Raw genomic sequence first — 54679 nt, 5'->3', positions numbered from 1 at the left:
TGATTATTGCGTAATAAAGACTTCGGATAGTTTTAAACGTTAGGTTCGCAAAGTATGTATAACTAAACTTTATTTTTGTTCGCAAAGATTTCTATATTAAGTTTTTTATTTTTTTGATATTTTTTAGTCTTGGTATTAAAAAATTTTCTACATTTGTCCCATGTTAAAAATGAACAACAATATTTGGTGGTGGCTTTCAAACTCTTCGTCGGGTCTGGAGGTATTGTCATGTTGTTAATCACAGCAGAAATAATCAAAAAACAATATATAGGCTTTGACGGATACCGTTAAAGCCTTTTTTTATTCCTTAATCTTACAAAAAACAATACAAAATGTTGACCAACACAATTACAATAAAAACTGTTTCGAAAAAAACACTGGGAGACCTTCACACTCCCATGAATATCTACCTTAAGATCAGGGATAAATTCCGTGATACCATTCTTCTGGAAAGCTCGGATTCAAAAAGTATTGATAATAATTTTTCCTTTATCGCCGTGAATGCCATTGCAGGAATTGAAGTGAAAAACCTCAGCGAATTTGAAATTAAGCTTCCCGCTTCAGCTCCTGTAAAACAATTGATTCATGATCAAAAGATTACAGATGTATTTGAAAACTTCAGAAATATTTTTAAATGTGAAAAAACGAATGATCCAATAGAGCAGACAGCTCAGAGCCTTTTTGGCTATACAAGCTTTGAAGCGGTACAGTTCTTTGAAAACATCAATCTTAAACCACAGAGCAAGGAAGTTGAAATTCCTGTTATGAGATACAGGTTATACCAATATGTAATTGCTATCAATCATTTTAATGATGAAATGCATATCATTGAAAATTTTATTAATGGGGTAAAATCTGAACTTCATCTTTTGGAAAATCTTATTAAAAATCAGAATACTCCGGTTTATCCTTTTGAAAAAACAAGCGAGGAAACCTCTAATATTACCAATGAAGAATATCTGGAACTGGTAAAAACGGCTCAGAAACACTGTATGCGCGGGGATGTCTTTCAGCTGGTTCTGAGCAGAAGATTTGAACAGAAATTCAAGGGAGATGAATTCAATGTATACCGTGCTTTGAGAAATATCAATCCTTCTCCTTACCTATTCTATTTTGATTACGGAAATTACAAACTATTCGGATCAAGTCCTGAAAGCCAGTTAATCATTAAAAATAATAAAGCAATTATTCACCCGATTGCAGGAACTTCCAGAAGAACGGGAAATTTTGAAGCGGATCTTGAGGCTATAGAAGTTTTAAAAGCTGATCCCAAAGAAAACGCAGAACATACCATGCTGGTGGACCTGGCAAGAAATGATCTTGGAAAACTTGGAAAAAATGTAACAGTTACCAAGCTTAAGGAGATTCAGCTGTTCTCTCACGTTATTCATATGGTAAGTGAAGTAACGGCAGATGTTGAAGATAGTATCAATCCTCTTGAGATGGTTTCCGCTACTTTCCCTCAGGGAACTCTGAGCGGTGCACCGAAACATAAAGCCCTTCAGCTGATCAATCAATACGAAAAAGATTCCCGCGGATATTACGGCGGCTGTATCGGAATCATCGGACTGAACGGAACCTGCAACCAGGCCATTATGATCAGAACTTTCTTAAGCAAAAACAACACATTATTTTATCAGGCAGGTGCCGGTCTTGTAGCAAAATCTGTCCCTGAAAGTGAACTGCAGGAAGTCAACAACAAACTGAACGCCCTGAAAAAAGCCGTTGAAAAAGCAGAAAAAATAGTTGAAAAATAAGCCCTACTATTAACCAGCAACTCCATAACAAAAAAGCAATGAACAACAATATAAACACTCAACAGCCCCAGCTTAAAGTTCTCGTTTTTGATAACTATGACAGCTTTACGTATAACCTTGTTCAGATTATTGAAAGAATTCTGAACCAAAGAGTAGATGTGGTAAGAAACGATGAAATTACCCTGGAAGAGATTGGTAAATATGATAAAATCATCCTTTCTCCAGGTCCCGGAATTCCCGAAGAAGCAGGTATTTTATTAGACCTTATTAAAGAATATGCTCCTACCAAAAGTATTCTTGGAGTATGCCTTGGCCAGCAGGCCATCGCTGAAGCTTTCGGAGGAAATCTGATCAACCTGACTGAGATCTTCCACGGAGTAGCAACCACTACTGAACTGGTAAAAGAAAATACCAAATTGTTCAAAGATTTAAGTTCAGGACTGGAAGTGGGAAGATACCACAGCTGGGCGGTAAATCCGGAAGGTTTCCCGCAAGAACTGGAAATTACGGCTGTAGATAAAGACGGAATGATCATGGCTTTGCAGCACAAAACGTATGATGTACACGGAGTACAGTTTCACCCTGAAAGCATTTTAACGCCGGAAGGAGAAGTAATCATGAAAAACTTTCTGTTGTCATGAAAATCTCAGAAAGTCCTTCAACAAACATAAAAACACCACAAATGAAAGAAATACTGCAATACCTGTTCAACCATAATACGCTGTCCAAATCTGAAGCTAAGGCTATGATGATTGAGATTGCACAGAATAAATTCAATGCTGCGGAAGTCACGGCTTTCATCAGCGTTTTCCTGATGCGAAGTATCACATTAACAGAACTGGAAGGCTTCAGAGAAGCTTTATTACAAATGGCCGTTTCTGTAGATATAGATACCGGTAATGCCATCGACATTGTAGGAACCGGAGGAGACGGAAAAGACACCATTAACATCTCAACGCTGGCCAGCTTTGTAGTAGCCGGAACCGGACAGAAGGTAACAAAACATGGAAATTACGGGGCTTCTACCACTACAGGTTCATCCAATGTGCTGGAAGAACTGGGATATCAGTTTAAAAGCAGTTCAGAACAATTGAATGAAGATCTGGAAAGAGCCAACATCTGCTTTTTGCATGCTCCTTATTTTCACCCCGCACTGCAATCGGTTGGTTTATTGAGAAAGTCTTTAGGATTGAGGACATTTTTTAATCTTTTGGGACCATTAGTAAATCCTGCAAAGCCCAAATATTCAATGATTGGAGTATACAACCTGGAAATAGCAAGAATTTATCAGTATCTGCTTCAGAAAGAGGAACGTGATTTTATTCTGGTCCATGGTCTTGACGGATATGATGAAATAAGCCTTACGGATGACAGCAAAATCATCACAAAAAACGGTGAAGAAATCTATTCTGCGGAAGATTTAGGCTTCAACCCGGTAACGCTGGAGGATATTAAAGCAGGAAACTCCATTCAGGAAACAGCAAAAATATTTATGAATATCCTGGAAGGAAAAGGTACGGAACAGCAGAACTCTGTGATTCTGGCCAATGCTTCAGTAGCCCTGTACAACACTCATCAATTCGGGACATATGATGACTGTCTTCTGCTCGCTCAGGAAAGTCTGCACAGCGGAAAAGCATTAAACAGTTTTAATCTTTTGATTAATTAAATTCATTATTCACTTGCGAAGCAAAATTCACCATTGACCAAAATTAAACACAAGAAATGACTATACTGGATAAAATTATTGAACGAAAAAAAGAGGAAGTTGCAGCAGCGAAATCGCGCATTTCTCTTGATCATTTAAAAAACACGGCTTTTTTTGGAAGACCAACCTGTTCTCTGAAAGAATCCATCAAAAATAAGAGCGGAATTATCGCTGAATTTAAAAGACAATCTCCTTCAAAAGGAATCATAAACAATGGTGTAAAGCCTTTGGAGGTAGTTTCAGCTTACGAAAAATTTGGAGCAAGCGGAATTTCTATCCTGACTGATCATGATTTTTTCGGAGGAAATTTAAATGATGTTCTGGATGTAAGAAATGAGATTACCATTCCGATTCTGCGAAAAGATTTTATGATTGACGAGTATCAGTTTTATGAAGCAAAAAGTATAGGAGCAGATGTTGTTCTGTTGATTGCTTCATGTCTTTCACCAGCTCAGGTACAGGAATTCACAGAGCTGGCTCATGAACTGAAAATGGAGGTTTTACTGGAAATTCATACGGAAGATGAACTGAAACATTTCAATTCGAAAATTGATTTAGCAGGAATTAATAACAGAAACCTTAAAGATTTCAAAGTAGATCTGCAGCATTCTGTCCAGCTGAAAAACCAGCTTCCAAAAGGCGTTTTATCCGTTGCAGAAAGTGGCATTTACAATCTTGAAAATTTTCAATTTTTAAAAGAAAAAGGATTTGACGGTTTCCTGATGGGCGAATATTTCATGAAAAATACAGATCCGGCCAACGCTTTTGAAGAATTTGCTTCTCAAATTTAAACTCAATACCAATGAACCTGCCACCTAAAACCTTTAACCTGCCACCTCAACTCAAAGTCTGCGGTCTTACAAAACCGGATCAGATTCAGGAATTGATTTCTATGAGTGTAGATTTTCTCGGTTTCATCTTCTATGAAAAATCCCCGAGATATGTTTTGAATCATCTGAGTATGGAAGAGATCTCAGCTATTGAGCATCGGGGAAAAACAGGTGTTTTTGTTAATGAAGAAACAGATCTCATTTTAAAAGCAGTTCAGCAGGCTGGATTGAATTTCGTTCAGCTTCATGGTGATGAAAGCAATCATTTCATTGCCGGATTAAGACAAAAACTAAATCCTGAGGTTGGAATCATTAAAGTCATCAGAATAGGAGATATTGATTCTGATAATAAAGATAAAATAGCACAAACGTTTACTTCCAATCTGCCACCTGTCACCTACTACCTATTCGATACTAACAGTAAAGCCTTCGGCGGAACGGGAAAACAATTCGACTGGAGTATTCTGAATGAATTCGACATTCCTCTGCCCTACTTTTTAAGTGGAGGCATTTCCGAGGAAAATATAGGGAATATTGATACATTGAAACAACAGCCTTTCGCTTTAGATATCAATTCAAAATTTGAAACAGAACCCGGCAGTAAAAATATCGACAGAATAAGAAAGTTTAAAACCCTGTTTCAGTAAAATAAATAACACATAAAAACACACAAGGATGAATATACATTTGCTAAAGAAGACATTTTATAAAACATTATTTCCGCCTAAATTCGGGAATGAGAAAATCCAGAATCTGTACCGCTTTGTTTCTGAGAACGACAGTAATACAGAACATTGGGAAGTGGGAGGATTATTGTCTGATTTCATTTGTATTATTAAAGATTTTAAAGAAAGTGATATCCAGTATTTTTTTGAAAGAATCAGCTTATGGAACAGCTATTATCTGGTCATTATTTCAGATAAATTTTTAGAAAATCATGTAAGATCAAGTGTAAAGTATGACCTGGGATTGATTTATGCTAAAATTTTTCTGTTGTATGAAGATTCCGATCCTTATTTTTTAATTGATAATCTGGAAATTGCCATTACCATGTATCAGTCGGAAATAGATAAGGCAACCTTAATTGATTTAACACATAAAATAGAATTGTTATATTATAAAAAGCTGATTACGAAACAACAGTACGATTACCACCGCACATTTATTAATAGCTTAAACCCATGAAATATCAAGTAAAAGAAACGAAAGATTTAACAGAAGCAGAAATAAAACACATTCTGGAGCTTTGGGATATTTCTGCCTGGAACACCATGAACTCATCCTATTTCCTGTCTTTTTTCAAAGATTCAGAATTTCATTTTCTGATGGATACGGATAAAAATACACTGGCCATTATGAGAGTGAATTTTGATTTCACCTTACAAATAGCAGATACAGATTACTCTTTTGCTGAGGCTGTAGGGCTGGTTTCTGCTCATAAAAAGAAAGGATATGGAGCTGCTTTGGTTCGTTATTTCAAAGAAAATGTTACTCAGAGAAATCTGGAAACAATTGGTTTCTGCCATTCGGATCTTCGCCTTTTTTATGAAAAGTGTGGTGTAGAAATTCTACATGACAAAGCCAAAATGATTAAAGAAAGTGTGGGTTCAGAGTGGGTGAATGCTGAAGATGATGATATTTTGATTTTTCATACAACACAGGAAAGAAAAGAACAGCTCAATCAGCTGAATTCACAAAACAACGCTTATTTAATGACTAAAGAATAAAAAAATGAATTATAAAAACCCCGACGAAAACGGATATTATGGAGAATTTGGAGGAGCTTTTATCCCCGAAATGCTTTATCCTAATGTAGAAGAACTGCAAAAAAACTATATTGAAATCATAGAATCTGAAGATTTTCAGGCTGAATATCAGGATTTGCTTAAAAACTATGTTGGGCGGGCTACCCCATTATATTTTGCTAAAAATCTTAGTAATAAATATAAGACTCAGATTTACTTAAAACGTGAAGACCTCAACCATACCGGAGCTCATAAAATCAATAATGCTCTGGGACAGGTTTTATTGGCAAAACGCCTCGGAAAAAACAGAATTATTGCTGAAACCGGAGCAGGACAGCATGGTGTCGCCACAGCTACAGCGTGTGCTTTGCTTGGTCTTGAGTGCATTGTTTATATGGGAGAAATTGATATCCAGAGACAAGCCCCCAACGTGGCAAGAATGAAAATGCTGGGTGCAGAAGTGGTAGCTGCCACTTCAGGTTCAAAAACGCTAAAAGATGCGGTAAATGAAGCGTTAAGAGACTGGATCAACAATCCTGTGACTACCCATTACGTGATTGGGAGTGTCGTGGGACCACACCCTTTTCCGGATTTGGTAGCCAGATTTCAAAGCATTATTTCAAAAGAAATCAAAGAGCAGCTTAAAGAAAAAACCGGTAGAGAAAATCCTGATTATGTGATCGCCTGTGTGGGTGGAGGAAGTAATGCTGCGGGAACTTTTTATCATTTTGTAGAAGAGAAAGAAGTAAAAATTATTGCTGCTGAAGCCGGAGGCCTGGGTGTAAATTCCGGAAAATCTGCTGCGACTACATTCTTAGGAACGCTTGGAGTTCTTCACGGAAGCAAAAGCCTTCTGATGCAGACGGAAGACGGACAGGTCATTGAGCCGCATTCTATTTCTGCAGGATTAGATTATCCGGGGATAGGACCTTTCCATGCGCATTTATTTAAAGAAAAAAGAGCTGAATTCTTTAGCATTAATGATGACGAGGCTTTGAAATGTGCCTTTGAGCTTACCAGACTGGAAGGTATTATTCCTGCATTGGAAAGTTCTCATGCACTGGCTGTTCTGGATAAGAAGAAATTTAATGAAAATGATGTTGTGGTGATTTGCCTGAGTGGCCGTGGAGACAAGGATATGGAAACGTATCTGAAGAATCTGTAAATACAAAAAAGAATAAAATGAAAAAACTAAATATATACTTCACAGCAGGAATTCCGCAACTGGAAGATACCGCTGATATTATACAACTGATTCAGGATTCCGGAGCAGATATGATAGAAATCGGGATGCCTTATTCTGATCCTGTGGCAGATGGCCCTGTGATCCAGAAAGCTCATGAACTGGCTTTACAAAACGGAATGACGATTGAAAAATTATTGTCACAACTAAAAGCAATCAAAGACGAAATCAAAATCCCGGTTATTCTGATGGGATATATCAATCCTGTTTTGAGCTTTGGATTTGAAAAATTCTGTGCTGCATGTGCGGAAAGCGGTGTTTCAGGATTGATCCTACCCGATCTTCCTCCTATTGAATTTGAGAAAAATTATCAGCATATTTTAAAACAGTATCATCTTAATTTCACTTTTCTTGTAACCCCGGAAACCTCTGATGAAAGGATGATCTATCTGGATTCTTTAAGTTCAGGCTTTCTGTATGCAGTAAGCTCTTCTTCTACCACCGGAAATGAAAATGCGGTTTTAAAAAATGAGGATTATCTTTCCAGACTCGCATCTCTTCCACTTAAAAACCCGGTAATGATAGGATTCGGAATTAAGTCTAAGGAAGATTTTGAAAATGTAACGGAAAAAGCGGATGGCGGTATTATCGGAACCGCTTTTGTGAATATTTTGCTTCAGGATAGAGACTGGAAGAAAAGTGCCATAGATTTTATCCATTCCATAAAAGGGTAAAATTCACTAAATTTGTATATCAAAAATTGAAATGAATACAAATCAAAATAAAGCAGTAGAATTTGAAGATTTAGGAGTCAAAGAATATCAGCCAGCCTGGGATTATCAGGAACAACTGATGAAAAACATCATTGATACCAAAATAAAAAACAGGGATCTTCCTGCAGAACAGCATAGTATTACTCCCAACCACCTTCTTTTCGTGGAACATCCTCACGTGTATACATTAGGAAAAAGCGGACACGAAGAAAATATGCTTGCCGGTATTGATAAGCTGAAAGAAATTGATGCTACATTTGTGAAAGTAAACCGTGGCGGAGATATTACCTATCATGGTTACGGACAGGTTGTAGGCTACCCTATTCTGGATCTTGAAAACTTTTTCACAGATATTCATCTATATATGAGGAATCTGGAGGAAGTGATCATCAGAACCATTGCCGAATATGGTATTAAAGGAGAACGTTCCCCGGGAGAGACCGGAGTTTGGCTGGATGTAGGAAAACCTTACGCCAGAAAAATGTGTGCTATGGGAGTGAAAGCTTCCCGATGGGTAACTCTTCATGGCTTTGCGCTGAATGTGAATACAGATATGCGTTATTTTGAATACATTATTCCATGTGGGATTAAGGATAAGCAGGTTACTTCTTTAAAAAGAGAGCTTGAAAGAGAACTCACACCGGAAGAAATGGAAGAACTGAAAGCAAAGATCAGAAAGCATTTCGCAGACGTTTTCCAGGCAGAATTGATTTACAAATAGTCAAGTTTACTTACAATAAAACAAGCCCGGTTTCAATAGTTGAAACCGGGCTTTTAGTTTTATGATAATGTTATTTTTATTCGCTTAGACTATCCACAACATTTGTCATTCCACAGGAATCCAGACACAGAAATCCTGTAATAATGAATGAGGATAAAATAAGAGTTTAGATTCCTACGGAATGACAAAGCGAGTAAAGAAAAGATATGTACTAAAAACATCCGTATTCTAGTGATAAATTATCCATCCAACTTGTCTATTCCGTAGGAATCCAAATCGTAAAAAACAACCGATTTCACCATTTTAAAAATTTTCTATTTCCATTGAATATCCCTATAAAAACGATCATTTTTTCATCTTTTTCAATATTATAAAATCAATAAAACAATAGAATAATGTATTTTTTTCAAAAAAAATATTGCATATATTTTAATTTTTACTACTTTTAATGTCACAAATAAGTGAACTATAATAATTAAAAAGTTCACTGAAAATTAATCACCAAAATATAAAAACTATGAAAAAATTTCTGTTATCCATGATGGTATTCGTGACGGTACTGTCATTTAATGCCTGCTCAGATTCAGCTGCCAATCAGGATCCGAATCTTGTTGCTAAAGAGTCTAATGACATTGCAATGAAAGATTTCGGCAAAACTGTTCCGGTAGGGATTGAAAAAGAAGATGGAAAGTTTAAAATCTCATTTATGGTTACTGCACAGCCGTACGAAATTGCGGACAGTAAAGAGAATGCAGGTTATATTTCCATGATCAGACAGGCTGTTGAAAACGAAACTCCTGTTCATGTTTTCCTTAAAGCCAATACCAATAAAATTGCGAAAGTAGAAAAAGCAACTGCTGATGACATCCGTTATTTCAAATCGGTATTCAACAAAGAAGAAAGAGGGGAAAGTAATAAGGCAGTAAGTGTCATTCCTAATCTTGCAACGTTAAACAGTCTTTTTGCTCAGATTAAAAATCAGGCTTGTGGAACTTCTACCGCCTCTTCACCATGTATCACCTTCAGATATCCTGTGGATGGCTGCTATGCAAGAGCGCACAAAATGAGACAAATCCTTTTGAATGCAGGTTACGATTGTGAAAAGCAATTCGTGTATGGTAACCTTAGAGCATCTACAGGAACATGCTGTGTTTCGTGGGTATATCACGTAGCCATTTTGGTAAGCTTCAAAAATGCTTCAGGAATTGTTGAAAAAAGAATCATTGACCCATCATTATTCTCCAGCGGACCTGTAACTGACGCTGCATGGAGAGCTGCATGTACCAATACAAGCTGTGGATCTGCCTCAGTATCTTCTTATGCCAATACAGCAGGAAATGTTTACTACAGAAGTCCAGCCGGTTCTTTACTGTATGACAACAACTATGTAAATACTAATTGTGTATTGAATAAATTCTCATCCCTTTCAGGATGTTCTCCTTCTCCAGCTCCTAGTGTAGCAAGCTGTGGATTTTAATTAATTTATAGAGAGCTCCTGCCTATATTTTGATATATTGCAGGAGCTTTTTACTTAATACTTTTTGCTATGAAAGCCTGGTCTTATTTACTATTACTATTTATTATGATTACATCCTGTTCCGGTAGTTCCACTCCGCAGAATTTAACGTGGTACAATAATGCCACCATTTCAAATATCATGGAAGATCCCGACAAGCCGAATGAAGTGGTACGTGTCGCTATTGGAATCAGTGCTCAGGTTTTTTATCTTTCCAAAAAATCACCGGAATACAAAAGCCTTATGGAAAAAGCAACCCAAAGCTTTAAAAAAGGTAAGACCTATAATATCGGTATTGAAAATAAAACCAATATCATCAAAGAAATTAAAGAAGTCAAATAATCCGGATTATCTGATCACAGAAATTCCTGCATCCACTTTTATCTCCGCTGCATGAATATAGGAAGCTTCTTCTGAAGCGAGAAACAGAACTACATTAGCTATTTCTGACGGTTCGCCCTGTCTTTTAAAAGGAATTGTCGGAATAATCTCATCAATAGCACTTTCAATCTGATCTCCGGTTAAGCCCGTATTATTAAAAATATTGGTTTTAATATGCCCGGGACTTACTCCATTGACACGAATGCCACGTTCTGTAAGTTCTAAAGCAAATGTTTTGATCAACGACTGCACCGCAGATTTTGCTGCAGAATACACTGAAAAATTAGCCATAGCAATATCTGTGGCCATTGAAGTATTGAAAATAACGCAGCTGCCGCTTTTCATTAATGGTAACACCTGCTGTACCGTAAAAAAAGGTCCTTTGACCAGCATATTGAACAGTTCATCAAAGTGATTTTCATCCACATATTCCACCGGAGCAAATCTTCCGTATCCCGCATTGGCAAAAACCAGATCAATCTGTTGTGTATATTTTCTGATTTCATGCTGCAGGTTCATCAGGTCTTTCATATTTCCGGCATTGGAAACAATTCCGAAAGCCTTTTCTCCAAGTTTCTCTAAAGCTCTATTCACCGTTTCTTCACTTCGTCCGGTGATTATCACTGATCCTCCTTCATCAATAAATTTCTGAGCGGTAGCCAACCCCATTCCATTGGTTCCTCCGGTAATTAAAGCGGTTTTGTTTCTAAATCTCTGCATTGTTTTAAGTTTAAATTCTATTGCAAAGATTGGAATACTACGACTTTGAAAAAATCCGAATCATGCGGAATTGACTGAATCGTGAAATACCATATTTACCTATAACTCTGAACTATTTTACCCTTTTGCTTTTACATTTTTAAAGTCCATCAATAATCGTCATCAATAAAATCTTTTAAAATTAAATTGCACACAATTTAATTGACCATATATTTGCAGTGTTAATTGAGTCAGATAATAAATCTGGCATTTAATCATCAACAAGTAGTTTAATTTAAAACAAAAATAAAAATGTCATTAATAGAAAATTTAAACTGGAGACATGCAGTAAAAGCTTATGATCCGACCAAAAAAGTATCACAGGAAGACCTTAATACTATTTTAGAATCAGCAAGACTAGCTCCTACTTCATCGGGATTGCAGCCCTTCAGAATTATTGTTGTGGAAAACCAGGAATTGAAAGAAAAAATGGTAGCAGGTGCTTTAAACCCTGAAGTAATGAGAGATTCTTCTCACGTTTTGGTCTTTGCGGCATGGGATAGTTATTCTAATGAAAAGATCGACAAAGTTTACGATTATCATACGGACGTAAGGGATCTTCCGAGAGGCCGCTTTGGAAGCTATACCGATAAAATCAAAGAAATATACGGTGCTCAGACTCCCGAAGAGCATTTTGCACACACTGCACGTCAGACTTATATCGCTTTAGGAATTGCCCTTGCGCAGGCTGCAGAGCTTAAAATAGACAGTACACCGGCAGAAGGATTCAGCAATGAGGTGGTAGATGAAGTACTGGGACTAAAAGAACTGGGATTAAAAAGTGTAAGCCTTTTATATCTTGGATATCGTGATGAAGCGAATGACTGGCTTTCTACTATGAAAAAAGTCAGAATTCCAATGGATGAATTTATCATAAAAAAGTAATACCTTCATCGAATCTTTCGTACTCAGAAATTATGGAAAATCCGAAAACACCCAAGCTGGAAAACCAGATTTGCTTTCCGCTATATGTCATTGCCAAAGAGATTACAGGGCTTTACCGTCCTTTTCTTGATGAACTGGGCATTACGTATCCTCAGTATCTCGTGATGATGATATTATGGGATGGTGACGGGCTTACGGTAACCCATATCGGAGAAAAACTGTTTCTGGACAGTGGTACTTTAACACCTCTCCTTAAAAGACTGGAGTCTAAAGGATTTATTATCCGGAAAAGAAAAAAAGAGGACGAAAGAGTGGTTGAAGTATTTTTAGACGAAGCCGGGAAAAAGCTTCAGCAGAAGGCTTGTGAGATTCCGGGAAAAATCCAGGAAAAACTGGGAATACAACCGGAAGAACTGTTGCATCTTAAAGACACTGTCTTAAAAATATTAAACAAAATAGAAAATAAATGAAAACGTTATATACAACTCAGGTCACTGCTCAAGGAGGAAGAAATGGCCATGTAAAAAGTGAAAACGGAGTGCTGGATCTTGATGTTAGAATGCCAAAAGCTTTAGGAGGAGCCAATGATGATTTTGCCAATCCTGAAATGCTTTTTGCAGCAGGATATTCCGCATGTTTCGACAGTGCTCTGAACAGAGTGATCAGTCTTTCTAAAGTAAAGACAGGAGAAACAACGGTAACCGCTCAGGTAAGCATAGGTCAGCTTGAGAATGGTGGTTTCGGACTGGCAGCAGAACTGGATGTGAACATTCCAGGAGTTTCTCTTGAAGAAGCGCAGGCTTTAACAGAAAAGGCACACCAGATCTGTCCTTATTCTAATGCTACCAGAAATAATATGGAGGTGAAACTTTCAGTTACCAACAACGATTAATCCAATTTTTTTAAGCATAGTTATAAAGAAAGGAGCTGTTTCCGTGGAAACAGCTCCTTTTTTTATTTTCCCACAGATTTCTCAGATGGGCACAGATGATTGAGAATTTTTTATGTATATAATGCTCAAGAATTTCACTCATCATTTATAACTCATCATTACCTTCTGTCTTTCATTACATCACTTTTCTGATAGGCATCTACCTTTTTATAAGAATCGTTTTTTTCTTTTTCCTTTTTATCGGAAATCAGGATTCCGAAAAGATGGTCGATTTCATGCTGGAAAATCACTGCTGTAAAACCTTCTACAATCTCTGAATACTTCTGCCCTTTCAAATCCACATATTCCAGTTGGATGACTTTGCTTCTGTAGAACTGATCTCTGAAATCAGGAATAGACAAATCGCCTTCAGGGCCAAGATTCTGCAAATCCGAGCGCCATACAATGACCGGATTAATAAAATACTCAAGCGGAGTTCCTTCTTTATCAAAACGCTGCACCCAGATGATTTTTCTGTTGATTCCCACCTGTGGAGCTGCAATTCCTACTCCTCCATCTGTTGACAGAAGGGATTCTTTCATTCTTTTTACCAGAACAGCTGTATTCGGGTCAAGAGGATCTGCTTCTGAAGAAATGTTCAGCAATGTTTGATGCTGATTATTATCTGTCGTCTGATAGATGGGTAAAGCCTTGTTTACATCTCCCTGATTGATGATGGAAAGTTCACTGGAGGTGAGTTTCTGAGCATTAAAAAATCCGGTAAAAAAGATCAGCAGGATGGGGATTTTTTTCATATGTTTTTGAATCTGATACAAAGGTAAATATTGTGGAGTAAAAATGATTAAAAGGTATTCAATAATTATGTTTAGGCTAAAGCCAATGGAAGTTGATATAAAAAATAAACGGGCTAAAGCCCGTTTCTATTGAATATTTTTCACTCTAACTGTTGAAAGTTTAAAAAGTCTTTGTCATATCCGCAGGGATAATAAGATTGAAATCTGTCGGGATATAATCTTTGGCAGGAACTTTCAGTTCAGAATCGTCTGATTCAAAAACGGAGATAACTGCCATTTTCAGATTGGGATTTTTCTGTTTGATGTACCAATAAATTCCACCAAATTCTTTGCTGTGATAGTTTCCGTTGTAATGGATGAAAGTTTTTCCGGCCTGGTAATTTTTCAGGATAGATTCCGCCATTGTAGCGTCTTTTGTAGCCTGAGCTGAAATGAAATTCATCACTTTTGTTCCTTCTGCATGATCTCCCATCATTTTTTTCATCTCAGGATATCCCGGAGTGTCTAACGTTACTTTAATTGGCAGCTGGGCAATGTAGGTTTTCTCTTTTTCGCTTAATTTATTTAAGGACTCAAGACCTTCTTTTGCAGTCTGAGAGGCATATCTCCTTGGAATATTGGTTGCAATGAAATTCAGTTTTTTATCCTTGGCAAAATCTACCAAAGGTTTGTAATCCGTTGCATAATTGTTCCATAAACGGGCAGAATCTTTGAATGTTTTAGCATCAAATTTCCCGTTTAAATACTGATCCAGCTGCGCCTGATTATCTCTCTCAAACATCTCTGCTCCTAAGATCAGCTGTCCGTTCTTTTTGGCAAACAGCGCTTCTGTAATTTTAAGCTGAAGCCAGTGATTGATAGAGCTGTTATGATTTTCTCCAAAAAAGACTACATCATAATCTGCCAGTTCTTTTACCAGCTTTTCTGTCTTTACTTCTTTTCCTTTTTTATCATAAAACTGATATGCTTTTAAGTCCTGTGCCTTCAATGCACAGACACCGGCAAGCAGTATCGCTATGAAAATATTTTTCATTTTATTTTATATTTAGTCACAAATTACACAAATATTCCGGCACTTGCAGATCGTTTCATAAAAAAGACCGCTTTGAATTTTACAAACAAAACGGTCTCATTCAAATCATCTAATTATTATTTCTCTAAAGCTGCTACAAGATCCTTCCATTCCTGAAGCTCAGGAATTCCAGGTTTTCTTTTTCCGAAGAACTGAACGATAAAGTCTCCTTCTTTGTTGAATACTTCGATGGCAGTTACTTCTCCGTCTTCAGTAGGTTTTTTAACGATCCATGCTTCTGCAATTTTCGTTACATCAAGGTGTAAGTTGAAATCAGGATCCATCACATTGAACCACTGCTGATGCCAAAGTGTTTTCTTCACATTTCCTGTGTGGATCTGGATAATTCCTCTATTTCCAACGAAAACCATGATCGGAGTATTCTTTTCAGAAGCATCTTCAAGGATGTTGACTACTTTAGCATTATCAATTTTCTTAGCAAATCCTTCCGGAGCCAATCGTAATGCCTGGGTTCTGCTTACGCCGTATTTTCTTGTCATCATGAAGAAATCATGAGTATCTTTCAATTCTGTCCATGCTTTTTTGAATCCTTCCACATCAATGTCTGAATCTTCTTTTTCCGCCTGCTTTGGAGCTACTGCTTCAAACGCAAGCACCTGATTCTGATCTTCTGCTCTGAATTTTTCTACGATCGCATTGAAAGCAGCTTCATTACTGTCTTTTGTTAAATAAATCTTGTGAAGTGCCAGTCCATCTTTTCCGAAAAACTGAAGACTTTTCTTATCACCTTCCAGTACTGCAAAAGCAAATTTCCAGTGGTTAAGGAAAATTCTGAGATCAATATCTTCCCCCACAAAAAGCTGTGCATGAGGACTGCTGAAGTCTCCGTTCAGGTAAGTCCCTTTTCTTTCATGAACACATTCATCATTACGGGTAAGCGCCATTACTTTTCCTAATTGCCCAGCTTCTGTAAGGATTCCCTGGAAATCCGGGTTCAGGACCGTAACGCCTTCTCCAATGCTTGTTGCCAATAATTCTGCCTCACTTACTTCCAGCTGTGCTGCAGCGTTTCTTATTCTGATATGTGGATTTTCTGCTTTCAGAGCTTCCCATTTTTCCTTTAAATCATTAACTAATGTGCTCATTACTTTACTTTTTTATGGTTAAAATTGTATACATTCTTCGTAGGGTTTCGTTTCCTGTTTTACTTTTTATTTCTTCTTCTCTTTCTGAAGTTTTCATTCTCTTAAAATGACTTTTGGAGATCAGTTCTTCCATTTCGCTGTTGCTGTACAAGGTAAAATCATATTCCGTAAACGGTAGTTTTTCCATGAATTCTTTTTGTCCGAATGTCAGAACGAATGTTCCGTTATCTTTTAGAACCCTGCAGATCTCGTTTAAGAATTCCGCTGGATTTTCCCAGAAATAGACTGTGTTTACAGTAAATATTTTATCAAAAGTTTCATCATGAAAAGGAAGCTTCTTCCCTTCATATAAAACAAATTCTGTCTGATTTTCAAATTCTTTATTGAGCCTTTTGGCTTCATTGTGCATGGTTTCAGAAATATCAATCCCTGTATAAGTGAGGTTTTTGGCAAGGCTCATGATACTTTTCAGGTGTGCGGCATTCCCGTGTCCTATTTCAAGGATTTGCTGGCCGTCATCTATCGAAAGTGTTCTGATAGTTTCTAATGTCATGCTGATATTCGTAGCATTCATCATTTCACCGATCTCAATGCCTTTTTCTCCCTGGGGATTGGCAAGATTCTGTGCGAGGATTTTAAGTTCTTCTTTTTCCATGGTTATCCAAAAATGATCATTGGGTTATTGGTAATTGGGTGTCCGCAGATGGTACAGGGAAAATTATAGGCATTGCTGATATTCTCTTCAGTAAAAACTTCCTGTGGAGTTCCATAGGCGGAAACCTGTCCTGATTTCATTAATAAAATCTTATCTGCAAACTGGGCAGCAAGGTTCAGATCATGTAAAACAACAATGGCACTGTTGGCTTCTTTTGTAAAATTTTTGATAATTTCAAGTGCCTTATATTGATGTTTTATATCTAAATTATTCAAAGGTTCATCCAGAAAAACCACCTTATGGGCGATATTATTTTCAAGTTGTGCCATAACTCTTGATAGATGTACACGCTGCTTTTCTCCTCCTGAAAGAGTGTTGTATTCCCTTTCCTTCAGATGAAAAATATCGGTTTCGTACATCATATTGTTCATGGCTTCCAGGTCTTGTTTTCCGGGCTGGGCATCGAAATACGGATACCTTCCCATCATGATCACATCTTTTACCTCAAGCGGAATATCGTTGCTGTTATGCTGTGAAAACTTGGCTTTGTGTTTTGAAAGTTCCTGGATATTCCATTCTTTAATAGGTTTATTTTTAAACAAAACCTTGTTATTGACAGATTTTACTTCATCTGCCAATACACTCAGAAGGCTTGATTTTCCTGCTCCGTTGGGTCCTACAATGACAAGAAATTCACCGTATTCCAGAGAGACATCTACTCCATCCAGAATCCTGAATTCTTTGTGTTGATAATTTATCTGGTGTGCCTTGATCATTACAGTGATTTTTTAAATTTAACCAAAATAGCGATAAAAATAGGACCGCCCATTAAGGCTGTTAAAATTCCGATCGGCAGTTCTGAAGGAGCTACAATACTTCTGCTGAAGGTATCTGCCGTCAATAACAAAATGCTTCCGCACATTGCTGATAAAGGCAAAATAAAAGCATAATTGGATTTGAATAAAAGCCTTAAAATATAAGGTACAATAAGACCTACAAAACCAATTGTTCCGGAGAATGCCACACAGGTTCCCACCATTAAAGCAACGGTGATAATGATCTGCTTTTTCAGTCTTTCCACATTAATTCCCAGATGTTGTGCATCTTTTTCTCCCAGCATCATTGCATTCAAAGCTTTTCCTTTTGGAAGTAAAATAATGTAAGCAATCACCGCAACAATAGCCAGAATAATATTTTTCGTCCATGTAGCAGCTGCCAGACTTCCTAAATTCCAGAAAGTAAGATCTCTGAGCTGCTCATCTTTTGAAATATAGATCAAAAATCCGGTTATTGAAAAACCAATAGCGGTTATAGCAACTCCGGTAAGCAGCATCATCACTACATTTGTTTTTCCTCCGCTTGTTGAAATTCTGTAGACCAGCATCATGGACAAAAAAGAACCGATAAAAGCGGCTATTCCTACCAGTGAAAATTGTACAGCTTCAGGAAGATATTCTTTGAAATATCCTCCTAAAACAATCGCAATGGCTGCCAGCAACGTTGCTCCTGATGTAAGTCCTATTAAATCTCCTGTTGCCAGAGGATTCCTGAAAAGCCCCTGAAGACTTGTTCCTGAAACCGACAACATGCTTCCTACTAAGATGGCCATGATAATTCTGGCTGCCCTTACATCCCAGATTACATATTGATCACTGAGTGACAAACCGGGATCTCCTTTTATCAATTGCCACAGTGCCGCGAACGGAGAGTTTTCTCCGAAATCATAGACTCCTGTATTAAGTGACAGTACTGCTATAATAGCCAGCAGTACCGCACTTATTATAAGATAAAAGTATAGTTTACTTGGTGCTTTCAATTAAAAGTTTGTTTAATCCTACTGCTGCTTCTCCTACTCTTGGCCCGAAACCTGATACTAAACCTCCGTCCATGGCAATGATTTTCTTATTTTTACCTGCATTGGTCTGAGATACTCCCGGCATTTTAAGTGCTCCTTCATTGCCTCCTGCACCCTGTAAACCAGTTTCGAAGAAAAATAGTACATCAGGATTAGCTTTTACAACGGCTTCCGGTGTTAATGGTTTGAAATCCTCAAAATCAGTCACTGCATTTTCTCCTCCTGCAAGGGCGATCAATGACGCCATTGGTGTGTTTTTACCGCTTACCATCAGCATGTTTCCTCTGGCATAGATGAACAATACTTTTGGCTTTTTAGCAATAGGCTGTACCTGTTTCAGGTCAGCATCAATTTTATCGTTTAATTTCTGATAATCTGTATTTCCGATCGCTTTTGCTACCTGCTCTATCAGTTTTTTAGTTCCTTCAACCGTGTATTCCTGTTTAAAAACTTCAGTTTTAATCCCTGAAGATTTAATTTTCCCCATTAATTCAGGGTTGATATCTTTATCAGAAGCCAGAATCAATGTTGGGTTTACCGCCATGATCGGTTCAATTGTCATGGATCTCATGTGACCTAAATCTTTCGCTGTAGCTTTTAATGAGGCAGGATAGGTGCTGGTAACATCAGTTCCCACGATTTCTTTTTCGTGGCCTAAAGCTGCTACGATTTCAGTAATTCCTCCGTTTAGTGTTACTATTTTATTATTGGTTTTCGGTGCTTCAGAAGCAGCCTCTGTAGTATTTTCTTTTGCTCCTGTTTCTGCTTTTTTGCAAGAATATACTGCTATAAGAACAGAAGCTGCAAGGATGAATTTTTTCATGATCTACTATTATTTGATTATTTATAAAGGTTCGAATTCAAAATTGGTGTACCCTCTTTCTCCTTTTGTGTTTTTCATGGTATTGAATCTCAGCTTGAAATAAAAACCTTCAGCATCTTTCAATACAAAGAAACGGTCTGCATACACGAAAGGGACAGGATTGGATGCTGTACCGGTAGTGGTTCTCCATTTATCACCAATCGCTCTCTGGTCATTGAAAACAAATTTTGCAGGTTCTACATCTTTCAGTTTAAATGCATTGTAAGCTGCATCAAGACTTCCTGTAACCGTCACCTGATAAGCACCTACTCCATTAAGGGTATTGGTTGTTACAAAATCTGCATAAAAATAGCTTCCTGCACTGGTTGCAGGTCCCATGAACACTTCATTGGTAAACGTTGTGAAGGCCAGATCCCATTTTTTCTTCTTAGGCTGAATTTTTACAGGTGTTCCTGTTTTCAGGTTGAAGAACGAGAAGCTGTATTCTGTATCTTTGGTAATGATATATTCTTTGACGTCTGCTTCTGCTGCATTCACGTCAGCATAACGTATTTTGTATCCATTCTGAGCTCTCAGTATCTGAATTTTTTTCCATCCTCTCGGATCTCCGGACAATGAAACTGAACCTGCCCCGATATTGGTAGCAGAAGGTATCTCTCTACCAAGATTGATCAGATACACAGGGTTATCCGCATCATTTTCTTGGATGGCATCAATCCCTGAAGTCTGATTTAAGAAATCTCCGTTCGGATTGTCAACATATTTCATATTGGCAGCATCAAATGTTCCTACCTGGGCAATATCTTTTAAACTTGAAATATCAGCTTCCTTTACTTTACTGATGTCTGATGCGTTGGGTATTTTGATCACCGTCATGGCAAGAGATCCGTTCATGATCACTCTGTAGGCATCGCCACTGTAAAAACCAAGATCCCAGTCTGTCCTGCTGTTGACAGCCGGATTGGTGTAGTCACTTAAATCGATCCAGACCTGATTGGGTTCTGTAGGACCTCCCACCGGCACACTTACTTCAGATCCCGTCATAGGAGGAACTGCAACCGGATCTTCATCAGCAGAAAGACAAGACTGTGTGGCAGCCATGATAGAAAGAACAGATACTATTTTTAAATACTTCATAATCGTAACTTATTATTTAAAATTGAAACATTAATCGGGCAAAATAGCTTCTGCCATAATATAAATTAACAAACCCATTCGCTGCTGTATGGGCTGAACCGGCCACTGCCGTAGAGTTTAACCTTGTGACATCAAATATGTTTTTCACTCCTGCAGAAATTTCAAAATGCTTATTCCAGAAAGGCTGGCTCACAATGAAATCCATCATGTGGAAGCTGTCTACTTTTCCCAGGCGGAAACCGCTTGCTCCGTCAGACACATATATTCTGTCCGGACCTGTGAATTTGTAGTAAAGGGCAAAATTGGTATCGGTACTTTTCAGTTTATAGGTTGCTGAAGCTCCCGCCTGTACCAAATACTGGAAATCTGTAGGGGAAGAAGATTTCAAATCATTCACGGATACCGATGTTCCGTTTACAGATCCCCTTAAAGAAAGAGCAAACTGATCTTTTCTGAAATCTATATTAGCGGAAAATAGTAGATTTTTATACGTATCAAGATTCATGTATTTGTAGGTAGAAGGTTCTTTTACCATCACCATTTCAATCCTGTCACGTACATCCAGATATAATGCATCTACTCCGTATGCGATTTTCCATCCGTTATCTGCGGAAAAATTCTGGTTCCAGAAAAGGCCTGCGGAAAAGCCTTTTTCAGGATGTAAATCCGGATTTCCCTGTACATCATGATTAAGGTTCACAAAATACGTGTACAGTTCATCATATTTCGGGAAACGGTTGGCTGATCCTGCAATTGCCCTGAGATTTGAATTTTCAGAAGTTTTATATCTTGCTGATAACGAATAGTTGTACTGATTATTAAAGTTTTCACTGAGGGAAAGTCTTACTCCAGGTCTTAAAGAGAATTTGTCTGAAACATTCCATTCTGCAGAAAGGAAATTGGAATAGGTAAAGATCTTTCTTTTTACCGCTTCACCAAAGAAGTCTCCGGCAATTAAAGCGGCATAACCATTGGTGTAGTCTAATTCATATCCCAACTGAAAATCAAAAACTTTACTATCCAGGAAGTTGCTGAACATTCCTCTGGAGTAGATAACATCGGTCTTATAATAAGACTTTTCGTCCTGTCGGTTCTTTATTTGTCTGTTCGGAATATCGTAATTATAGTCGTAATATTTTCTGTCCTGGTTCTGGTAGGAGAAATCCCCCATGTATCGGATATGTCCCAGATTAGTTTGAATATTGAACTGATGAATCCAACGGTCTGTGCTGTATCTTCTGTCTCTGCTTTCGTAGGCAACCCCGCCTAACCCGTCATTAAGAGGATTTCTGTTGACCTCCGGATTATAGAAATTGAATTTTTCATTCAGATAAGACAGTTTATAAAAGAATGTTGTTTTATTTTTGGTATATCTCAGCAATGCAGAAGCATCATACTGATCTTTCGGGTTCCATTCATACCCTCTCTGGTTATCCTGTCCGAAATATTTGTAACCTTTGCTTTCCCCTTCGTATCCCATAAACTGATTATGGTTGAAATTGATGCTGGCAAACCATTCATTGCTGATATTATAATCTACATTAAGGTTCTGAATATGTCTGCCATTTCCTTTTTTCTTAAGATCATAGTTGTCTCTCACTGTTTCTTCCTGCAATGAGCCTCTTACACTGATCTTCTTTGTATTGGTTTTTCTGGTAATAATGTTGATTACTCCGGCAACAGCTCCGTTTCCATATTCAACCCCCATGCTTCCTTTTACAATTTCAATTCTTTCGATATTGCTTAGGGTAATTTTGGTAAGGTCTATATTACTTCCCAGTCCTGTATCCCCTACTACCGGAATATTGTCTATAAGGATCTTTACATAATCACCGTTAAGTCCCATGATATTGGCCGTGGAATTTCCTGAACGCGTATCCGGAGTGATCTGTATATTAAGACTTTGATTTAAAACCTCAGCAACATTCGTTGCTGCCATATTTTTAATCTGCTCTGCATCAATAACATCAACCTTATAGATGGATTTGTTAATGGACTGCTGCATGTACTGTCCTGTAATAACAACTTCTTCAATTTTCTTTTGATAAAGAGAATCCTTTTCTTGTGCATTCATCCATAAGGCCACGGATAATGATAGAACGGAAAGCACTTTCTTCTTCATAAGGGTACAAATTTTCGACAAATATAAAACTTTATTTAGACTCATTAAAAATAATTATATATTTTTGTGGAATAATTCTAAATAAAAATAATCTCATGAAATTACAATTACTTTTAGGAGCTCTGATGTTTACAGCCTTAACGGCGAATGCTCAGGTATCTAACATCAATGAAAATTTCAACAATTTTACAGCGGGGAATACTACTTTCCCACAGTCTGGATGGTCTGCCATCGTTGCACCCATAACCGGTGAGTTTCCTCCTGTACCTCCAAGAATGATTGTAGCAGGAGATTCTAACAGATTTGTCCAGTCGTATGCAGGAAACAACGCAACAGGTTCTTCTTATCTGATTACTCCACAGATTGAAACTCCAACAGGAAATAAAACTTTAACTTTTGACACTACATTAGTATCTCCATCTCCTGGTCCTGGAAGCATTCAGGTAGGCGTAGCGTCTAATCCTGCTGATATGTCAACTTTCGTTCCTGTAGGAAACCCTGTTAATGTATCGGTTATTGGCACAGTTCAGAATATCAGTGTTAATATTCCGTCATCCACAGGTTCATACATTGTATTTAAATTCACGCCTACTGCTACTCACGTAGCCATTCAGGTAGATAATATAGTTTATAATACGACTGCTTCTTTAGGTGTATCAGACAACAATAAATCCACAGAAAATTTCAGGTTTGCCTTAAATTCTGATCAGTCAGCCTTAGAATTTATTATTAAAAAAGATCCTAAAAACATCCAAATCTATTCAGCAGCAGGACAAAAAGCAGCTGAAGGCAAACTGAGCGGACAAAGATTTGATATCAGCACCCTTCAAGCTGGTGTATATTACATGAATATTGAAACTGCTGAAGGAAAAACAATCCAGTCAAAATTCATCAAAAAATAAGGTTTATTAGACTATTATTTGCCTTTTTTTAAAGCTGGTAGGAAAATCTTACCGGCTTTTTCTTTACTCTAATTTTGTTATGCATTGGTATGATTAAAATAAAAACACGATAAAAATCATGTTTTTATTTAGACTGATTAAAAATAATTACATATTTTTGTGGAATCATTCTAAATAAGGATTTAAAAAATAAATTATGAAAACAAAACTATTATTGGCTTCAGTACTCGCAATGTCTGTTCAGCAGACTGTTTTGGCGCAGACTGATGCATTGGGATATTCACAGGTAAACATGACTATGGGAAGCGGATATCAAAACCGAGTGTTTGTAAACCTTGCAGATGGTAATATGATTTCTCAGCCAGCCAATACGTGGGATATTGCTTTTTACAGAAACTCAAACTACGCATTCGGATCCAGAATTAATGATGCTAAAGATATTGAAGTGTACACCGCCTCCACCAATTTAGCCGATTGGGATAATATCAGCATCAGCAATGAAGCTTCATGGGGAGCACCTCTTTATAATCCGGATCAGACCACTGACTGGAGCCAGGGAGCTTTCGAGCAGGGACCGGTGACCTCTCCAAATCCTAATATTCCTTCAACAGGATGGGGAGTTTACAACCCAATGAATCACCATATTCAGGGGAAAGCTATTTTTGTTTTAAAATATGCTTCAGGGACTTATATTAAATTTGCCATTGAAGATGCTTTTGCAGGATATACTTTCAAATACTCAAAATGGAACGGTACATCATGGGGAACTACAGAAACAAGAACAATTGCTAATGGAACAGATGATTCCTATTTCAATTACTTCTCCTTTGATACCGGAGAAAAAGTTCCAGGTCTGGAGCCATCCAGAACGGCATGGGATTTTGTATTTACCAAATATTATACATTCTATATGGGAGTACAGATGTACCCGCTTTCCGGTGCCATCCAAAGCCCGAACATAAAAGTGGCAATGGTACAGCCTGAAACACAGCAAACAGCAGCCTATTCTGTTCCTGCCAATACAAGTTTCTCATCAGCTATTACTACAGTAGGACATTCATGGAAAGGAATCGGGACGGTAAAAAATGATGTGGTATACTACGTAAAAAAAGGAAACGACTATTACAGAATGTATTTCACTACCAATGGTGGAGCCAGTACAGGAAATATGTATTTCAAATACAAGAAGATTACTGAAACATTAGGTATTACTGAAGTTGGGAAAAAGGCCTCTTTTGGTATTTATCCTAATCCTGCACCAGCTGATAAAAAAGTAACGGTTCTTTTTGATGTTAAAGAAAAAGCAGGCAACAAAGGGAATGTAGAAGTTTATGATCTTACCGGGAAAAAGGTATATACAGCTGAACTGGCTAATCAGGCAGGTTTCTACAAACAGGATTTGAATCTTTCTACGCTCCCTTCAGGAAATTATCTTGTAAAAATTACTTACGGTGGCTATTCGGAGACGAAAAAGCTTATCGTAAAATAAACTTTCTATTTTAATACTTTCTATTTTTTCTAATAAAAGGGCGGTTTCAGATTCTTGAAACCGCCTTTTATCTTTTCTCTATGTCTTAATATATTTTAAATCCTTTATAAACTTCCACTGAGCTTTCCATAATTTTGGATGCATCTTTACGGAAATCCAAAAGGTGATCCTGCCCGTTATGCCTGTTATGATGCTCAACACTTTCCCAAAGCTCGATCAGGAAGAAAGTCCCTTTATTATCTTTATCTTCAATAAGATCATACTGCAGACAGCCTTCCTCTTTTCTTGTTTCTTTCACAAGGTTCTGAAACAGCTCTACAGCGTCCATCAGATAATTTTCATTAAACTTAAAAAGTGCAATGATATGTAAATTCATGTTCTAATATTTAGTGATGTAAAAGTAAAATATTTTCAAAGCCGAATATCTTTTTAACCCTTTTATTTTTCCACACCATGCATAATTTTTAATTAAAAACTGATTTATAAATAGTTATAGAACTCATTACGATCACCAAAGTTCCGATAATCACAAACATTTTTTTGACGGGAAGCTTAGCGGTAAGCATTGCGGAAAAAGGAGCGGTAATGATTCCGCCAATCAAAAGTCCCAGAATGATATTCCAATGCTGGATGCCCAGGGTTAGGAAAAAAGTGATGGCAGCTGTTAAAGTAAGAATAAATTTAGCTACGGTAGAACTTCCTACGGCAAATCTTGGGGTAAATGCATTTTTAATCAATGTTCCGGTTACCAAAGGTCCCCAGCCTCCACCAGCAAAAGAATCTATAAAACCTCCTATCACGCCCAGTCTGGTCAGGTTGGTTATTCTTTTCAGGGCTTTACTCTGTTTTTCTTTAAATGCATTTGCTAAAATCTGGAACCCAAGGTATAAAGTGTAAAAAGCAATTAATGCTTTAGTTACTTTCGCATAATATTCTCCAAGATAAGTAAGGCATACAGCTCCAATTACAGCTCCAATTACAGCAGGAACGGCCAGCTTTTTCACCAGGCTTTTGCTTACATTCTTCAATTTGATGTGGCTGAGACTTCCTGCAGCAGTGGTGAAGCTTTCTGCAGAATGAATACTTGCACTTACAATATGCGGCGGAATATTGAGAAGCATAAGCGTTGTAGTACAGATGACACCATACCCCATTCCCATGGATCCAGCCACAATTTCTGCAAAAACACCTACCAGAAGCATCCAGTAAAAAATATAATGATCTTTAGCCAGAATACCCTGCAATTCTTCCAGATATCCCAGTTCGTACATTGAAAAAACAACAATGGACAGAATAGCAGCCGTCACAAAAAGGACATTCAACCTTACCTGAATTTTTCTTGAAATCACCATATCACAAAACCGTTTTAATCCATATTGTTTCATCATCAGCATGATTGACAACAAAGGCATGTAATGACAATCTGTTTTCTGTAGTTCTTTGCGAGGAAATTTTTCCGGATATAATACATGCAGCCACTGAATGCACTTCAGTAGTAGAGGGCATAAGCTTTTGTAATGGGTTTACCTCTTCTTTTGAAATCATAGTTTATTCATTTGAAGTAGTGCAAATATCTGACAAAATATTTATCCTACAAAATAAGTAGACTATTAATTCAAAAAAAAGGACCGGGTTAATCTACCAGATCCATTAAAGTTTTTTTCTCCAGAATATTCAGGGAAGCATCGCGAACCTCTATCAGCACATCATGAAGCCCACAGTGATCTTCATTGCAGTCATCACATTTTTCATAGAAATTCAAACTTACACAGGGAAGCATCGCAATAGGACCATTGACAAGACGAATGATTTTCGCCAGTTTCACATTTTCCGGATCTTCTTTGAAAAAGTATCCTCCACCCTTTCCTTTTTTACTGTCGAGGATGTCCGCTTTTTTCAATTCAAGAAGGATGTTTTCCAAAAACTTTAAAGGAATCTTTTTGTGTTCCGCAATTTCAGAAATAAGAATCGGACCTTCATTTCTTTTTTCTACAAGATATGAAAGCGCCTTAAACGCATATTGAGATTTTTTTGAAAGCATTAGAGCAAAAATACGAAAATTGTTTAATATTTGAAAAAGGACAGGAAATCTACATCATAAAAGGGTAAAAAGGTATGTTTGTTTATCCGTAATTTTACGGTTTTAGATACCACAATATTGCCTTTCTCCTATTAAATCATTATGTTTGCGATATGTTCAGTAAACAAGAAGCACAGCAACTAAAAAAGGAATTTTGGACAGCTTTTGGAAGATCATTCCCGAGGAAATGGATTCTTTACGATACCAAAATCAAGGACATGGCATTTAAATTTTCTGCCGACAACAAAAAAGCAGAAGTTTCTCTGGATATCGAAATGAAAGATGAAATCTTCCGAAACGCCTACTATGAAAAGATCTGGTCTCTGGAAGATATTTTAAAAGATTTTATCGGAGATTTTCAAAAAGAAGAATATTTTACTCTTGAAAACGGCAAGATAATCAGCAGAATATGGGTTGAAAAACATAATATCTCCATTTTTAATAAAAATACATGGCAAGAAATTTTTGAATTTTTTGTGAACAAAATGGATGGTTTCGAACGGTTTTACTACGAATACGAGGATTTTATAAAGGACATATAGAATACTTACGAAATAAATACTACTTCATACTTCAAGTTAAGATAAAAAGAAAACTTATCTTTGCCACACCACTTAAGCTAATAGATGAAATAAACTAACATGATTAAAAATGAGAAAAGTGTACAAAAACATTTTTGGAGAGATTATTTCCAAAAGTAAAGCTGTGAAGCTGAGCGAATATCATCTGTATTATTATGAGGAAGGTTCTGATTTCCTGAAAGAAATTGAATTCATCAACGAAGACAGTGTTTACAACATCAATTATTTTCTAAGTGACCAGGAAGACGAGGCAAAGGTAGTGGATTATCTTAAAGAAAAATCTGACTTTTTTGATATTGAAAAAAAAGAAACTGCCGACGGTTTTATTATTTCTACCAATAAATTATATTCTTTATCTGTAAATGATCTTCCCCTCATTTCTAAAACCGTTTTCAAAACAGACGATCCTGAAAACTTCATCTGTTCACAGGTAATTGATAATGAAACCCATCAGCCACAGCTTGAAAGAACCATAAAATGCTGGTATACCAACGACGAAAACGGAGAAAAATATGCCGCTATAGAATGCAGCTATCAGGAAGACGGAAAACTGGAACTGGCTGTAGACAAAACCCCTGATCCTGATCATGAAGAAAACTGGATTCATTATGATTATGATACTTTCCAGGATCTTCAGGCACAGATTCCTACCGATATCAGCTATTACAAAACAGCAGCCTTACTCCCGAAAGAAGCTTACCAGCAGTAATTTATTTACATGTTTTATACAACACTCATATCAAAATTATGAAATGGAAGAGCTTAATTTTTGCAGATGGCAATAATTGAATTCTGAATAAAGATCAAAAAAATAATAAAGACTGTTTCCGGGGCTGGAAACAGTCTTTCTCTTTTCTGTAACAAAACCAGTATCAGAATCATTTCCAAAATAGGTTTAAAACCTTGTTCCATTTTATTATATTTGTACAAAGACACAAATATAAAAGTCGTTATGGAAAAGCTAAAGAATCTAAGAAAGCAAAGAGGCTACACACAAGAATATATGTCTAAAATAATATCCACAGATGTCTCCAATTATTCCCGAAAAGAGAATGATGAAGTACGAATATATGATGATGAATGGGAAAAGCTTGCTAAAGCACTTGATGTTCCTGTAGAAGAGATCAAAGAAGAAAGAAAAACAGCTATTGTCCATAATAATCATGACAATACTACTTTTAACGATAATGCAGGTAGCTATTTCAATCATTTCCACAGTATTCCGGATTCTATTGTAGAAAATTTGCAGAGCTATATTAAAGTTTTGGAGGAGCAGGTGGAATCCTTAAAGGAAGAAAATAAAAAATTGAAGTTCAGATAGGTTTTTATTATTACTTTAATGTTAACAAAACTCCCGGAAGACTAGACTTTCTTCCGGGAGCTTTTTATATTATTTTATCCAAATTTCTTTTTCCTTAACCAGAAGAACAGTCCTCCTATAAGGCCGATAATGGCCAATGGAAGCAGTAAATTCAGCCACTGCCAGGTGGATTTCTCTTCGGTGATTCTTTGTCTGTCGAGAAGTCTTTCCTCGATGTTTCTGTTTCTCAGTTCCATCAGATTGCTGTCGTCTAACAGATAATCCAAAGCATTTCTAAGGAACTGTTCGTTTCCAAACTGTTCATTCGTCAACAAATCTACACCTAATGGAAGTGGTTTACCTTTGATCACTTTATTTCTTCCTACATCTCCGTCTGCAATAACGATCATTTTATTCTCCGGGCTGGATGTTTTGAACCCAGGGTAAGATTTTCTTTCAATTCTGGATGCATAGGCAGAATTAAACTTACCTTCCAATGCTACAGCGAAGATCTTCGGTGTACTTGGTTTTTCCATTTGTCCAAGACTGTCTACACTTGCAATTTCTTTCAGATCCACATAGTTCGGAACCTGTTTCAGTAATGTTCTTTCACTGGATTCGAAAAGAACTTTTGTTTTAATATTCTTTCTCCCTCCTAATGTATCGATGGAAGTCGGAAATTCAAATTTTACAGGGTTGATATTTTTGGTAACCGGATTATTATTTTCAGCAATTCCAAGCGGATAATAAGGCCAGGGTAAGCTTGTATATTGTGGATTTCCACTCACTTCTCCTGTAACCAGTCTTAACAGGGCAAACTTTTTAACATCTTTTACCAAAGCAGGATTGATTCTCAGTCCGTAATTGAAAAAGAAGTCGGTCATATTGATATCAACCGGGAAAGGCATTACTTTTTTGGATCTTGTTAAGGTATCCATTTCAGCATTTACTGCATCAATCATCCACAGAGTTTTTCCTCCGTTCATGATGTACTGGTCCAAAATTACTTTTTCATTATCGGTAAAAGCTTTTCTCGGTTTTGCAATCACCAAAGCACTCATCTGCTTTAATAACGGAACATCTTCTAATGAAAGCTCTGTCTGATTTTTAGGAATAATAGGTCCTGCATCATAGTTTTCCATGGCCAGCTGTACAAATCCCTGGAATTCATCCGGGTTCAGCTCATCATGGTTGACCAGAATCCCGATTTTCTTTCTCTTAGCAGCTGCAATATTTTTGATATTGGAGATAAGGTTGTATTCCAATCCTTCAATGGATCTCGTCAACTGCTGATCGGCATCAATTCCTGCCTGCTGAACCACCAACGGGATGGAAACTCCGTCATTTCCATGCTTAATTACAGCGTACGGGAAAAGAGTGATCTGTGAGATCTTTCCATCTTTTACATCCGGAAGAATAGACGGCTGCATTCCCATGGCCATCAAAGTATCCTGAGACATTTTTGTTTTAATAGGATCGATGAATTTAAAATCAATCTTCGGATTAATTTTTCTGAATTCTTCCAGCATGAATTTCGTTTCGCTTTGCAGCTGTTTGAAACTTGCCGGAAAGTCTCCTTCCAGATACACTTCAACCGTCAGAGGCTTTTTAACAGACTCCAATACTTTGATAGTGTTATCAGAAAGGGTATATCTTTTTTCTTTTGTTAAGTCTAATCTGATTCCCGAATAGGTCAGGATAATAACCAAAGGAACAATTGCAATTAAGAAAATTCCCAGTGGAGATTTAGCATTGAACTTCTTCATACTTCTACTTCTTTTTGTTAATAAAATGATTAGCCAATACTAATGAAGCGCCGATGACAAGTACAAAATACGCCACATCTTTAGCATCAATAAGCCCTCTTGTGAAGCCTAAGAAATGCTGATAGAAACCAAAATTCTGAAGGATAAAATCTGCCCCTCCCAATAGTTTATAACTTGCCAGCTGCTCGATTCCAAAATACATGATAAAGCACATGAAAACACCCAGCAGATAAGCCATAATCTGATTCTGAGATAGTGAAGAAGCCAGAATTCCCACTGCTGAAAATGCTGCGATTAAGATAATCAGTCCAATATAGCTTCCAAAGGTCATTCCAAGGTCAATATTTCCTGCAGGAACTCCCAAAACATATACCGTATAAAGGTAAATCAGGGAAGGAATAAGGCATAAAATCCCAACAATCCATACGGAAAGGAACTTACCTGTCACCAGTTCTGAAACTTTTAACGGCTGCGAGAAAAGCCAGTTTAATGTTCCGGTTTGCTGCTCTTCCGCAAAAGTTTTCATGGAAAGTGCCGGAATGATAAACATCAACAGCCATGGAACCAATACGAAATAGCTCTGCAGTGAGGCCATTCCGATCTCAAAAATATTAGAATCGTTGTCGAAAAAGAACAGAAAAAGAGTCGCTATCAAACTGAAGGCGGCAATGATCACCCATGCGCTCCAGTTTCCAAAGTAACTCCAAAGTTCTTTCTTTAAAATTGCAATCATAGTTTTTTTATAAGATGTAGAAAGGATGAATGTATTTGAAAATACGTCTACTCCACAATTATTTGTTTTTTTTATTTTTATTAACCAGTTTCACTGTCATCATAATCAGAAATACAAGAACGAAAAATCCTGCGATTAATTGCCACCAGTATTCAATTACCATCGATTTTAAAATAACGGTAAATACAACCAGAAACAGAATGAATGTTGCAATTTCATTAGCCTGTCTCAGTTTGATATTGGCAATAGGCAGTGTACTTCCATTCAGAACTTTTAAATGAAGCACTTTTTTCCAGCACCAGTAATGGTAAAGGGCAAGTCCGATAAGGAATGTCAGTTTTAAATGAAACCATCCCATCTTCATTAATCCCGGATTTAAAAAGATCATCACCAGTCCGCAAACTGCCATAATGACTCCCGCAGGAACTGTGATAATGTTCCAAAGCCTTCTGGCCATAAAAGTATACTGCTCTCTCAGAATTTTCTTTTTTTCCTCTGGAAATTCATCGGTATCCTTATAGTAAACGAAAATCCTTACGAGATAAAAAATTCCCGCAAAGTAGCTTACCATAAAAATAATGTGCAGCGCTTTGATTATTGTATAAAGCATTCAGAAAAAATTAACAGCAAAGATAAGCTTATTATATAATTGTTAAAAATAAATTTCTTTTGATCCGGAAAACCCAATCAAAAACAGATTTATATAAAAAATAGTTCGGCTCGGGGCAGCAAAGCTGCCCGAGCCGAACATTATATTTTCATTGTTGTAATCAATTCAATAATTAAGAGATCACTCCTAATTCTTTTCCAACCTTTTCAAAAGCAGCAATCGCTTTATCAAGATGTTCTCTGGTATGGGCAGCAGATAACTGTACTCTGATTCTTGCTTTTCCTTTCGGTACTACAGGATAGAAGAATCCGATTACGTAGATTCCTTCATCCATTAGCTTTTCAGCCATTTTCTGAGAAAGCGGTGCATCGTAAAGCATTACCGGAACAATAGCAGCATCACCTTCAGGAATATCGAAACCTTTCGCTTTCATTTCCGTTCTGAAGTATTCTGCATTTTCCATTACTTTATCACGAAGTGAAGTATCATCTGAAATCATATCCAGTACTCTTAATGCAGCTCCTACGATACCAGGCGCTAAAGAGTTAGAAAATAAATAGGGTCTTGAACGCTGTCTCAGCATATCAATGATTTCTTTTTTACCGGAAGTAAATCCTCCCAAAGCACCCCCTAAAGCTTTTCCTAATGTAGAAGTGATGATATCTACTCTACCCATTACTTCATTAGCTTCATGAGTTCCACGGCCCGTTTTTCCGATGAATCCTGTTGCGTGAGAATCATCTACCATCACCAAAGCATCATATTTATCAGCAAGATCACAAACTCCTTTTAAATCTGCAACAATACCGTCCATAGAAAATACTCCGTCTGTAACAATAATTTTAAAACGGTGGTTCTTTTCAGAAGCTGCAATCAACTGAGCTTCCAGATCTTCCATATTATTGTTTTTATATCTGTATCTGGCTGCTTTACAAAGACGAACACCATCAATGATTGATGCGTGGTTCAGTTCATCTGAAATAATAGCATCTTCTTCTGTAAACAGAGGTTCAAAAACTCCACCATTCGCATCAAATGCAGCAGCATAGAGGATAGTATCTTCAAGACCTAAGAAATCAGCGATTTTTTTCTCCAATTCTTTGTGAATATCCTGTGTTCCACAAATGAAACGAACAGAAGACATTCCATAACCATGAGACTGAATCATTTCCTGAGACGCTTTCATTACTTCCGGATGGTTGGATAATCCCAGATAATTATTGGCACAGAAGTTCAATAGCTTTTTTCCATTAGCTTCTATTTCTGCGCTCTGTTGGGAAGTGATGATTCTTTCTCTTTTGTAAAGTCCGTCATTCTCAATATTCTGAAGTTCGTTCTGTAAATGTTGAAGGTATTTTTCAGAGATCATTTTTAGTAATTTTTTAGATGTGCTAATTTACTAAAAAGGCAGTAAAATAAAACCTTTTATAAGTTTAAATCTAAAAAATTGATAAGGCTTCACTTTTTAACATTACTAGTCTACAAATTTAGTAGGATAATATTTATATTTGTTTAAAATTTTAATGTATGAGATTAAAGCAGGTGCAAAAAATAAAGACGACCAGTTCAGAAACCTTTATCAGTAATTACATGAAGCCAGGAGTTCCGGTTATTCTTGAAGATTTTGTGCATCCGGAAAGTCCCGCTTTCAAAAAGTGGAATTATGACTATTTCAAAGAAATTGCAGGAGATCATAAGGTCAATATATACGGCAGTGAGCTTGATTCTCTGGACAGAGTGGCCAGTGATCCTATTGCACAGACTACATTTTCAGAATATCTGGATTTGATTCAATCTACACCAACCGAACACAGACTTTTCTTATTTAATCTATTAAAAACAAAACCTGAATTGAAGAATGACCTCATCTACAATGATGTAACGAATGGCAAGATACTGAAATGGCTGCCCTTTATGTTTTTCGGAGGAGAAGGTTCTGTCACCAGAAATCATATTGATATTGATATGTCTCATGTTTTTATCACACAGTTTCAGGGAATCAAAAGAATCTGGCTCTTCCCGTGGGAACAGTCTGATTTTATGTATAAGCTGCCCTACAATTTCCACAGTCTGGCTCAGATTAAAAATCCTGACTACAGAAAATATCCGGCTCTTCTTTATTTAAATGGCTATGAAGCAATCATCCATCCTGGAGAAACCCTTTATATTCCTTCCGGGTGGTGGCATTATATTCAATATGATACGGAAGGATATTCCATATCAGTAAGGGCACTTCCCTCAAGTCCGCTTGAAAAATGGCGTGGCTTTAAAAACTTAGTCATTACCAGACATTTTGATAATTTCATGCGCAAAATATTCAAAGAAAAATGGTTCTCTTATAAGGTCAGACTGGCCAGAAAAAGAGGAGCCATAGCAGCAAGAAAACAAAGAAGCTTTCAAATCTGAAAGCTTCTTTTGTTATATTATGATTGATTTTGGTAAAAGTAATCATTCATACTTTACCGTTTGTCATTTTAATGTTTGATAAATTTAATATTCTTTTCATCAATCGTAATGAAATAAGCTCCAGGAACCAATTCTGCAATTCCAATCGCTTTACCTGGCTGATACGTTCCTTTTCCAACCAGCTTTCCGTCTATAGCATGAATTGTAAAATCTATAGCTTTGTTAATTCCTTTCAGATTAATTTCATTTTTTGCAGGATTCGGATACAAACCAAAACCTTCTTTCTCAACAGAAGAAACACTTAAAGTATTATCCTGAATCACCGTAGAGTTTTTCTCAAGAATCTGGTACTCATAATTAAACTGGACACTTGCAATCGGGAATGTTACCGACTGTAAAAAGCTTTGATTATTGGATGTATTATTAAGAACAAAATAAGCAGTCTGACCTGCAGTTCCGATTACTTTAATAGGTAAAGGCATTTCAAAAAAGCTAACGTTAGCACTGCTTTGCGTCTGAGAAACTTTAAATAAAGCCTGATTTCCACCCTGCATCCACTTAATGGTATACGTAGGATATCCTTCGCCATAGACCCAATCATTGAAAAATTCCGTAAAGTCTGTTCCGGTAGACTGAAGCAAAGAAGCATTAAAATCAGCTGTACGCACATAGTTGTACGCCAGATTCGGTCTTGCATGATAATCTTTAAGCGCCTGGTAAAATGCGGCATCACCTAAGATCCATTTCAGCATTCTCAATACATATCCTCCTTTGGCGTAAGACAATCTGCTGTCAAATATTCTATTGATGCTGGAAAGTCCGGAATCCGGAACATATACACTTCCTGTTGTACTTACGGTAATATAGTTGGACTGACCTTGTAAGTAATTCAGAAACTCTGTATTGGTCATCAATAGTTTTTCATTGGCAAGATGTTCTCCAAAAGTTGCAAAACCTTCATTCAGCCAGATATCATTCCATGCACCACAGGTTACTTTATCCCCAAACCACTGATGGGCAAGTTCATGGGCGATAAGCTGTCTGCCCCAACCTCCCATAGAAGACATGGTTTGATGTTCCATTCCTCCGCCAAACATAAATTCCATGTGTCCGTATTTTTCATTACGGAAAGGATAAGAGCCGAAATAGGTTTCAAAAGTATCCATTGCCTGCTTTGTCCAGTTAATATTGGCTATGCTGGTGGCATTTGAATTTGTGGAAGGATAAATATAGTTCACAAAAGGAAACGGAGGATTTCCGATGGTATCATTAAGCTTAACAAAATTGGTAATGGACAGCGCGATCAGATAAGCCGGTGTAGGATACATTGTTCTCCAGAACGTAAGTTTAGTGTTTCCTGTAGGAAAAGTTTCAGACATCAGCTTTCCATTGGCGGCCACGCTGTAGTTTGATGGAGTTGTAATTTTAAAATCAAATCTTTCAATTTTATCATTTAAACTTTGCTTTGTCGGAAACCAGTCCTGAGCGCCATAAGGTTCATTCAAAGTAGAAAGAACCGGAGTTCCGCTCTGAAGAGCAGTTTTGAATGCATCATTACTGGTGGACGGTGCTCCAGCATAATAAATGGTAAGAGAGTCCAGTGTATTGGCAGGAATAGAGGCAGGAAAATCAATCTTCAGTTCTTTTGAAGGAAGCTGCTGAAAGCTTGTAATGTTAGTTCCGTGGTATTTCACCTGAGAAACCGTTAACGAATTGGAAAGATCAAAATAAATGCTTCCCATACTTTGTGTAGGTTTGAAATGTGAAGTTACCGAACCTGAAATATTATACACTGCAGGATCAAGGCTGACGTCCATTCTCTGATACTGTAAATCGTAATTCAGGGTATTGGGATTGATATTCCCGATATTCATCTTTTGGGTGAAGGATTTTTTCTCTTTCTCGATTAATCCTTTCATATCCGTATTTTGCCTTTGCTTCTGGGCATAAAATTGTTGAGACAATAAAAATCCCAACACCAAAAGGTACAATTTTGTCATGTTTTGAAAAATTTAATCAAATATAAAAAAAACCTTTTAATCCATGATTAAAAGGCTGTTATAATATATAAAATAAAAAATTTTTAAAGATCCAGTGCAGGTTCAAGAATTTTTTCCATTCTTTTCTTCACCATATCTACTGATCCGGAATAGTTATTCACCATCAAAGAAAAAACCAGTGTCTTTCCTGAATTGGTTTTCAGATAACCAGCTAATGTTTTCACTTTGTTCAAAGTTCCTGTTTTAGCAAAAACCTGTCCGTTTCCTCCAATATTGAACATTCTTTTTAAAGTTCCGGATTGTCCTCCGATCGGTAAAGAAGTCAGATAAGATCTGTAGTATTTCTGATCCATCAGAGAAGTAAGAAACTTCACCTGAGAAATAGGAGTTACATTATTACTTCTTGAAAGTCCGCTCCCATCTATATAGTTGAGTCCGGTCATATCAAAACCGGCATCTTTAAGGTGATTAGTTACCACTATTCTTCCGGATTCTGAAGTCTGGTCACCCATTTTCTGATATCCTACTGTTCTCAGCAAAGCTTCTGCCAATGAATTATCACTGTGCTGATTGGTATAATAAATAATATCGTTTAAAGTAGGTGATTTATACGCTGAAAGCATTTTTCTGTTTTCCGGTGATGCATCTGTCATTTTGGGAGTAACTTTCCCGGTAACAGGGATTCCGCTTTTTACCAATGTTGTTCTGAAAGAGTTGGCAAGGTAAGCCGGTGCATCAGGAATTTTGGTTGTTAAAGCTCCGTTTCCTTCGTATTTATCCGCATATACCATCTGATGATTGTAAGGGGAGACATAGAAAAATTTCTTTTCTGTGGAGAAACCTCCTTTTTTGACAATCAGTTTTTCGTTCGCCGGGTTGATATCTCGGGTACTTCCTGCCGGTAAATAATAGTTATTGTTTTCCAACCATACAACATTTTCCGGAAGCATTGAAACATTGCCTTTGAAAAGCGCTGTCTGAATGATAATATCACCATTTACCTTTTTGATTCCCTCTCTTGAAACGCCGCCTACGAAATCTGAAATAATATCTCTATAAGATGCTGCACCTGCTTTGTTTGTTCCCAAAGAAGGGTCTCCGCTTCCTATCACATAAAGATTTCCATTCAAAACTCCGTTTTCATCTATCGTTCCTGAATACTCCAGCTGAGTCATCCAACGGTAGTTTTCACCCAGCATATTTAATGCGGTTTCCGTTGTCAGTAATTTGGTCGTAGAAGCAGGAACTAAGGGTGTATTTTCGTTGTACGAAGAGATAACCTTCTTCGTTTTCGGGTCGTACACTACGAATCCCCAGGTTGCATTTTTCAGCACAGGATCCGCCATCATTGTATTTACATTAATGTCTACCAATTCTTTTGCTGACAAAACAGTCTTCTCCACCATTGTAGTAACTGGTGAAGGCAGGTTCAAACTGCTTTTCTGATTGTCATAATTCTGAGAATAAAGAACGGTAGAAACGGTAGATTGAGCCAGGAAAAGACCAGAAGCCAACACCGCCGCACTTGAAATATATTTTCTGAAATTTACCATCTATCTTCTTTTTGTTCTATAGTTTTGACTCTATAAAAAACGAAAGGTTAAATCATTCATTAAAAGAGCCAAACACTTAATCAACGTCCAAAAGTAGAAATTATTGTTATATAAAGGACCACAGCTCCATTATAAAAGAGTGTAAAGTTTGTTAAAAATTGTTAAAAATCAACAAAAACATCTTTTTTAATGCTTTGATATGCAGTGATTTCATCAAATTCTTTCAAACTTATCAAAACCATGTTTTTGAATTTCTCATAGTTTTTCCCACGGGGAAGCTTCAGCATAATCTGGAACTGATAGAAGTTATTCAGTTTTGCAATCGGTGCTCTTTCCGGACCTAAAACACATTCTTCCGGAAGATACTTTCTGAGGATAGAACCCAGAAACTGGGATGCCCGGTCAGCTTTATCCTCTCTTCTGTGTTTCAACTCAATCATGATCAGCTTGGTGAAAGGCGGATAATGGAATTTCTGACGTTCTGTAAGAATATATTTATAGATCTTAGCAGGATTGTTCATCTTGATCAGCTGAAATACAGAATGATCAGGATTAAAGGTCTGAATAAGAACCCTTCCTTTTCCGGAAACCCTTCCGGCTCTTCCTGAAACCTGAGTGATCAGTTGATACGCTCTTTCTTCCGCTCTGAAATCCTGTACATATAATAAGGAATCCGCTTTTGGAATCGTAACCAGCTCAATATGATCAAAATCCAATCCCTTTGAAATCATCTGTGTTCCTACAATAATGTCCGTTTCCCGGTCTTCAATCTTCTCATACAATTTTTCATAGGCAAATTTCTTACGCATGGAATCTACATCCATTCTGTCTACTTCATTTTCAGGAAACAGCCTGGCAACTTCTTCGTGAATCTGCTCTACACCTACTCCTCTTTCGTTCAGCTTTTCAGAACTGCATTTCGGGCAGGTTTTCGGTTTTGAAGCTCTTTGTCCGCAATAGTGGCATTTCATTTCATTTGCCGCTTTGTGATAAGTCATTACCACATCACAATTTGAGCAGTAATTCACATAGCCGCAGTTTTCACATTCTATAACATTGGAATAGCCGCGACGGTTATGGAGAACAATCGCCTGATTCTTTTCATCTACTGTTTTCTTTATCTCCTCAATAAGCTTCAGAGAGAAATTTCCGGACACCTTTTTAGATTCCTGAGCTTCTTTGAAATTGATCAGTTCGTATTCCGGCAGATTGACATTCCCGAATCTTTCATTCAGAAAGACGTATTTCATTTTATCTTTTCTGGCACTGTAGTAGCTTTCGACAGAAGGGGTAGCAGATCCCAGAATAACTCCTGCCTTATACAGCCTGCCTAAAACCAGAGAAGCGTCTTTAGCATTAAAATAAGGTGAAACTTCCCTTGGTCTGTACGCAGAATCATGTTCCTCATCTACTACAATAAGTCCTAGATTCTGGTAAGGTAAAAATAATGCATTACGGGTTCCGATCAGAATACGGATGTCGTTCTGCTTAATTCTTCTCCATACTTCCACTCTTTCAAAATCAGTCAGTTTTTGATGATAAAAACCAAGCTGTCTGCCATATTTTTTCTCTAATCTTTGGGTAATCTGCTTGGTAAGGGAAATTTCCGGAAGCAAAAACAGAACATTCTTTCCTTCACGGATGCATTCATCTATTTTTTCTAAATAAATATGAGTTTTTCCTGATGAAGTAACGCCATGAAGCAGAACATTCTTCCCTTCTTCAAAAGCTTCATCAATTTCAGATTTTGCTGTTTTCTGCTGTTCGGAAAGTTCTTCAAGTTCCTCAATTTCTCCTTCATAACTTTCGATTCTGTCTTTCTGCACGAAGTATTCCTCCACAAGACCTTTGTCTGCCAAAGGTTTGAAATGGGAGCTTCCAAAATAACCATCCTCGAACAGTTCAGATTTTTTAATAGGAACATCAGGATTTTCCGTCTGCTTTTCAAGAATAAGAAGGAAAAGATCTTTCTGTTTCTTTGCCCTGTTAAGCTTTAAAAGAATGTCTGTAAGATTCTGATTGGCCAGTACCTCATCATTGATTCTTACATAAGCAACTTCCTTCGCTTTATACTTTTCGGCAATTTTCTCATCAATTTCAATGTACTGAAGATCAATAAGAGAATTGATGGTTTTTATGATATCTTTTTTAGGAATAAACGCTTCTATATCTGTCAGATTGATCAGCTGCCGTACTTCCAGAGCCTGAATCAGATACATTTCATTAACATCCAGGTTTTCAAAATCTATGATAGCTCCTGGTTTTAATTTTAAATAGGTCTCACTTTCCAATTTCAAAGAAGAAGGAAATGCAAACCTGTAAATTTCCCCCAGACTGCACAGATAATACTCCGAAAGCCAGTTCCAGAAATCAATCTGTCCCTGAGGCAGAATCGGTTGATCATCCAGCATACTGATAATTTCCTTGGCGACAAAGTTTTCAGGTATATTATCATGAAGCTCAAAAACGATTCCTGTATAGATTTTCTTTCCGCCAAACGGCACCAGAACACGCATTCCGGGCTGGATTTCAGACATCATTTCTTCAGGAACTTTATATGTGAAAGATCCTTTTAGATTCAGGGGTAAAACAATTTGAGCGTATTGCAAGGGAAATATTTAAAGTGTAAAATTAGATTTTTCCTGAGAGAACTGCAACTTTGTGGAGATTCTTTTGTACTCCTTTAACAGACATTTAAACGCTACATTCTCCGTTTTCATTATGTCATTCCGTAGGAATCTCAACATTTCAGTATGCAAAACCTTATTATCAAAAAAACTATATTATCAAACACCACAGATTGGATTCCTGCGGAATGACAAAGTGTGCGGATAAAAGAACAACACAAATTCAGAAAGGATCGAAGAAAGGATTCATGAATGACTAAAAAAGAAGTTCCGTAATCTGATACCAGAATGCAGAGGTAATAAATCCTACAATAATACTGACTCCGATGATAAGGTTGGTTAATTTTGTGTTCAGCCTGAACTGTTCTGCAATGATACTTGAGGTAACCAATGTTGGCATTGCTGCTTCAAATACTGTAATTTTTGCCACATTTCCTTTTATTCCCAATAATAAAGCCATTCCCAAAACAATTGCAGGTGCCAGAATCAATTTATAAAGCATCGACATCGACATCTGGGGAATCAGTTTTTTCCATCCGTTGAATTTCAACTGCAATCCAACTGAAAATAAGGCTAACGGGCTTACCGTAGCAGCTAGTTTATCAAAGAAAGGTTCTGCAACAGTAAAATCAATAAACTGTGACAACACCAAAGCGGAAATACATCCAATTAACGGAGGAAACGTAACCAACCTTTTTAAAATGAATATTGCACTTACTTTTCCGGATTTACTTCCTCCTTTTACTGCAGCAATAATTCCGAGGGTTGAAAGGGCAAAGAACATCGTCTGGTCACAGATAATCGCAATACTCAGAAGCCCTTCACCATAAAAGGCACTGATTAATGGAAATCCTATGAATGAAGTATTACTGTATCCGCTTGCCAATTCCAAAGTACTTCTGGACCGCCTTGAATATCCCCTGCTCTTACTGTAAAACATCATAAAGAAAAAGCAGAACACAGAAATTAAAAATGTAGCTGCAATGGGGAACAGCATCTCTGTTGTCCATTTTACTTTAGGCAGATATTTAAACGAAACTGCCGGAAGAGCAAGATAAAGAATCCAGGTATTGATACCCTTATGAGCATCGGGGTGGATAGATTTTGTTGCTTTGAATATCATTCCTGCAATGATACACACTGCAATCAGAACAAAATTTACCATAATTATAAAGAAATATAATGCAAATTTACGGCTGATTTTTGAGTTGGAAGGGTATAATTTATATTTTTTTCGGTAGAATTTCTAATGAAACTTTTCAGTATTAAACCTTATAGGTTTTGAAAACCTATAAGGTTTGGAGATCTACCTGCCGAAAATTTATAACTGCTTGAAATAATTTTTTCAGAATATATTTTACTTCTTTATCACCTCCCAAAGACTCATCACCTCTATATTTCCCAAAGGTTTTGAAAGGGTAATTCTTTTTGAAGTTCCTGGCAAGAGATCAAAGAAATTATCGCTGAAATGGGTATCACCAATCAAATAAATGTCCTTAGCCAGCATATCTGTTGAAATTTCAATTTCAGTGGGTGATATTTTTCTGATTTTAATCTCAGGTTTTAAAAGTTTCAGATCTTTTGGTTTATTAAAAAAGAACACCTTTTCAAATGTTATATCTTTTTCAGAACTGATCTTTAAAACAGCTTTAGACAAATCAAACTGAGCGAGTTCTGATTTACTGATACTGCGTATTTTCTTACTTACATCAGCCTTTATATTATCTGACTGATTGCTTTTCCAAAGTGTTTTTCCTTTAAAATCAATGAGTTCAAATTTTGTCTCTGTTTTCAGTTCTTTCAAGAGATCACTGATCAGATAAATATCATAACTTTTATCGGTTTCAGCAATTGATACCAACACAGGTTCAAAGCTTCTTTTCGCCTGATAATGGAAGGCTTTCCAGTTTCCCAGGTAATCAATTGAAGACCATGAAACCACCGGCCAGCAATCGTTAAGCTGCCAATACAGCGTTCCCATATTATAAGGTTTTGCACGGCGATGGGCTTCAATAGCGATCTGCATTCCTCTTGACTGCAAGAGCTGTGAAACATAGTTGTATTGTACAAAGTCCGTTGGAATTTTATAATCACGCTTCAGGTATTCATTAATGATATCCCAGCCACGGGCGTGCTTTTCATGGGCTTTTATGGTTGGATTCTGAAGGTTTAAATCCGGAATTCCGGAAAACATTGATTTTGTGGTTTCAAGAGTGGGTGTTCCCTGAAAGCCATATTCAGACATGAAACGGCCTACTTTTTCGTTGTAAATTTCGAATGGCTGTTCGCCCCACCAAACGCCCCAATAATGGGAATCTCCTTCTGTAAGGCTTTCTTTATGCCCCCAGCCAATGGATGGAGAACTTGGCCAGTATATATTTTTATCAGATGTCAGGTTTTCCGCCAATGCATTGGGAATGACTTCATGAAACAGCTTTTTATAGTCTTTCCAAACCTGCAGTGAATCGTTTTTTGAATAGTTAAACTGTTTCTGATATCCCCAGTTGACAATGGCTTCATCAATTTCATTATTCCCGCACCACAAAGCAATGGATGGATGATTCTGCAGCCTGTTGACCTGATCTTTTACTTCTTCTTTTACGTTGTTTAAAAAGGCTTCATCTGCCGGATAAAAGCTTCCTGCAAACATGAAATCCTGCCAGACTAAAATACCGTTTTCATCGCAGGCTTTGTAAAATTCATCATCTTCGTAAATACCGCCGCCCCAGATGCGGATCATATTCATATTGGCATCCTTTGTATCTTTGATAAGTCTCTGGTATTTTTCTTTGGTCATTCTGGGGGAAAAACTGTCTCCCGGAATCCAGTTGGTTCCTTTGATATACAATGGCTGTCCATTCACTTTAAAATAGAACGATTTTCCTTTTTCATCTTTTTCCTGAACCAATTCGACTGTTCTTAGACCTATCGTGATATTTTTAAAATCAATATTTTTCTGATCTTTGGAAAGTTTTATCTCGAAATCATAGAGATGGGCTTCACCACGCCCGTTCGGCTGCCAGAGCTTCATTCCTCTTGTTTCATAAGGAACCGATATTGTATTTTTCCCTTTTTTAAAAGATATTTTTTTGTGAATTTTATTAAGATCCAAAGTATAATCTCCGGCTTTCTGAGCATAAATTTCTACGTCAAAGCGCAAATCATTCGAAGTGTCAGAAACTTTCTTCTGAATATCTTTGACGGTAATAATTTTAGCATTATTCCAGAATTCCAGCTGAATGTCTTTCCATATTCCTGCAGTAACCAGTCTTGGTCCCCAATCCCAGCCAAACTGATATTGTGCTTTTCTTACAAAGCTTCTGGGTGATTCCGGCATCGTAAACGGAACTTTTTTCGCTAATTCCTTTCCGGTATTCACGGCAGATTTAAACTTAATCTGCAATGTATTATTACCCGATTTCAAATATGGCTTTACAGGAATTATCCATTTTCTGAACATATTGTCTGTTTTCTTCAGCAGCTGATCATTAAGATAGATTTCGGAAAATGTGTCTAATCCGTTAAAAACAAGATCAATATTATCGTTCTTTAATTCCTGAGAAGAAACTGTAAATGCTGCCTGATAATCCCAGTCTTCATTTTCAATCCACTGTACTTTCTTTTCATTTTCATCCTTAAAAGGATCAGGAATGATCTTATTATCCAATAAATCCAGATGAACGGTTCCCGGTACTTTCGCAGGAAACCATTTTTGATCTTTTGAATTTTTAAACTGCCAGTTCTCTGAAGACAAGCTTCTTTGTGAAAACTGTGCAAAAAGGAGATTCTGTGTGAAAAGGAAAGCAAAAAGGATCGTTCTATTCATCAATAAATTTGTTTGTATTGTTACCATACCAGTGATTTTGTCATTCCGAGGCACGAAGGAATCTCTATTTTATTGGTTTAGATTCCCGCTGCGCTTGGAATGACAAACTAAGTGCATATCATACTACCTACCCTTCAGAGCAGCCACTTCATCTGCATTAGCGAAAGCTCCACCATCCGTAATGGCTGAAGAATGGAAGTAAGAAGCATGGGTAACCGCTCTTATTTCTTCAATATTGGATGCGCGAAGTCCGCCTCCAACAAGTATTTCTATTCTTCCACCGGAGAGTGCAACCAGTTTCTTAAGGTTTTCTTTTCCTTCAGATACATTCGTTTTCTGGCCGGAAGTAAGAATGGTTGAAAAACCACATTCAATTACTTTTTCCAAAGATTCTTCCAAACTTGCAGCACGGTCAAAGGCACGATGAAAAGTACATGGAAGTGGCGCTGCCAATTCTACTAAAGCTTTATTCTGTTCTATATTAACCTCATCATTTTCATCCAGAATACCGAATACAAAACCATCTGCATGTAAGGATTTTAATTGAATCAAATCATTTTTCATCTGCTCAAATTCTGAATCTGAATACGTAAAATCACCACCTCTTGGGCGGATCATCACAAAAATCGGGATATTGATTTTTTCACGGAGTTTCTTCATGGTTTCGAAATCCGGAGTAGTTCCTCCTTCGCTGAGACCGTCACATAATTCTATTCTGTCTGCCCCATTTTCAAAAGCTATTACTGCTGATTCAGGATTAAAGCAAGCTATTTCTATTTTTGACATTGTATTATCTATTAAATTTTATTTTGGTTCGTCCTGCAGTACATCTGCAATCAGAAAAGAACCGTTTTCTTTTACTACTTTTATTACTGACGGATATTCTGCTTTAAAATTTTTGTCTGTCAGCACTACATTGAAGAGATATTCATCTGTTGAGGAGAGTTTTAAATCACAACTGCCGATTTCTATTGTATCCCAATCCTGTGCGGAAATAAGAAATCCTATACCGACTCCAGCCTTATCAGTATCAAACCTGGACTTCCATTTATTCTGAAACTCTTTATCTGTAAGACTTCCATCCACATCCATATCTACATTTGTTGCATCAGTTTTATATTCGAAATAGTCTTTTGTGGTGATCTTCTGCATATTCTTTTCTTCATTTCCGATGTCTGCTTTAAAATAATCGACGATGCTTTTTTCCAACCATTTTTGAGCAGCTTCAGCTTCATTGGATTCATTATGCAAAACTATTTTTTCTTCTGTCTGTGGTTGTGTGATATCTGTTTTAACTTCCTTTTTTTCTTCCTTACATGCAATAATCAGAAATAAGGAAGCGATCATCGTTCTTTTCATATTTATTTTATGTTTTGGCTAAAGCCAATAATTATCTTTGATGTGTTCAAATGGGCTAAAGCCCATTCCTACTGAATTTTTAAATTATTTCAAAGCAAATTCAGGTTTTTCGAGGCGGTTTCCTTTCTGATCATACACGGCAAAGTTGAATCCATCCTGAATACAGTAAGAACCATATTCTCCCTGTTTATTGATGGCAATAAACCCTACCTGAATATCTTTTAGATTTTTATTTCTTCGCTGATTAATTTTAACAATTCTCTCCACGGCTTCCTTACAGGCTTCCTGAGGATTTCTGCCCTGTCTCATCAGCTCTACCACAAGATGTGTTCCTACCGTTCTTATGACCTCTTCACCATGACCTGTTGCCGTAGCTGCTCCTACTTCGTTATCAACAAACAGACCTGCTCCGATAATTGGAGAATCTCCTACTCTGCCGTGCATTTTGTAAGCCATTCCACTGGTAGTACAGGCTCCTGAAAGATTTCCCTGTGCATCCAAAGCAATCATTCCTATGGTATCATGGTTTTCAATATTAGCAATAGGCTTGTATTGGCTGGTCTTTAACCATTCTTTCCATTCTTTTTCTGATTCAGAAGTAAGAAGATTTTCTTTTTTAAACCCCTGTGAAAGGGCAAACTGCAATGCACCGTCACCTACCAGCATCACGTGGGGTGTTTTTTCCATTACAGCTCTTGCAACCGAAATCGGGTTTTTAACATGTTCCAGACATGCCACGGAACCGATATTATAATTTTCATCCATGATACAGGCATCCAGCGTCACTCTTCCGTCTCTGTCCGGACGGCCTCCATATCCTACACTTCTTTCTTTCGGATCTAATTCTACGAGACGTACTCCTTTTTCTACGGCATCCAAAGCCCGTCCTCCTTTTCCAAGGATAGTCCATGCTTCTTCATTGGCTTTTAACCCGAAGTTCCAGGTGGAAAGTACGATAGGTTTATTGATATTTTTTTTATTTTCAGGCATTTCTCCGGCCATTAGCTCTAGAGGGCTAATGGTAAGTGCTGCAGTTGCAATTCCCAGTTTTTTGATAAAACTTCTTCGGTTATTGTTCATTGTACGTAAGAATTATTTAATACAAAGCAAATATCTTAAAAAAATCCATTGAAAATTGTATCGATTTCTCACTATTTTTCTTTGCTGTTTTTTACTATTTTTATAATGGTTATTTTAATTAATATGTATGTTTAAAACTTTTAGAAAAATGGATTGCTTTAAGGAATTATCGGATGAAGAAATCAAGGTCCTTGCAAGCATCAGTACTCCTAAACTTCTTCGAAAAAAAGAAAAACTGTTAGAACCAGGCCAGCCGTTTAATCAATTATTTATATTAACCAATGGCCTTCTGAGATTTTTCTTTGACGATGAAAACGGAGTTGAAATTAATACTTTTCTGCCCTCAGAGAAAGATGTGGCCTTTCTGGAGAGCCCGGAATCTTATTCTGCTGAAGGCACAAGAAAGTATACAATACAAGCTGTTATTGATTGTCAAATTTTTCTTTTTAATAAAGGGGAATTTGAACAGACTGCTTTTCAGTATAAAGGAATTTACAATTTGTATTTGAAGTCCTTAAAACAGATCATCAGCATTTTATCCGCACGTACAGAGCAGTTTTGCAGGAGTTCGCCGCTTTCCCGCTATGAAAATTTCCTGAACAGCCATCCGTTTGTCTGTCAAAATGCCAACAGAAAATATATTGCCAATTTTTTGGGCATCACCCCAAATTCCCTTTCCCGCATTACTGCCCGAGACAATAAAAAAAATAATTCAGGAAAAAAATAACTTAAGAATACTTTTAATTGTTCTGTTCAGTATAATTTTGTCCGGTCAAAAACTTGTTCTTCACACATAAAAAAAACCAAATGAAAAAAAATAGAATCATCTTCAAAGCATTCCATCTTATAGAATAGTCTTTACATCTAAAAGGATTAATATATGATTTTCCGGATATTCTTCCGGATTGAATCTGTATTTTCTTAAATCAACATTTTAATACCACTTTATATCTTTATGCAAAGAATAACCACCATTCTCTGCCTGTTATTAGCATGCAATTTTGTTCAGGCATCTACAGGCAATATTGAAGACAAAATAGCCGACGGAGCTTCCTGGCTAATACTATTTGTATTGCCTGCTGCCGGAATTTATCTCTTCTGGAAGGTTCATATTTATCCGGAAAAAGTAGCAGAAAAAAAGAAACATCCTCAACTGAACGCCATCAAAAGCATGTGCCTTCTTTCTCTGATCTTTGGAGGCCTTTTATGGCCGGTTGCGTTAATCTGGGCCAACTATAATTATGGAAACCAGACGACTTCTGAAAAAGAAACAGACAACACAGATTTACCTGAAGAAAAATTTGAACCCACCGAAAATTAAAAAAAATGCTGGAATCACTCATCGCCATATATGCCGGAATATGCTGGCTTCTTATTAAAAAATTAAAACTGATCCCGTGGACATTTACCACACAGGTTGTTGTTTACTCACTCCCTATTTTTGGATCCATAGCTTTAATATTAAGCCTGAACTACTTTTGTCCTATTACTTCAGATGTAAAGGTAGTAAACCGAAGTGTGGATATTACTACTCAGGTTTTAGGAAAGGTAAAGAAAGTATATGTAAAGACCAATCAGGAAGTAAAAAAGGGAGATACTTTATTTGTAATTGACAGAGAACCCTATTTGCAGGAAATTAAATCACTGGAAGCTAAGCTGAGCAGTATGAAAGCCACTGTACATTCTTATGATGCAGATATTTCGGCTTCCAGAAAAAATATTTCTGCATTACAATCACAGCTTGATCTGGCCAGCAAAAGGGTAGCTCAATATCAGGAGCTTGTACAGGCAGGAGCGGCCAACAAATTTGATCTTGAACAGGCTATAACCAATGTACGTGATCTGCAATCCAGAATCAGTGCGGCACAATCACAGCAACAGTCTTTGGAAACTAAATCCAATGCATCTTATGGTGGAGAAAATTCATCGGTGTCTGAGATTCAGGCTAAGCTGGACCAGGCAAAATGGAATCTTTCCCAAACCGTTGTTTTAGCCCCTACAGACGGCGTGATTCCCAATGTTCAACTGAATGAAGGAGCTATTATGGCGCCTTTCAAATCTGCATTTGTTCTGATTCAGAAACAGCAGTCGGTCATTGGATTTTTTGCTCAGAACGAGCTTGAATCAGTAAAAAATGGAAATGAGGTAGAGCTTGCTCTTAAAACAGAACCTGGAAAAGTGGTAAAGGCCAGACTTGAATACGTCATCGATGCTACCAGCCAGGGGATTATGAATAATGCAGGAGGAATGCTGGGCGGAAACGGTACTACTGCCGGACTTCCTGATACAGCAAGACAGTTACCGGAAACCGATGGAAAGCTTATTGCCAAGTTTGTACTGGAAGACACTCAGAAACAGCTTACTGTGGGAGCAAGAGGAACAGCGATTATTTATTCTGATCATATTAAACCTCTTCATCTTATCAGAAAAGTAATGGTTCGTATCAATAGTAAGATCAACTTCCTGATTCCTAAACTTCATTAACATGTATAAAAAGTTAATTTTAGTGAGCACACTTGCGGTAAGCTTAAGCTCGTGCATCGGTTATAAAGAAGCTACACAGGAAAATATAAAGGAGCTTAAGGAAAAGAGTGAAATTGCTTCTCATCTACAAATTCCGGATAACTGGATTTTTGACAGAAAAGCAGATTCAAAATCAATTTCCTACGACTGGATCAATGATCTTAAGACCTCACAGCTGGAAGCTCTTATTAATGAAGGAATGTTATATAATGCAGATCTGATTATTGCCAGAGAAAAGCTGAATCAGATTGAGCTGGCAATGGAAATTGCCGGAAGTGATTTGTATCCTAGTGTAAGTGCTGTTGCCAATACTTCCAATAATCTGGTCAGCGGCAGCCAGGTTCAGCGTCTTGCATTAAAAGCCAATTGGGAAATTGATCTTTGGGGTAAAAATAAATCTTCACAGATGGCGAGTACCAGCAGTTATTTTTCCGCAAAACACCAGAATACCCTGCTGCATCAGTCTATTGCAGGGATGATTGCCAAAGCATATTTTCTGAATATTGCAGGAAACATCCAGGAAGATAAGATTGAAAACTATATTCAGAAGACCAAAGATCTGGAAAAGCTTTATATCATTCAAAAGAAAGTAGGAACGGCAAATTCTCTGGATATTTCCAATATCTCTGCAGAAATTATTTCCCTGCAGGGTTATCTTGAAAAGATTAAAAATGCCAATATGCAGTCCAGAAGATCTCTGGAACTTCTCACCGGAAAATATCCGGAGGGAAAACTGGCAACCCAGAATTTCTTCAACCCTGTAAAAAGTAATATTCCTGAATCTTTCCCTCTTGAACTTCTTGAGAACAGATCAGACATACAGGCCAGTCATTTTCAGATAGAAAAAGCTTTTTATGAAGTACAGGAAGCTAAAGCGGCAAGACTGCCTTCATTAAGTATAAGCTCATCTCTTGGCAGTGCCGGAAGTAATGTGGAATCTATTAATTCTTTATTTTCCAATCCTTTATTAAACGTGGGCGGAGGATTAGTTTCTCCCTTATTCAACGGTGGAAAGCTTAAAAAGAATGTGGAAGTAAAAAACTCACAGCAGAAGCAGATTGTTGAAGAATATTCAAAAGCTGTTCTGAATGCATTGAACGAAGTGGAGTCTTCTTTAGCAAATCTCCGTTCCATTGAAAAACAGATGACTTATACAACCAACGCTGTCAATGAACTGAAAAACAATATTTCTCTTACTGAAAAACAAATAAAAGTTGGTACCAGCAACAGTTTTGTACTTATCCGTAAACAAAGAGACCTTTTAAAAAATGAAATGAACCTCATCAGTCTGGAACTTCAGTACAGAATAGAGCGCATTAATCTTTATATGGCTTTAGGTGCAGAGAACTTCATTTATTCATAATTTTTATACTTGGAAAGACTGCAGATTATTTTCTGCAGTCTTTTTTATAAGATAAGATATCAATGAGGCAGTTTATCTCTGAAATATCCATATACCCATGTTCCGGCCACAGCGCTCAGCAGGGTAACAGATACTGCAAAAGCTCCTGTTCCGATCTGAGCAAAAAGAGGACCCGGACAGGCTCCTGTAATCGCCCAGCCAAAGCCAAAAATCAATCCACCATAAATCTGACCTTTATTAAACTTTTTAGGGGTAAGTGTAATAGGTTCTCCATAAATTGTTTTTATATTGAATTTTTTAATCAGCCCTACTGAAATCATTCCTACCAATACGGCACTTCCAATGATTCCGTACATATGGAAAGACTGCAGACGGAACATTTCCTGTATTCTGAACCAGCTGATCACCTCTGCTTTCACGAAAATAATTCCGAAAATAATTCCTGCAGCAAGATATTTCAGGTTGTGATACCATTTGTGAGTAAGGGTACTTTCGTTTACACAAATAGTATCCTGGTGGCGTATATCGTGTTCTTTTTCTTTGATCATAATGTAATTCTCATTTTAAATTATACTTATAGCGAAAGTATGACAGGCAGGATAAAGTTTGCCATTAAAAATCCACCGGTCATGAAACAGACTGTCGCCACCAAAGACGGCCACTGTAAGTTGGAAAGTCCCATAATGGCATGGCCGCTGGTGCATCCGCCCGCATATCTTGTTCCGAAGCCAACCAAAAATCCTCCCACAACCATCAAGATAAATCCTCTAAGGGTCAACAGGTTTTCGAAATTCATTAGCTGTAACGGAACCAGATTGCTGTAATCTGTAATTCCGTAGCCTGCCAGTTCAGCTTTCAGATCGGGATTCACTGTTATTTCATTCGGGTTTACCAAAAAATGAGCAGTAATCATTCCTCCGAAGAAAATCCCAAGGACAAAAAACAGATTCCAGGCTTCTTTTTTCCAGTCGTATTTAAAAAAATTCACATTGGCAGGGACACAGGCGGCACAGATATGCCTCAGTGAGGAACTGATTCCAAATGATTTGTTTCCCATAATCAATAAGGCAGGCACAGTAAGCCCAATCAACGGGCCTGCAATATACCACGGCCAGGGTTCTTTTATAATCTCCAGCATTTTTTTAATCTAATGTATTTAAAATTTTAGTCTGACACACAAAATCACTTTTAGGAACATTTGTAGAGGCAATTGCATTAAATCCACCTTCAATTTCTGAAAAATTTCTGTATCCTCTTGCCTGCAGGATACTTGCTGCCATTGTACTTCTGTAGCCGCTTCCACAATGCATATAGAAATGTTCTGTTGGCTCTATCGTATGAATCCAATCATTGATATAGGCCAGAGGTTTTCTGTATGCGTCATGAATATGTTCTGCATTGTATTCACTTTCTCTTCTTATATCAATGATTTTTGCTTCTTTTTCTTTGATTTCAGTTTCAAACTGTTCTGCTGAGATACGGTTGACAAGGTCTGTTTCCTTTCCGCTCTTTTTCCAGCTTTCAAAACCTCCATCCAGGAAACCTAAAATATGATCAAATCCTACTCTGCTCAACCGCGTTACCGCTTCTTCTTCAGATCCTTTTTCAGTAACGAGCAGAATAGGCTGGTTGACATCAGCAATTAAGGCTCCCACCCAAGGGGCAAAATCACCGTCCAATCCTATATTAATGGACTGCGGGATAAAACTTTTGGCAAAATCACGGTTATTTCTTACATCTAATATCAAAGCACCTGAAGCTTCAGCAATTTCCTCAAATTGTTCTGGAGAAAGAGCGTGCAACCCTTTTGAAAGAACTTCATCAAAACTACTGTATCCTTTCTTATTCATCATCACATTCATTCCGAAATAAGCTGGCGGAGGTAAAAGTCCATCTGTCACTTCTTTTATAAAACTCTGTTTGTCCTTTTGATTCAGGGCATAATTGGTTCTTTTTTGATTTCCCAATGTATCTACGGTTTCTTTCTGCATATTTTTACCGCAGGCTGAACCGGCTCCATGAGCTGGATAAACAATGATATCATTATGTAAAGGTAAAATCTTATTGTATAAACTATCGTATAAAACCCCTGCCAGTTCTTCCTGAGTCATATTGGCTCCTTTCTGTGCCAGATCAGGACGGCCTACATCTCCGAGGAATAAGGTATCACCACTAAAAAGAGCCTTTTCATCACCATTCTCATCAATCAACAGATAGCATGAGCTTTCAAGGGTGTGTCCAGGTGTATGAAGAACTTTAATTTTACTATTTCCTATGGTAAATATTTGCTGATCTTCTGCAATGATGGCATCAAACTCGGGATGGGCTGTCGGGCCATAAACAATTGGCGCTCCGGTTTTATCACTTAAATCCAGGTGTCCGCTTACGAAATCTGCATGAAAATGAGTTTCAAAGATGTATTTCAATTCTACTCCATCTTCTTTCAGTCTGTTAATATAGGGCTGTGTTTCTCTTAAAGGATCAATAATTGCGGCTTCTCCTGATGAGGTAATATAGTAAGCCCCCTGAGCAAGGCATCCTGTATAAATCTGTTCTATTTTCATTATATTTTATTTTTTATTCTGTTATCTGATACAAATTTCCTGCTTTCCTTTTTCCTGTACAGCTACTTTTGTTACATAAGAACATTAAAGGAAGATTTCTTTCGTAATAATATAAATGCCCATGATCAGGATAAACCACCCGAATGCAGGTTTAAGCTTTTTACCGTCAATCTTTCTGGATAATTGTGAGCCTATTATAATTCCTGCTATGGCAATGGCTGTAATAGAAATCAGAAGTTTCCATTCTATTTTCATATGGTTTACAGAAGAAAAAAAGCCGATCAGAGAATTGAGAGAAATAATAACCAATGAAGTTCCTATTGCAATCTTCATGGGAATCTTTAAAAGATTGACTAATGCCGGAATAATCATAAAGCCGCCTCCCGCTCCTACCAATCCGGTCAGGACACCGACTACAGAACCCTGTCCGGCTGCCAGAAAAGCGTTATTATTATTCGGAATACTTTCTAAAGGTTCTTTTGAGGAATCTTTTTTTATCATTTTATAGGAAGCCAGAATCATCAAACCAGCAAAAACCAATAATAAAAAAATATTCCTGGTAACACTAAAATCCTGTATTCTAAACACTTCCTGAGGAATTAAAGGAAGAAGATATGTTCTGGTCAGAAAGATGGAAATAACAGATGGAATTCCAAATATCAACGCCATCTTAAAGTTGACCAATCCTTTTTTAAAGTACGACATAGAGCCTACCAAACTGCTAATTCCCACTACAAAGAGTGAATATTCTGTTGCCAGAAAAGCATCGATACCAAAAAGATAAACAAGGACGGGAACAGTGAGAATACTTCCTCCACCTCCTATTAAACCTAGAGAAATTCCAATTAAAATTGCGGCTGTATATCCTATAATTTCCATTTCTATTCAAATAATTCTGATGCAAAAATGGGAATGTGGGATGAAGCCTACAGCTACTTTTGTTACATAAGAAGATTGCTTCACCTTTGGTTCGCAATGACAGGTTGACCAGCTCATCAATTTTTTTTGAATTATTGCCAACTATCCGGGGGAGGAGAATATGTGTGTCTTTTATGTGATTGAGGAGAATATTATAGATTGAGGGTTTTCAAAAGAGTGATTTTATTTCTGCCCAATTTTAGTTTTCCGTCTTCTTCCAGCTGTTTGAGAAGTCTGGAAACCACTACCCTTGCCGTTCCCAGCTCGTTAGCCAGCTGTTCATGA

56 protein-coding genes (1 of these 56 only partly in view) are annotated in these 54679 nt (G+C 37.2%); 25 read left to right on the top strand and 31 right to left on the bottom strand.

Features of this window, described 5'->3' with window-relative positions; translation table 11 throughout:
* Positions 1–332: 332 nt before the first annotated feature.
* The 12 genes from ACODR7_RS08520 to ACODR7_RS08465 all read left to right on the top strand — a co-directional run bounded on the left by ACODR7_RS08520 (position 333) and on the right by ACODR7_RS08465 (position 10575).
* Positions 333–1757: an anthranilate synthase component I family protein gene (locus ACODR7_RS08520; protein ID WP_488838647.1), complete on the top strand. Its 1425-nt coding sequence runs from the start codon at positions 333–335 to the stop codon at positions 1755–1757.
* 38 nt (positions 1758–1795) lie between these two features.
* A complete protein-coding gene (locus ACODR7_RS08515; RefSeq protein ID WP_488838646.1) occupies positions 1796–2398 on the top strand; it encodes an anthranilate synthase component II in 603 nt (200 codons plus the stop codon).
* A 41-nt stretch (positions 2399–2439) separates the two neighbouring features.
* Positions 2440–3426, top strand: coding sequence for an anthranilate phosphoribosyltransferase (gene trpD, locus ACODR7_RS08510; protein ID WP_488838645.1), 987 nt, complete (start codon positions 2440–2442; stop codon positions 3424–3426).
* Positions 3427–3482: 56 nt separating this feature from the next.
* Positions 3483–4256: an indole-3-glycerol phosphate synthase TrpC gene (gene trpC, locus ACODR7_RS08505; protein ID WP_488838644.1), complete on the top strand. Its 774-nt coding sequence runs from the start codon at positions 3483–3485 to the stop codon at positions 4254–4256.
* An 11-nt stretch (positions 4257–4267) separates the two neighbouring features.
* Positions 4268–4942 (top strand): phosphoribosylanthranilate isomerase, encoded by a 675-nt coding sequence (locus tag ACODR7_RS08500; protein ID WP_488838643.1) that lies wholly within the window; start codon positions 4268–4270, stop codon positions 4940–4942.
* A 28-nt stretch (positions 4943–4970) separates the two neighbouring features.
* Positions 4971–5480, top strand: coding sequence for a hypothetical protein (locus ACODR7_RS08495; protein ID WP_488838642.1), 510 nt, complete (start codon positions 4971–4973; stop codon positions 5478–5480).
* Entirely contained in the window at positions 5477–6022 is a 546-nt protein-coding gene (locus ACODR7_RS08490) for a GNAT family N-acetyltransferase (RefSeq protein ID WP_488838641.1), read from the top strand. Before ACODR7_RS08495 ends, ACODR7_RS08490 begins: the two co-directional genes overlap by 4 nt.
* Before the next feature lie 4 nt (positions 6023–6026).
* Positions 6027–7205, top strand: coding sequence for a tryptophan synthase subunit beta (trpB, locus tag ACODR7_RS08485; protein WP_488838640.1), 1179 nt, complete (start codon positions 6027–6029; stop codon positions 7203–7205).
* Positions 7151–7957, top strand: a complete 807-nt coding sequence (gene trpA / locus ACODR7_RS08480; RefSeq protein ID WP_488838639.1) for a tryptophan synthase subunit alpha — start codon at positions 7151–7153, stop codon at positions 7955–7957. Before trpB ends, trpA begins: the two co-directional genes overlap by 55 nt.
* 31 nt (positions 7958–7988) lie before the next feature.
* A complete protein-coding gene (gene lipB, locus ACODR7_RS08475) occupies positions 7989–8717 on the top strand; it encodes a lipoyl(octanoyl) transferase LipB (RefSeq protein WP_488838638.1) in 729 nt (242 codons plus the stop codon).
* Positions 8718–9234: 517 nt separating this feature from the next.
* On the top strand, positions 9235–10194 hold the full coding sequence (locus ACODR7_RS08470; RefSeq protein ID WP_488838637.1) for a protein-glutamine glutaminase: 960 nt from the start codon (positions 9235–9237) through the stop codon (positions 10192–10194).
* Positions 10195–10263: 69 nt separating this feature from the next.
* Entirely contained in the window at positions 10264–10575 is a 312-nt protein-coding gene (locus ACODR7_RS08465) for a hypothetical protein (protein WP_076597072.1), read from the top strand.
* Positions 10576–10581: 6 nt separating this feature from the next.
* Here ACODR7_RS08465 and ACODR7_RS08460 read toward each other — a convergent pair whose 3' ends face one another.
* Positions 10582–11334 carry an SDR family oxidoreductase gene (locus tag ACODR7_RS08460; RefSeq protein ID WP_488838636.1) on the bottom strand — a complete coding sequence of 251 codons (753 nt, stop codon included), beginning with the start codon at positions 11332–11334 and terminating at the stop codon, positions 10582–10584.
* A gap of 291 nt (positions 11335–11625) precedes the next feature.
* On the opposite strand from ACODR7_RS08460, the gene ACODR7_RS08455 reads away from it, so the two are divergent.
* The 3 genes from ACODR7_RS08455 to ACODR7_RS08445 are packed head-to-tail and all read left to right on the top strand — an operon-like array spanning position 11626 to position 13150.
* The gene (locus ACODR7_RS08455; protein WP_062670959.1) at positions 11626–12258 is read left to right on the top strand and encodes an NAD(P)H-dependent oxidoreductase; all 633 of its coding nucleotides are present in this window, start codon (positions 11626–11628) and stop codon (positions 12256–12258) included.
* A 32-nt stretch (positions 12259–12290) separates the two neighbouring features.
* Entirely contained in the window at positions 12291–12728 is a 438-nt protein-coding gene (locus ACODR7_RS08450) for a MarR family winged helix-turn-helix transcriptional regulator (RefSeq protein WP_076597074.1), read from the top strand.
* Positions 12725–13150: an organic hydroperoxide resistance protein gene (locus ACODR7_RS08445; RefSeq protein WP_136521770.1), complete on the top strand. Its 426-nt coding sequence runs from the start codon at positions 12725–12727 to the stop codon at positions 13148–13150. Before ACODR7_RS08450 ends, ACODR7_RS08445 begins: the two co-directional genes overlap by 4 nt.
* Positions 13151–13308: 158 nt before the next feature.
* Here the strand turns inward: ACODR7_RS08445 and ACODR7_RS08440 are convergent, their stop codons facing one another.
* The 9 genes from ACODR7_RS08440 to ACODR7_RS08400 all read right to left on the bottom strand — a co-directional run bounded on the left by ACODR7_RS08440 (position 13309) and on the right by ACODR7_RS08400 (position 22714).
* Complete coding sequence (locus tag ACODR7_RS08440; RefSeq protein ID WP_488838635.1) at positions 13309–13944, bottom strand: peptide deformylase; 636 nt, start codon at positions 13942–13944, stop codon at positions 13309–13311.
* 160 nt (positions 13945–14104) lie between these two features.
* The gene (locus ACODR7_RS08435) at positions 14105–14977 is read right to left on the bottom strand and encodes a ChaN family lipoprotein (RefSeq protein WP_136521768.1); all 873 of its coding nucleotides are present in this window, start codon (positions 14975–14977) and stop codon (positions 14105–14107) included.
* Between the two features lie 116 nt (positions 14978–15093).
* On the bottom strand, positions 15094–16122 hold the full coding sequence (locus ACODR7_RS08430) for a hemin-degrading factor (RefSeq protein ID WP_488838634.1): 1029 nt from the start codon (positions 16120–16122) through the stop codon (positions 15094–15096).
* 4 nt (positions 16123–16126) lie between these two features.
* Positions 16127–16777 carry a class I SAM-dependent methyltransferase gene (locus ACODR7_RS08425; RefSeq protein WP_488838633.1) on the bottom strand — a complete coding sequence of 217 codons (651 nt, stop codon included), beginning with the start codon at positions 16775–16777 and terminating at the stop codon, positions 16127–16129.
* A gap of 2 nt (positions 16778–16779) precedes the next feature.
* A complete protein-coding gene (locus ACODR7_RS08420; protein ID WP_488838632.1) occupies positions 16780–17553 on the bottom strand; it encodes a heme ABC transporter ATP-binding protein in 774 nt (257 codons plus the stop codon).
* Positions 17553–18593 (bottom strand): FecCD family ABC transporter permease, encoded by a 1041-nt coding sequence (locus tag ACODR7_RS08415; protein WP_488838631.1) that lies wholly within the window; start codon positions 18591–18593, stop codon positions 17553–17555. Before ACODR7_RS08415 ends, ACODR7_RS08420 begins: the two co-directional genes overlap by 1 nt.
* Complete coding sequence (locus ACODR7_RS08410; protein ID WP_488838630.1) at positions 18577–19455, bottom strand: heme/hemin ABC transporter substrate-binding protein; 879 nt, start codon at positions 19453–19455, stop codon at positions 18577–18579. The genes ACODR7_RS08415 and ACODR7_RS08410 overlap by 17 nt, the downstream gene beginning before the upstream one ends.
* A gap of 21 nt (positions 19456–19476) precedes the next feature.
* Positions 19477–20592 (bottom strand): HmuY family protein, encoded by a 1116-nt coding sequence (locus ACODR7_RS08405; RefSeq protein WP_488838629.1) that lies wholly within the window; start codon positions 20590–20592, stop codon positions 19477–19479.
* 16 nt (positions 20593–20608) lie between these two features.
* Complete coding sequence (locus ACODR7_RS08400) at positions 20609–22714, bottom strand: TonB-dependent receptor plug domain-containing protein (protein WP_488838628.1); 2106 nt, start codon at positions 22712–22714, stop codon at positions 20609–20611.
* 95 nt (positions 22715–22809) lie between these two features.
* Between ACODR7_RS08400 and ACODR7_RS08395 the strand changes: the two genes are divergently transcribed.
* Positions 22810–23616 carry a choice-of-anchor J domain-containing protein gene (locus ACODR7_RS08395; protein ID WP_488838627.1) on the top strand — a complete coding sequence of 269 codons (807 nt, stop codon included), beginning with the start codon at positions 22810–22812 and terminating at the stop codon, positions 23614–23616.
* Between the two features lie 196 nt (positions 23617–23812).
* On the top strand, positions 23813–25105 hold the full coding sequence (locus ACODR7_RS08390) for a T9SS type A sorting domain-containing protein (RefSeq protein WP_488838626.1): 1293 nt from the start codon (positions 23813–23815) through the stop codon (positions 25103–25105).
* A gap of 85 nt (positions 25106–25190) precedes the next feature.
* On the opposite strand, the gene ACODR7_RS08385 is transcribed toward ACODR7_RS08390, so the two are convergent.
* The 4 genes from ACODR7_RS08385 to ACODR7_RS08370 all read right to left on the bottom strand — a co-directional run bounded on the left by ACODR7_RS08385 (position 25191) and on the right by ACODR7_RS08370 (position 27146).
* Positions 25191–25481 (bottom strand): putative quinol monooxygenase, encoded by a 291-nt coding sequence (locus tag ACODR7_RS08385; protein WP_034696070.1) that lies wholly within the window; start codon positions 25479–25481, stop codon positions 25191–25193.
* A gap of 88 nt (positions 25482–25569) precedes the next feature.
* The gene (locus ACODR7_RS08380; RefSeq protein WP_488838625.1) at positions 25570–26457 is read right to left on the bottom strand and encodes a sulfite exporter TauE/SafE family protein; all 888 of its coding nucleotides are present in this window, start codon (positions 26455–26457) and stop codon (positions 25570–25572) included.
* Between the two features lies 1 nt (position 26458).
* Entirely contained in the window at positions 26459–26650 is a 192-nt protein-coding gene (locus ACODR7_RS08375; RefSeq protein ID WP_488838624.1) for a hypothetical protein, read from the bottom strand.
* Positions 26651–26738: 88 nt separating this feature from the next.
* Positions 26739–27146, bottom strand: a complete 408-nt coding sequence (locus ACODR7_RS08370; RefSeq protein ID WP_488838623.1) for an RrF2 family transcriptional regulator — start codon at positions 27144–27146, stop codon at positions 26739–26741.
* Positions 27147–27298: 152 nt separating this feature from the next.
* Here ACODR7_RS08370 and ACODR7_RS08365 point away from each other — a divergent pair, with 152 nt between their 5' ends.
* The 3 genes from ACODR7_RS08365 (at position 27299) to ACODR7_RS08355 (ending at position 29087) form a co-directional block, all read left to right on the top strand.
* Entirely contained in the window at positions 27299–27727 is a 429-nt protein-coding gene (locus ACODR7_RS08365) for a DUF4268 domain-containing protein (RefSeq protein ID WP_488838622.1), read from the top strand.
* A 109-nt stretch (positions 27728–27836) separates the two neighbouring features.
* Positions 27837–28475 carry a hypothetical protein gene (locus ACODR7_RS08360; protein ID WP_488838621.1) on the top strand — a complete coding sequence of 213 codons (639 nt, stop codon included), beginning with the start codon at positions 27837–27839 and terminating at the stop codon, positions 28473–28475.
* Positions 28476–28718: 243 nt separating this feature from the next.
* Entirely contained in the window at positions 28719–29087 is a 369-nt protein-coding gene (locus ACODR7_RS08355) for a helix-turn-helix domain-containing protein (protein ID WP_488838620.1), read from the top strand.
* Positions 29088–29161: 74 nt separating this feature from the next.
* Here ACODR7_RS08355 and gldG read toward each other — a convergent pair whose 3' ends face one another.
* From gldG to kbl, 4 genes are all read right to left on the bottom strand, one after another.
* Complete coding sequence (gldG, locus tag ACODR7_RS08350; protein ID WP_488838619.1) at positions 29162–30832, bottom strand: gliding motility-associated ABC transporter substrate-binding protein GldG; 1671 nt, start codon at positions 30830–30832, stop codon at positions 29162–29164.
* 4 nt (positions 30833–30836) lie between these two features.
* Positions 30837–31565 carry an ABC transporter permease gene (locus ACODR7_RS08345; protein ID WP_488838618.1) on the bottom strand — a complete coding sequence of 243 codons (729 nt, stop codon included), beginning with the start codon at positions 31563–31565 and terminating at the stop codon, positions 30837–30839.
* A 58-nt stretch (positions 31566–31623) separates the two neighbouring features.
* Positions 31624–32175, bottom strand: coding sequence for a CopD family protein (locus ACODR7_RS08340; RefSeq protein WP_076597096.1), 552 nt, complete (start codon positions 32173–32175; stop codon positions 31624–31626).
* Between the two features lie 172 nt (positions 32176–32347).
* The gene (kbl, locus tag ACODR7_RS08335) at positions 32348–33544 is read right to left on the bottom strand and encodes a glycine C-acetyltransferase (protein WP_488838617.1); all 1197 of its coding nucleotides are present in this window, start codon (positions 33542–33544) and stop codon (positions 32348–32350) included.
* Between the two features lie 158 nt (positions 33545–33702).
* Here kbl and ACODR7_RS08330 point away from each other — a divergent pair, with 158 nt between their 5' ends.
* On the top strand, positions 33703–34581 hold the full coding sequence (locus ACODR7_RS08330) for a cupin-like domain-containing protein (protein WP_488838616.1): 879 nt from the start codon (positions 33703–33705) through the stop codon (positions 34579–34581).
* Positions 34582–34649: 68 nt separating this feature from the next.
* Here the strand turns inward: ACODR7_RS08330 and ACODR7_RS08325 are convergent, their stop codons facing one another.
* The 8 genes from ACODR7_RS08325 to ACODR7_RS08290 all read right to left on the bottom strand — a co-directional run bounded on the left by ACODR7_RS08325 (position 34650) and on the right by ACODR7_RS08290 (position 47026).
* The gene (locus ACODR7_RS08325) at positions 34650–36581 is read right to left on the bottom strand and encodes a M1 family metallopeptidase (protein ID WP_488838615.1); all 1932 of its coding nucleotides are present in this window, start codon (positions 36579–36581) and stop codon (positions 34650–34652) included.
* An 83-nt stretch (positions 36582–36664) separates the two neighbouring features.
* Positions 36665–38134, bottom strand: coding sequence for a D-alanyl-D-alanine carboxypeptidase/D-alanyl-D-alanine endopeptidase (dacB, locus tag ACODR7_RS08320; RefSeq protein WP_488838614.1), 1470 nt, complete (start codon positions 38132–38134; stop codon positions 36665–36667).
* 161 nt (positions 38135–38295) lie between these two features.
* On the bottom strand, positions 38296–40743 hold the full coding sequence (priA, locus tag ACODR7_RS08315; protein ID WP_488838613.1) for a replication restart helicase PriA: 2448 nt from the start codon (positions 40741–40743) through the stop codon (positions 38296–38298).
* A gap of 274 nt (positions 40744–41017) precedes the next feature.
* On the bottom strand, positions 41018–41926 hold the full coding sequence (locus ACODR7_RS08310; RefSeq protein ID WP_488838612.1) for an AEC family transporter: 909 nt from the start codon (positions 41924–41926) through the stop codon (positions 41018–41020).
* A gap of 192 nt (positions 41927–42118) precedes the next feature.
* Positions 42119–44587 carry a beta-mannosidase gene (locus tag ACODR7_RS08305; RefSeq protein ID WP_488838611.1) on the bottom strand — a complete coding sequence of 823 codons (2469 nt, stop codon included), beginning with the start codon at positions 44585–44587 and terminating at the stop codon, positions 42119–42121.
* Positions 44588–44710: 123 nt separating this feature from the next.
* Positions 44711–45373: a copper homeostasis protein CutC gene (locus tag ACODR7_RS08300; RefSeq protein WP_488838610.1), complete on the bottom strand. Its 663-nt coding sequence runs from the start codon at positions 45371–45373 to the stop codon at positions 44711–44713.
* An 18-nt stretch (positions 45374–45391) separates the two neighbouring features.
* Positions 45392–45946 carry a hypothetical protein gene (locus ACODR7_RS08295; RefSeq protein WP_488838609.1) on the bottom strand — a complete coding sequence of 185 codons (555 nt, stop codon included), beginning with the start codon at positions 45944–45946 and terminating at the stop codon, positions 45392–45394.
* An 84-nt stretch (positions 45947–46030) separates the two neighbouring features.
* Positions 46031–47026, bottom strand: a complete 996-nt coding sequence (locus tag ACODR7_RS08290) for an isoaspartyl peptidase/L-asparaginase family protein (RefSeq protein WP_488838608.1) — start codon at positions 47024–47026, stop codon at positions 46031–46033.
* Between the two features lie 148 nt (positions 47027–47174).
* Between ACODR7_RS08290 and ACODR7_RS08285 the strand changes: the two genes are divergently transcribed.
* The 4 genes from ACODR7_RS08285 to ACODR7_RS08270 all read left to right on the top strand — a co-directional run bounded on the left by ACODR7_RS08285 (position 47175) and on the right by ACODR7_RS08270 (position 50912).
* Entirely contained in the window at positions 47175–47753 is a 579-nt protein-coding gene (locus tag ACODR7_RS08285; RefSeq protein ID WP_488838607.1) for a Crp/Fnr family transcriptional regulator, read from the top strand.
* Between the two features lie 228 nt (positions 47754–47981).
* Positions 47982–48347 carry a DUF3302 domain-containing protein gene (locus ACODR7_RS08280; protein WP_488838606.1) on the top strand — a complete coding sequence of 122 codons (366 nt, stop codon included), beginning with the start codon at positions 47982–47984 and terminating at the stop codon, positions 48345–48347.
* A 5-nt stretch (positions 48348–48352) separates the two neighbouring features.
* Complete coding sequence (locus ACODR7_RS08275) at positions 48353–49510, top strand: HlyD family secretion protein (protein WP_488838605.1); 1158 nt, start codon at positions 48353–48355, stop codon at positions 49508–49510.
* 1 nt (position 49511) lies between these two features.
* Complete coding sequence (locus ACODR7_RS08270) at positions 49512–50912, top strand: TolC family protein (RefSeq protein ID WP_488838604.1); 1401 nt, start codon at positions 49512–49514, stop codon at positions 50910–50912.
* A gap of 59 nt (positions 50913–50971) precedes the next feature.
* On the opposite strand, the gene ACODR7_RS08265 is transcribed toward ACODR7_RS08270, so the two are convergent.
* The 5 genes from ACODR7_RS08265 to ACODR7_RS08245 all read right to left on the bottom strand — a co-directional run.
* Complete coding sequence (locus ACODR7_RS08265; RefSeq protein ID WP_488838603.1) at positions 50972–51460, bottom strand: DUF6691 family protein; 489 nt, start codon at positions 51458–51460, stop codon at positions 50972–50974.
* Between the two features lie 26 nt (positions 51461–51486).
* Positions 51487–52050 (bottom strand): YeeE/YedE family protein, encoded by a 564-nt coding sequence (locus tag ACODR7_RS08260; protein ID WP_076597107.1) that lies wholly within the window; start codon positions 52048–52050, stop codon positions 51487–51489.
* 4 nt (positions 52051–52054) lie between these two features.
* Positions 52055–53476 carry an MBL fold metallo-hydrolase gene (locus ACODR7_RS08255; RefSeq protein ID WP_488838602.1) on the bottom strand — a complete coding sequence of 474 codons (1422 nt, stop codon included), beginning with the start codon at positions 53474–53476 and terminating at the stop codon, positions 52055–52057.
* A gap of 84 nt (positions 53477–53560) precedes the next feature.
* Positions 53561–54355, bottom strand: coding sequence for a sulfite exporter TauE/SafE family protein (locus tag ACODR7_RS08250; RefSeq protein WP_488838601.1), 795 nt, complete (start codon positions 54353–54355; stop codon positions 53561–53563).
* 191 nt (positions 54356–54546) lie between these two features.
* Positions 54547–54679, bottom strand: the 3' end of a protein-coding gene (locus ACODR7_RS08245; RefSeq protein ID WP_488838600.1) for a Crp/Fnr family transcriptional regulator. 509 nt of this gene lie beyond the right edge of the window; the window shows 133 of its 642 coding nt (coding positions 510–642); the start codon falls outside the window, past its right edge; the stop codon is at positions 54547–54549.

It is taken from the genome of Chryseobacterium sp. FG46, from assembly GCF_057809135.1.
The sequence above is the reverse complement of the archived record's forward strand: the minus strand, read 5'-3'. Positions and strand labels throughout refer to the sequence as shown.

Coding starts and splice junctions, on each gene's coding strand:
- ACODR7_RS08520 (WP_488838647.1), top strand. CDS start 333: ATGTTGACCAACACAATTACAATAAAAACTGTTTCGAAAAAAACACTG.
- ACODR7_RS08515 (WP_488838646.1), top strand. CDS start 1,796: ATGAACAACAATATAAACACTCAACAGCCCCAGCTTAAAGTTCTCGTT.
- trpD (WP_488838645.1), top strand. CDS start 2,440: ATGAAAGAAATACTGCAATACCTGTTCAACCATAATACGCTGTCCAAA.
- trpC (WP_488838644.1), top strand. CDS start 3,483: ATGACTATACTGGATAAAATTATTGAACGAAAAAAAGAGGAAGTTGCA.
- ACODR7_RS08500 (WP_488838643.1), top strand. CDS start 4,268: ATGAACCTGCCACCTAAAACCTTTAACCTGCCACCTCAACTCAAAGTC.
- ACODR7_RS08495 (WP_488838642.1), top strand. CDS start 4,971: ATGAATATACATTTGCTAAAGAAGACATTTTATAAAACATTATTTCCG.
- ACODR7_RS08490 (WP_488838641.1), top strand. CDS start 5,477: ATGAAATATCAAGTAAAAGAAACGAAAGATTTAACAGAAGCAGAAATA.
- trpB (WP_488838640.1), top strand. CDS start 6,027: ATGAATTATAAAAACCCCGACGAAAACGGATATTATGGAGAATTTGGA.
- lipB (WP_488838638.1), top strand. CDS start 7,989: ATGAATACAAATCAAAATAAAGCAGTAGAATTTGAAGATTTAGGAGTC.
- ACODR7_RS08470 (WP_488838637.1), top strand. CDS start 9,235: ATGAAAAAATTTCTGTTATCCATGATGGTATTCGTGACGGTACTGTCA.
- ACODR7_RS08465 (WP_076597072.1), top strand. CDS start 10,264: ATGAAAGCCTGGTCTTATTTACTATTACTATTTATTATGATTACATCC.
- ACODR7_RS08460 (WP_488838636.1), bottom strand. CDS start 11,334: ATGCAGAGATTTAGAAACAAAACCGCTTTAATTACCGGAGGAACCAAT.
- ACODR7_RS08455 (WP_062670959.1), top strand. CDS start 11,626: ATGTCATTAATAGAAAATTTAAACTGGAGACATGCAGTAAAAGCTTAT.
- ACODR7_RS08450 (WP_076597074.1), top strand. CDS start 12,291: ATGGAAAATCCGAAAACACCCAAGCTGGAAAACCAGATTTGCTTTCCG.
- ACODR7_RS08445 (WP_136521770.1), top strand. CDS start 12,725: ATGAAAACGTTATATACAACTCAGGTCACTGCTCAAGGAGGAAGAAAT.
- ACODR7_RS08440 (WP_488838635.1), bottom strand. CDS start 13,944: ATGAAAAAAATCCCCATCCTGCTGATCTTTTTTACCGGATTTTTTAAT.
- ACODR7_RS08435 (WP_136521768.1), bottom strand. CDS start 14,977: ATGAAAAATATTTTCATAGCGATACTGCTTGCCGGTGTCTGTGCATTG.
- ACODR7_RS08430 (WP_488838634.1), bottom strand. CDS start 16,122: ATGAGCACATTAGTTAATGATTTAAAGGAAAAATGGGAAGCTCTGAAA.
- ACODR7_RS08425 (WP_488838633.1), bottom strand. CDS start 16,777: ATGGAAAAAGAAGAACTTAAAATCCTCGCACAGAATCTTGCCAATCCC.
- ACODR7_RS08420 (WP_488838632.1), bottom strand. CDS start 17,553: ATGATCAAGGCACACCAGATAAATTATCAACACAAAGAATTCAGGATT.
- ACODR7_RS08410 (WP_488838630.1), bottom strand. CDS start 19,455: ATGAAAAAATTCATCCTTGCAGCTTCTGTTCTTATAGCAGTATATTCT.
- ACODR7_RS08405 (WP_488838629.1), bottom strand. CDS start 20,592: ATGAAGTATTTAAAAATAGTATCTGTTCTTTCTATCATGGCTGCCACA.
- ACODR7_RS08400 (WP_488838628.1), bottom strand. CDS start 22,714: ATGAAGAAGAAAGTGCTTTCCGTTCTATCATTATCCGTGGCCTTATGG.
- ACODR7_RS08395 (WP_488838627.1), top strand. CDS start 22,810: ATGAAATTACAATTACTTTTAGGAGCTCTGATGTTTACAGCCTTAACG.
- ACODR7_RS08390 (WP_488838626.1), top strand. CDS start 23,813: ATGAAAACAAAACTATTATTGGCTTCAGTACTCGCAATGTCTGTTCAG.
- ACODR7_RS08385 (WP_034696070.1), bottom strand. CDS start 25,481: ATGAATTTACATATCATTGCACTTTTTAAGTTTAATGAAAATTATCTG.
- ACODR7_RS08380 (WP_488838625.1), bottom strand. CDS start 26,457: ATGGTGATTTCAAGAAAAATTCAGGTAAGGTTGAATGTCCTTTTTGTG.
- ACODR7_RS08375 (WP_488838624.1), bottom strand. CDS start 26,650: ATGATTTCAAAAGAAGAGGTAAACCCATTACAAAAGCTTATGCCCTCT.
- ACODR7_RS08370 (WP_488838623.1), bottom strand. CDS start 27,146: ATGCTTTCAAAAAAATCTCAATATGCGTTTAAGGCGCTTTCATATCTT.
- ACODR7_RS08365 (WP_488838622.1), top strand. CDS start 27,299: ATGTTCAGTAAACAAGAAGCACAGCAACTAAAAAAGGAATTTTGGACA.
- ACODR7_RS08360 (WP_488838621.1), top strand. CDS start 27,837: ATGAGAAAAGTGTACAAAAACATTTTTGGAGAGATTATTTCCAAAAGT.
- ACODR7_RS08355 (WP_488838620.1), top strand. CDS start 28,719: ATGGAAAAGCTAAAGAATCTAAGAAAGCAAAGAGGCTACACACAAGAA.
- gldG (WP_488838619.1), bottom strand. CDS start 30,832: ATGAAGAAGTTCAATGCTAAATCTCCACTGGGAATTTTCTTAATTGCA.
- ACODR7_RS08345 (WP_488838618.1), bottom strand. CDS start 31,565: ATGATTGCAATTTTAAAGAAAGAACTTTGGAGTTACTTTGGAAACTGG.
- ACODR7_RS08340 (WP_076597096.1), bottom strand. CDS start 32,175: ATGCTTTATACAATAATCAAAGCGCTGCACATTATTTTTATGGTAAGC.
- kbl (WP_488838617.1), bottom strand. CDS start 33,544: ATGATCTCTGAAAAATACCTTCAACATTTACAGAACGAACTTCAGAAT.
- ACODR7_RS08330 (WP_488838616.1), top strand. CDS start 33,703: ATGAGATTAAAGCAGGTGCAAAAAATAAAGACGACCAGTTCAGAAACC.
- ACODR7_RS08325 (WP_488838615.1), bottom strand. CDS start 36,581: ATGACAAAATTGTACCTTTTGGTGTTGGGATTTTTATTGTCTCAACAA.
- dacB (WP_488838614.1), bottom strand. CDS start 38,134: ATGGTAAATTTCAGAAAATATATTTCAAGTGCGGCGGTGTTGGCTTCT.
- ACODR7_RS08310 (WP_488838612.1), bottom strand. CDS start 41,926: ATGGTAAATTTTGTTCTGATTGCAGTGTGTATCATTGCAGGAATGATA.
- ACODR7_RS08305 (WP_488838611.1), bottom strand. CDS start 44,587: ATGAATAGAACGATCCTTTTTGCTTTCCTTTTCACACAGAATCTCCTT.
- ACODR7_RS08300 (WP_488838610.1), bottom strand. CDS start 45,373: ATGTCAAAAATAGAAATAGCTTGCTTTAATCCTGAATCAGCAGTAATA.
- ACODR7_RS08295 (WP_488838609.1), bottom strand. CDS start 45,946: ATGAAAAGAACGATGATCGCTTCCTTATTTCTGATTATTGCATGTAAG.
- ACODR7_RS08290 (WP_488838608.1), bottom strand. CDS start 47,026: ATGAACAATAACCGAAGAAGTTTTATCAAAAAACTGGGAATTGCAACT.
- ACODR7_RS08285 (WP_488838607.1), top strand. CDS start 47,175: ATGGATTGCTTTAAGGAATTATCGGATGAAGAAATCAAGGTCCTTGCA.
- ACODR7_RS08280 (WP_488838606.1), top strand. CDS start 47,982: ATGCAAAGAATAACCACCATTCTCTGCCTGTTATTAGCATGCAATTTT.
- ACODR7_RS08275 (WP_488838605.1), top strand. CDS start 48,353: ATGCTGGAATCACTCATCGCCATATATGCCGGAATATGCTGGCTTCTT.
- ACODR7_RS08270 (WP_488838604.1), top strand. CDS start 49,512: ATGTATAAAAAGTTAATTTTAGTGAGCACACTTGCGGTAAGCTTAAGC.
- ACODR7_RS08265 (WP_488838603.1), bottom strand. CDS start 51,460: ATGATCAAAGAAAAAGAACACGATATACGCCACCAGGATACTATTTGT.
- ACODR7_RS08260 (WP_076597107.1), bottom strand. CDS start 52,050: ATGCTGGAGATTATAAAAGAACCCTGGCCGTGGTATATTGCAGGCCCG.
- ACODR7_RS08255 (WP_488838602.1), bottom strand. CDS start 53,476: ATGAAAATAGAACAGATTTATACAGGATGCCTTGCTCAGGGGGCTTAC.
- ACODR7_RS08250 (WP_488838601.1), bottom strand. CDS start 54,355: ATGGAAATTATAGGATATACAGCCGCAATTTTAATTGGAATTTCTCTA.